Source organism: Candidatus Filomicrobium marinum, assembly GCF_000981545.1.
In the GTDB taxonomy this organism is placed as follows: Bacteria; Pseudomonadota; Alphaproteobacteria; order Rhizobiales; family Hyphomicrobiaceae; genus Filomicrobium; species Filomicrobium insigne.
The window spans coordinates 1080487-1138157 of record NZ_LN829119.1 but is presented as its reverse complement, the minus strand read 5'-3'; the positions used below and the strand labels follow the sequence as shown (position 1 = coordinate 1138157).

General features: G+C 58.4%; 51 protein-coding genes and 3 tRNA genes (2 of these 54 only partly in view). 19 read left to right on the top strand and 35 right to left on the bottom strand.

The genetic code is table 11. The annotated features are described in order from the left end of the window. Positions 1–360, bottom strand: partial view of a COG3650 family protein gene (locus YBN1229_RS05565; protein ID WP_052743727.1) — the 5' portion only. It extends 273 nt beyond the left edge of the window; the window shows 360 of its 633 coding nt (coding positions 1–360); its start codon is at positions 358–360; its stop codon lies beyond the left edge, outside the window. Between the two features lie 257 nt (positions 361–617). On the opposite strand from YBN1229_RS05565, the gene YBN1229_RS05560 reads away from it, so the two are divergent. Next, on the top strand, positions 618–1295 hold the full coding sequence (locus YBN1229_RS05560; RefSeq protein WP_076605287.1) for an SH3 domain-containing protein: 678 nt from the start codon (positions 618–620) through the stop codon (positions 1293–1295). Positions 1296–1363: 68 nt separating this feature from the next. Here the strand turns inward: YBN1229_RS05560 and YBN1229_RS05555 are convergent, their stop codons facing one another. Together YBN1229_RS05555 and YBN1229_RS05550 are read right to left on the bottom strand one after the other, a co-directional pair. Then, a complete protein-coding gene (locus YBN1229_RS05555) occupies positions 1364–1828 on the bottom strand; it encodes a nucleoside deaminase (protein WP_046477310.1) in 465 nt (154 codons plus the stop codon). Positions 1829–1877: 49 nt separating this feature from the next. Further along, positions 1878–1954 (bottom strand) — tRNA-His (locus YBN1229_RS05550). A gap of 298 nt (positions 1955–2252) precedes the next feature. Here YBN1229_RS05550 and YBN1229_RS05545 point away from each other — a divergent pair. The 4 genes from YBN1229_RS05545 to YBN1229_RS05530 all read left to right on the top strand — a co-directional run bounded on the left by YBN1229_RS05545 (position 2253) and on the right by YBN1229_RS05530 (position 8585). After that, positions 2253–3047 (top strand): sensor histidine kinase, encoded by a 795-nt coding sequence (locus tag YBN1229_RS05545; RefSeq protein WP_052743726.1) that lies wholly within the window; start codon positions 2253–2255, stop codon positions 3045–3047. 146 nt (positions 3048–3193) lie between these two features. Then, positions 3194–4921 (top strand): ABC transporter permease, encoded by a 1728-nt coding sequence (locus YBN1229_RS05540; RefSeq protein ID WP_244465017.1) that lies wholly within the window; start codon positions 3194–3196, stop codon positions 4919–4921. Between the two features lie 356 nt (positions 4922–5277). Next, positions 5278–7140: an AsmA family protein gene (locus tag YBN1229_RS05535; protein WP_082101033.1), complete on the top strand. Its 1863-nt coding sequence runs from the start codon at positions 5278–5280 to the stop codon at positions 7138–7140. Between the two features lie 122 nt (positions 7141–7262). Next, complete coding sequence (locus YBN1229_RS05530) at positions 7263–8585, top strand: extracellular solute-binding protein (RefSeq protein WP_046477308.1); 1323 nt, start codon at positions 7263–7265, stop codon at positions 8583–8585. 18 nt (positions 8586–8603) lie between these two features. On the opposite strand, the gene YBN1229_RS05525 is transcribed toward YBN1229_RS05530, so the two are convergent. The 3 genes from YBN1229_RS05525 to YBN1229_RS05515 all read right to left on the bottom strand — a co-directional run bounded on the left by YBN1229_RS05525 (position 8604) and on the right by YBN1229_RS05515 (position 12602). Next, positions 8604–10508, bottom strand: a complete 1905-nt coding sequence (locus tag YBN1229_RS05525) for a sodium/substrate symporter small subunit (RefSeq protein ID WP_046477307.1) — start codon at positions 10506–10508, stop codon at positions 8604–8606. A gap of 124 nt (positions 10509–10632) precedes the next feature. After that, complete coding sequence (locus YBN1229_RS05520; RefSeq protein WP_280136725.1) at positions 10633–11553, bottom strand: LysR family transcriptional regulator; 921 nt, start codon at positions 11551–11553, stop codon at positions 10633–10635. A 263-nt stretch (positions 11554–11816) separates the two neighbouring features. Further along, complete coding sequence (locus tag YBN1229_RS05515) at positions 11817–12602, bottom strand: HpcH/HpaI aldolase family protein (protein WP_046477305.1); 786 nt, start codon at positions 12600–12602, stop codon at positions 11817–11819. A 463-nt stretch (positions 12603–13065) separates the two neighbouring features. Between YBN1229_RS05515 and YBN1229_RS05510 the strand changes: the two genes are divergently transcribed. Next, positions 13066–14043: a shikimate kinase gene (locus tag YBN1229_RS05510; protein WP_052743725.1), complete on the top strand. Its 978-nt coding sequence runs from the start codon at positions 13066–13068 to the stop codon at positions 14041–14043. A gap of 76 nt (positions 14044–14119) precedes the next feature. On the opposite strand, the gene YBN1229_RS05505 is transcribed toward YBN1229_RS05510, so the two are convergent. Then, the gene (locus YBN1229_RS05505; RefSeq protein ID WP_139165289.1) at positions 14120–14764 is read right to left on the bottom strand and encodes a tetratricopeptide repeat protein; all 645 of its coding nucleotides are present in this window, start codon (positions 14762–14764) and stop codon (positions 14120–14122) included. Between the two features lie 216 nt (positions 14765–14980). On the opposite strand from YBN1229_RS05505, the gene coaBC reads away from it, so the two are divergent. From coaBC to cysK, 3 genes are all read left to right on the top strand, one after another. After that, a complete protein-coding gene (coaBC, locus tag YBN1229_RS05500) occupies positions 14981–16177 on the top strand; it encodes a bifunctional phosphopantothenoylcysteine decarboxylase/phosphopantothenate--cysteine ligase CoaBC (RefSeq protein WP_046480019.1) in 1197 nt (398 codons plus the stop codon). A gap of 22 nt (positions 16178–16199) precedes the next feature. Next, on the top strand, positions 16200–16823 hold the full coding sequence (gene dut, locus YBN1229_RS05495) for a dUTP diphosphatase (protein WP_046477303.1): 624 nt from the start codon (positions 16200–16202) through the stop codon (positions 16821–16823). A gap of 111 nt (positions 16824–16934) precedes the next feature. Further along, entirely contained in the window at positions 16935–17948 is a 1014-nt protein-coding gene (cysK, locus tag YBN1229_RS05490) for a cysteine synthase A (RefSeq protein ID WP_046480018.1), read from the top strand. A gap of 23 nt (positions 17949–17971) precedes the next feature. On the opposite strand, the gene pyrE is transcribed toward cysK, so the two are convergent. From pyrE to YBN1229_RS05455, 7 genes are all read right to left on the bottom strand, one after another. Continuing rightward, positions 17972–18544, bottom strand: a complete 573-nt coding sequence (gene pyrE, locus YBN1229_RS05485; protein WP_046477302.1) for an orotate phosphoribosyltransferase — start codon at positions 18542–18544, stop codon at positions 17972–17974. Between the two features lie 23 nt (positions 18545–18567). Continuing rightward, positions 18568–19491 (bottom strand): GNAT family N-acetyltransferase, encoded by a 924-nt coding sequence (locus YBN1229_RS05480; protein ID WP_046480017.1) that lies wholly within the window; start codon positions 19489–19491, stop codon positions 18568–18570. A 350-nt stretch (positions 19492–19841) separates the two neighbouring features. Continuing rightward, positions 19842–22277: a PAS domain-containing hybrid sensor histidine kinase/response regulator gene (locus YBN1229_RS05475; RefSeq protein WP_152024959.1), complete on the bottom strand. Its 2436-nt coding sequence runs from the start codon at positions 22275–22277 to the stop codon at positions 19842–19844. Positions 22278–22438: 161 nt separating this feature from the next. Beyond that, positions 22439–22669: a Trm112 family protein gene (locus tag YBN1229_RS05470; RefSeq protein WP_046477301.1), complete on the bottom strand. Its 231-nt coding sequence runs from the start codon at positions 22667–22669 to the stop codon at positions 22439–22441. A 29-nt stretch (positions 22670–22698) separates the two neighbouring features. Then, positions 22699–23379 carry an LON peptidase substrate-binding domain-containing protein gene (locus tag YBN1229_RS05465; protein ID WP_046477300.1) on the bottom strand — a complete coding sequence of 227 codons (681 nt, stop codon included), beginning with the start codon at positions 23377–23379 and terminating at the stop codon, positions 22699–22701. 51 nt (positions 23380–23430) lie between these two features. Beyond that, on the bottom strand, positions 23431–24348 hold the full coding sequence (gene trxA, locus YBN1229_RS05460) for a thioredoxin (protein ID WP_046480015.1): 918 nt from the start codon (positions 24346–24348) through the stop codon (positions 23431–23433). Between the two features lie 96 nt (positions 24349–24444). Beyond that, entirely contained in the window at positions 24445–24969 is a 525-nt protein-coding gene (locus YBN1229_RS05455; protein ID WP_046477299.1) for a prolyl-tRNA synthetase associated domain-containing protein, read from the bottom strand. Between the two features lie 169 nt (positions 24970–25138). On the opposite strand from YBN1229_RS05455, the gene YBN1229_RS05450 reads away from it, so the two are divergent. Next, positions 25139–25213 (top strand) — tRNA-Gly (locus YBN1229_RS05450). Between the two features lie 114 nt (positions 25214–25327). Beyond that, entirely contained in the window at positions 25328–25786 is a 459-nt protein-coding gene (locus YBN1229_RS05445; protein WP_052744099.1) for a methyltransferase domain-containing protein, read from the top strand. 9 nt (positions 25787–25795) lie between these two features. Here YBN1229_RS05445 and YBN1229_RS05440 read toward each other — a convergent pair whose 3' ends face one another. Beyond that, a complete protein-coding gene (locus YBN1229_RS05440) occupies positions 25796–26719 on the bottom strand; it encodes a ParA family protein (RefSeq protein WP_046477298.1) in 924 nt (307 codons plus the stop codon). A 491-nt stretch (positions 26720–27210) separates the two neighbouring features. On the opposite strand from YBN1229_RS05440, the gene pqqA reads away from it, so the two are divergent. Continuing rightward, positions 27211–27300, top strand: a complete 90-nt coding sequence (pqqA, locus tag YBN1229_RS05435; protein ID WP_046477297.1) for a pyrroloquinoline quinone precursor peptide PqqA — start codon at positions 27211–27213, stop codon at positions 27298–27300. A 75-nt stretch (positions 27301–27375) separates the two neighbouring features. On the opposite strand, the gene YBN1229_RS05430 is transcribed toward pqqA, so the two are convergent. The 5 genes from YBN1229_RS05430 to htpX all read right to left on the bottom strand — a co-directional run bounded on the left by YBN1229_RS05430 (position 27376) and on the right by htpX (position 34011). Further along, entirely contained in the window at positions 27376–27909 is a 534-nt protein-coding gene (locus YBN1229_RS05430) for a GNAT family N-acetyltransferase (protein ID WP_052743723.1), read from the bottom strand. A gap of 33 nt (positions 27910–27942) precedes the next feature. Continuing rightward, positions 27943–29535, bottom strand: a complete 1593-nt coding sequence (gene purH, locus YBN1229_RS05425; RefSeq protein WP_046477296.1) for a bifunctional phosphoribosylaminoimidazolecarboxamide formyltransferase/IMP cyclohydrolase — start codon at positions 29533–29535, stop codon at positions 27943–27945. A gap of 95 nt (positions 29536–29630) precedes the next feature. Beyond that, entirely contained in the window at positions 29631–31412 is a 1782-nt protein-coding gene (locus tag YBN1229_RS05420; protein ID WP_046477295.1) for a heparinase II/III family protein, read from the bottom strand. A gap of 164 nt (positions 31413–31576) precedes the next feature. Beyond that, positions 31577–33031 carry an RsmB/NOP family class I SAM-dependent RNA methyltransferase gene (locus YBN1229_RS05415; protein WP_244465016.1) on the bottom strand — a complete coding sequence of 485 codons (1455 nt, stop codon included), beginning with the start codon at positions 33029–33031 and terminating at the stop codon, positions 31577–31579. Positions 33032–33036: 5 nt separating this feature from the next. Beyond that, on the bottom strand, positions 33037–34011 hold the full coding sequence (gene htpX / locus YBN1229_RS05410) for a zinc metalloprotease HtpX (protein WP_046480011.1): 975 nt from the start codon (positions 34009–34011) through the stop codon (positions 33037–33039). A gap of 199 nt (positions 34012–34210) precedes the next feature. On the opposite strand from htpX, the gene YBN1229_RS05405 reads away from it, so the two are divergent. Then, positions 34211–34387, top strand: coding sequence for a DUF1674 domain-containing protein (locus tag YBN1229_RS05405; protein WP_046480010.1), 177 nt, complete (start codon positions 34211–34213; stop codon positions 34385–34387). A gap of 237 nt (positions 34388–34624) precedes the next feature. Then, positions 34625–35878 carry a pilus assembly protein TadG-related protein gene (locus tag YBN1229_RS05400; RefSeq protein ID WP_046477294.1) on the top strand — a complete coding sequence of 418 codons (1254 nt, stop codon included), beginning with the start codon at positions 34625–34627 and terminating at the stop codon, positions 35876–35878. A gap of 127 nt (positions 35879–36005) precedes the next feature. Here the strand turns inward: YBN1229_RS05400 and acs are convergent, their stop codons facing one another. From acs to tsaD, 6 genes are all read right to left on the bottom strand, one after another. Then, on the bottom strand, positions 36006–37958 hold the full coding sequence (acs, locus tag YBN1229_RS05395) for an acetate--CoA ligase (RefSeq protein ID WP_046477293.1): 1953 nt from the start codon (positions 37956–37958) through the stop codon (positions 36006–36008). Between the two features lie 117 nt (positions 37959–38075). After that, positions 38076–38495 (bottom strand): DUF1761 domain-containing protein, encoded by a 420-nt coding sequence (locus YBN1229_RS05390; RefSeq protein ID WP_046477292.1) that lies wholly within the window; start codon positions 38493–38495, stop codon positions 38076–38078. 55 nt (positions 38496–38550) lie between these two features. Then, entirely contained in the window at positions 38551–39216 is a 666-nt protein-coding gene (locus YBN1229_RS05385; RefSeq protein ID WP_046477291.1) for a class I SAM-dependent methyltransferase, read from the bottom strand. A 48-nt stretch (positions 39217–39264) separates the two neighbouring features. After that, positions 39265–39702, bottom strand: coding sequence for an EVE domain-containing protein (locus tag YBN1229_RS05380; protein ID WP_076605381.1), 438 nt, complete (start codon positions 39700–39702; stop codon positions 39265–39267). Between the two features lie 165 nt (positions 39703–39867). Then, complete coding sequence (locus tag YBN1229_RS05375) at positions 39868–40863, bottom strand: NAD(P)H-dependent glycerol-3-phosphate dehydrogenase (protein ID WP_046477290.1); 996 nt, start codon at positions 40861–40863, stop codon at positions 39868–39870. Between the two features lie 87 nt (positions 40864–40950). Further along, a complete protein-coding gene (tsaD, locus tag YBN1229_RS05370) occupies positions 40951–42012 on the bottom strand; it encodes a tRNA (adenosine(37)-N6)-threonylcarbamoyltransferase complex transferase subunit TsaD (protein ID WP_046480008.1) in 1062 nt (353 codons plus the stop codon). Positions 42013–42178: 166 nt separating this feature from the next. Between tsaD and hemC the strand changes: the two genes are divergently transcribed. The 5 genes from hemC (at position 42179) to YBN1229_RS05340 (ending at position 47800) form a co-directional block, all read left to right on the top strand. Next, positions 42179–43117 (top strand): hydroxymethylbilane synthase, encoded by a 939-nt coding sequence (gene hemC, locus YBN1229_RS05365; protein WP_046477289.1) that lies wholly within the window; start codon positions 42179–42181, stop codon positions 43115–43117. Positions 43118–43123: 6 nt separating this feature from the next. Next, complete coding sequence (locus YBN1229_RS05360) at positions 43124–43858, top strand: uroporphyrinogen-III synthase (RefSeq protein WP_046477288.1); 735 nt, start codon at positions 43124–43126, stop codon at positions 43856–43858. 112 nt (positions 43859–43970) lie between these two features. Further along, positions 43971–45752, top strand: coding sequence for a hypothetical protein (locus tag YBN1229_RS05355; RefSeq protein ID WP_046477287.1), 1782 nt, complete (start codon positions 43971–43973; stop codon positions 45750–45752). Positions 45753–45766: 14 nt separating this feature from the next. Further along, entirely contained in the window at positions 45767–47536 is a 1770-nt protein-coding gene (locus YBN1229_RS05350) for a heme biosynthesis protein HemY (protein ID WP_046477286.1), read from the top strand. A gap of 188 nt (positions 47537–47724) precedes the next feature. Next, positions 47725–47800 (top strand) — tRNA-Thr (locus tag YBN1229_RS05340). Between the two features lie 65 nt (positions 47801–47865). Here YBN1229_RS05340 and YBN1229_RS05335 read toward each other — a convergent pair. The 9 genes from YBN1229_RS05335 to YBN1229_RS05290 form a co-directional block, all read right to left on the bottom strand. Then, positions 47866–48921 (bottom strand): sensor histidine kinase, encoded by a 1056-nt coding sequence (locus YBN1229_RS05335; RefSeq protein ID WP_046477284.1) that lies wholly within the window; start codon positions 48919–48921, stop codon positions 47866–47868. A 414-nt stretch (positions 48922–49335) separates the two neighbouring features. Continuing rightward, a complete protein-coding gene (locus tag YBN1229_RS05330; RefSeq protein ID WP_046477283.1) occupies positions 49336–51219 on the bottom strand; it encodes a J domain-containing protein in 1884 nt (627 codons plus the stop codon). Between the two features lie 310 nt (positions 51220–51529). Then, complete coding sequence (gene glnT, locus YBN1229_RS05320; RefSeq protein ID WP_046480007.1) at positions 51530–52825, bottom strand: type III glutamate--ammonia ligase; 1296 nt, start codon at positions 52823–52825, stop codon at positions 51530–51532. A gap of 81 nt (positions 52826–52906) precedes the next feature. Then, positions 52907–54328 (bottom strand): FMN-binding glutamate synthase family protein, encoded by a 1422-nt coding sequence (locus tag YBN1229_RS05315; protein WP_197540884.1) that lies wholly within the window; start codon positions 54326–54328, stop codon positions 52907–52909. Continuing rightward, positions 54252–54995: a protein glxC gene (locus tag YBN1229_RS05310; RefSeq protein WP_082101028.1), complete on the bottom strand. Its 744-nt coding sequence runs from the start codon at positions 54993–54995 to the stop codon at positions 54252–54254. Before YBN1229_RS05310 ends, YBN1229_RS05315 begins: the two co-directional genes overlap by 77 nt. A gap of 36 nt (positions 54996–55031) precedes the next feature. Further along, on the bottom strand, positions 55032–55931 hold the full coding sequence (locus YBN1229_RS05305) for a class II glutamine amidotransferase (protein ID WP_046477280.1): 900 nt from the start codon (positions 55929–55931) through the stop codon (positions 55032–55034). 94 nt (positions 55932–56025) lie between these two features. Next, positions 56026–56709 (bottom strand): helix-turn-helix domain-containing protein, encoded by a 684-nt coding sequence (locus tag YBN1229_RS05300; RefSeq protein ID WP_046477279.1) that lies wholly within the window; start codon positions 56707–56709, stop codon positions 56026–56028. Between the two features lie 95 nt (positions 56710–56804). Further along, the gene (locus tag YBN1229_RS05295; protein ID WP_052743722.1) at positions 56805–57392 is read right to left on the bottom strand and encodes a sarcosine oxidase subunit gamma; all 588 of its coding nucleotides are present in this window, start codon (positions 57390–57392) and stop codon (positions 56805–56807) included. Next, on the bottom strand, positions 57385–57671 hold the final stretch of the coding sequence (locus tag YBN1229_RS05290; protein ID WP_046477278.1) for a sarcosine oxidase subunit alpha family protein. 2719 nt of this gene lie beyond the right edge of the window; the window shows 287 of its 3006 coding nt (coding positions 2720–3006); the start codon falls outside the window, past its right edge; the stop codon is at positions 57385–57387. The genes YBN1229_RS05295 and YBN1229_RS05290 overlap by 8 nt, the downstream gene beginning before the upstream one ends.

Sequence of the window (57671 nt, the reverse complement as noted above, 5' to 3'; positions counted from 1 at the left end):
CTCCGTTCCCGAACAGCGAAACGTTTCGCCCTTGAGATCGGGAAATCCATCAGCGCCTTCCAGGAACTTGGCGTTCACCCAACCACCTGTCGTTCCGAAGGACACCTCCAACCAGCGCTGGTCCTCGACGCGCTTCGAGCGGCCTGTTCCAAGCACATCAGTTGCATCAGCCGGGATACGTCCGACCTCTTTCCACTCCGACGGCTTGCCGCCATCAAAAGGCTCTTCGCGAACCGTGAGGCTGTCGCCCTTAGCGACACCAGCGACCTTGTAGCTTTCGAAAGCCCAGGCCGTGTCGCACGACCACGCGACGATGAGCGCACAAACGGTGAAAACGGAAAAGACAGGTGACTTGGCCATTTGCGTCTCTCATTGGGCTAGGTTATTCGCGGCAAATCGTGACACGCTTTGTCGCATCGGCTCAAGCGGGATAAAACGACGGAACTCCTCACGTCTTACGTTCTTATTTTGTCGCGCGGTTGTCCGCACGCAGCCGACCTCGGCTTCACGGCCAGGACACCCTCTGCGTCGTGATAGCGTCACGATTGCGTGGTTTCGTTTTTTCCCAATCTGCGGGAAAAACGGCTCGTTTCACCCGACCCATCGAGGGAATAAAAATGAGAATACTGAAGCTGATCGGCGCCGCCGCCGCTCTGATGGTGCTTGCTTCCGCCGCAGCCCAGGCGGCACCGGGCTTTTCTACGGCTAACGTGAACCTCAGGACTGGTCCTGACATCGACTTTCCCGCCATCGACGTGATCCCCGAGGGGGATGACGTTGAAATCATGGGGTGTCTGGATGATGAATCCTGGTGCGAAGTCCTCTGGGACGGCGATCGGGGGTGGGTGTTCAGCGAATATCTCGCCTTCGATGGCCCCGGTGGCTACGTGTCGCTTCTCGACGTTGGACCTGCCGCTTACCACGTCCCGTTCGTCACCTTTGCCGCGCGAAGCTACTGGGATCGCTACTATGTCGGTCGTCCCTGGTATAGCGAGCGCGCGCGCTGGTATGCCCACCATGTCCGCCCACGCCGCGACTGGCATCGGCCGCCTTCCGGCAGACGCAATGCGGGGTGGTGGCGCAAGAACTACCGCGCTCCTTCGGGGCTGCGCCCGCCACCACATCACGGCTGGAAACGCCCGTCCCGCGAGATACGCCAGGAGGCTCGACGTCATCGCCGCAATGCAAGACAAGAGTACAGACAGGATCGCCGTGACGATCGACGCGATCGGAGGGATAACAGACGGGACGATCGTCGGGATGACCGGCGCGACCACCGGCATGATCGCCACTGATTGGTGCAAGATGTGATTCGAAAGCCCCGGCGCCTGCGCCGGGGCTTTTTCGTTGGGCAGTCAGGCGATTAGATGGTTGACCGCTTCCACAGAGCATAAAGCTCTTCGCCGTCTTCGAACCGCAGGGGCAAATGGCGTGCTGAGATCGATTGCTCGGAAAGTGGCCTTGCCAACTGGTCATAAACCGCCGCCGACGAAAGCCCAAAGGGTTCACCTTCCGCGTTGGAATAGGCGTAGGTGACACTCGTGATCCCCGACATGTGTATGGCCGCCAGGCACATGGGGCAGGGCTGCCCACTGGCATAGATGGCACATCCATTCAGGCGGGGCGTCCCTAGTACGGTGCTCGCTTGCCTTATGGCGTTGAGTTCAGCGTGGCTTGTCGGATCATTCGTCTTGAGGATCTCATTGACGCCGGTCGCTATGACCTTGCCATCCTTGACGACAACCGCACCAAAGGGGCGGCCGCCCTTCACAGCGTTTTCACGCGCCAGCTCCAAGGCCTGGCGCAGCCAGACTACGGCGTCGGCCATCTCCAAGATCCCCCGGATGGTGGGCTGTTCAAGTTGTCATTCGGAAAAATGGTACCGCCTACTTGATTCGAACAAGTGACCTCTAGATCCACAATCTAGCGCTCTAACCAACTGAGCTAAGGCGGCACACGCTGTAGCGATGTCTTTCACGGCATCGCTCGCAAAAAAGAACCCCCAAAAACATCGCGGAGGGTGCTCGCGTCAAGTGAAAATAGCCGCTCTGCACAGAGAGGCCAAGGGGGGTGCGGCCAAAACAGTGGGAATTTGCCGCGAAATGCGTATCCGGGCTTCCAAGTGTGTCATACATCGGTAGGATGGGGCAGGTGTATCTCGGGGGAGGGCACCGCAGCGGTTTGATGGCACCTGACAAGGACCGTCAAGGACTTCGTGCACGCGGACTTGGGGCTAGTCAGCCAGATTGGCGATGACGAACAACGGTTACCAGTTGGAGCAGAAAGACCGGCCGGCCGACAGCCGCTGTGACGTTGTGGCGCGTGAAGAGGCGAAGTCGTTGTGCAGCTCCACCGTTCACGAACTTGCTCACGAACTGAAAACACCAATCAGCGCCATAGTTGCTGCCGCTGAGATCATGCGCGACGAGCGACTGGGGCCTTTAGCGAACGAGCGCTATCGCGGCTACGTGGGAGATATCCACGAGAACGCGGCGCAAATGCTGAAGTTGATCGACCGGCTTCTGGCGCGGCGCATTCTCGAGCAGGCAAGCGACGAATTGGAGCCCGTCGAAATCGATACGGAGGCCCTGGTTCGCGCGACCGCCTCTGCCCTGCAGCCGCTTGCTGAACAAGCCGGTCTCAAGCTTCAGGTTTCGGTAGGTCCGGGCCTGCCAACGCTCGTTGCTGATCCCACCAGCGTGCGACAGATTCTCGTCAATCTCCTGACGAACGCATTGAAGTTCACGCCGCGCGGTGGCGAAGTTTTAATTGAAGCCCACCCCGATCCCTCCGGACGTACGGTTATCGCTATCATCGACAACGGCGGTGGCATGGACGAGGACCAGTTGCTGCGCGCACTGGACGGCGTGAGGTCTCATCCGCCAACCGATGGCAGCGGCGGCTCTGGCATCGGCTTGCGTCTCGTCAAGGCCCTCAGCCAAGCAAACGGTGCGGAATTTTCGCTGGCCAGCCAGCCTGGGCAAGGTACGCGCGCGACGATCACCTTCAATCCTGCCACTCATTGGGCCGCCAGCAGAGCGCCTTAGGGCAGAACTGGCGAGAACGACCGAGATGCGCTAAGGCAGCGGGACCTTTGTTAGGAGCCTACCGTGATGCCACCCGACACAATGCCCGAAACTGTTCTCGCCACGTTCAACGGTGTTGCAGAGAACTGGGTGGGATTGCAGCAGCAATGAGTTGGCTTACACGGACGCGTCCTTCGCTGCAGGACGCGATGCGATCTCTTGCCGGACTTGGGCAACACGTTCGTCGCTGGCGCGCGCGACGGCGCGCATCCCCGCTATGGACGGCGACTGTCGCGACCATCCTCGCCATCATGCTCATGCCCATCGCGACGATCTTCGTCCTCGCGGTGTCTCCACATGAAAACATCTGGCCACACCTGGTCAGCAGCGTTCTACCCGTCTCACTGCGAGACACGATTTTATTGATGGTGGGCACTGGATTTCTGACCTTGACCGTTGGTACAGGGACGGCGTGGCTCGTCACCATGTATCGCTTTCCTGGCCGCGCGTTGCTCGACCGTCTGCTGGTCATTCCTTTGGCCGTACCGACGTACATCATCGCTTACGCTTACGTCGAACTGCTTGACTTTGCGGGACCGGTGCAAACGGCCTTTCGCACGGTGTTCGGATTTACTTCGGCGCGGGACTACTGGTTTCCCGATATCCGATCGTTGGGCGGCGCGATCTTCGTGATGTCGGCCGTTCTTTACCCCTACGTCTACCTGACCGCACGCGCGAGCTTCGTGCAGCAGTCCGTTTGCGCGTTGGAAGTGGCACGGACCTTGGGACGGTCGCCCATGGGGACATTCTGGGCCGTCGCCCTACCCTTGGCGCGCCCCGCGATCGCGGCCGGCTCGGCCCTCGTTCTTATGGAAGTGCTGAATGACATCGGAGCGGTGCAGTATCTGGGTGTTCAGACGCTGACGGCGAGCATCTATTCAACGTGGCTGCAACGCTCCAATCTCGGCGGTGCCGCGCAGCTTGCCAGCATCATGTTGCTATTCATCTTTGCGCTCTTTCTTCTCGAACGGTTCGCGCGCGGCGGCGCGCAAGTACACCACACAACCGGACGCTATCGCTCCATATCGTTCCAGGACATTGAAGGAGTCCGCGGTTATCTGGCCGCTGCGGTCTGCAGCCTTCCCTTCGTTCTTGGGTTCGCTGTGCCGTTTCTTCTGCTGGCTCGTAACGCCGTTGTCTTCCTCGGAGAAGGGCTCGCGGCCGGGTTCCTTGGCGCGACGGCCAACAGTCTTATGCTGGCGGCGCTTTCGGCTATCGTCGCTTCAGCACTCGCGCTTACCCTTGGCTATGCCCGTCGCGTCGCCAACAACAACATCGTACGGCCTGCCGTACGGGCGGCTGGACTCGGCTACGCGGTACCAGGAACTGTTCTTGCGCTAGGGTTGCTTATCCCGCTTGCGGCCTTCGATAATTGGGTTGACGCATTCATGCGCTCGAGCCTTGGGGTTTCGACGGGATTGCTGCTTTCAGGATCGATCTTCGCTTTGGTTCTTGCCTACACGATCCGGTTTCTGGCCGTCAGCCTCGGCACGATCGAGGCGGGGCTTGAACGCATATCGCCCAATCTGGATGCGGCCGCGCGCGCTCTGGGCTCAAGCCCGATGTCAGCGCTCATGCGCGTACACCTGCCGATGTTGACGCCGGCGCTCGGCACGGCAGCGCTTCTCGTCTTCGTAGATGCCATGAAGGAGTTGCCGGCGACACTCCTGCTGCGACCATTCAACTTCGACACGCTCGCGACACACGTCTATAGCTTCGCGGCACTGGAGCAATTCGAAGAAGCCTCTCTATCGGCGGTTGCAATCGTCATCGTTGGCCTGGTGCCGGTCCTTCTCCTGCACCGTGCTGTTGCCGGTGGTCGTCCCGGAACCTGAGCAATATTCTCCGGTAGGAAGGTCGGTTACCGCCTGAAGCTCATGTAAACGCGCAATAATGCATCCGTTTACGGAGGTAATTCAGCAACGCTTTACCCACAGTCGTTATCGAGTAAGCTGCGGACCACGCTCGCATTTTGCTGCGATTTCTGTAGTCTGGCTGCAACGGTTTGGCTCAGAATTTTTAGCCTGCCGCGGCCCACTGCCTTTGTCTCAGCGCTTGTGCGATACCGGTCCCTCCCTTACAAGGAGAGCCGACGTTCGTTTAGCAGCGTCGCTGCTGAAGGGTATTGGGGAGGCAGGCTCTTGCGCATGTTCGCGTGGCTCGGATTAGCATCTCCCTTGGCGGCGTCATTATGAAACGATTGATGCAAATACGGCGTCATCTCCTCGCAGTTTTCGGCGTACTCGGCTTAGCGCTGCTTGCAATGGCGATGCCGTATTTCGTCTCGCATGATCGCTCTGAAGTCGTGCTCAACACATCCACGGTCATGGCCGCGGACCAGCACCACTATAGGGTGACGGCACCCGTCGCTCTGTTTGGCGGCCCATACGTTGTCGTAGAGAGTGGAACGATCGCGCTTAGCGAACGGAGCCAAAGGGCTGCTCAGGGCGCCGGTTCAGCTGACAAAATCATTATGAGTGGCGATGCGCAGCTGACGCTCAGCGACGGACGTATCGCCGTCAATCTCGCAGGTGTTGGCCCCGAGGCAGCAGACGCCGCACCAGCTTCGCTTTTCGCACCACTTGCAGCGGCCCTAGCCAGCATGCAGTTCAGTTCGTTGGCGCTTAGCGATTGTACGATCGTTCTTCATTCTGATCGGGAAACCGTGCAAGAGCTTCGCGGCGTCGAAGCGCTGGTCAAGCTTGCCAGCAGGGACACGCTTGCTGTCACCGGTACATTCTGGCTGCGCGGCGAAAAGCTTTCCTTCAGGACCTCGCTGAATATCGGCAATCACGCTCGTCTGGAACGACGGCTACCGATACAAGCGAAGATAACCGGCGATCTCATCGATACCACATTGCGAGGCCACCTGAGCGTTGGGAACCGAGCCCGATTGATCGCTCCAAACTCAGAGCTGAAGTTCTCTGATCTCGGCAAGGCCGCTCGATGGCTTAATATCGGTTGGCCAGCCCGATCCGCAATTGAAGCATTTTCCGCAACGGGCCTGATCGATTGGTCTGCCGGCATTTTGGTTTTCCAAGACGCGGTCTTTAAGTTTGACGGAAACCGTGCAACCGGCGCGATGTCAGTCAATTACCAATCGCCGCGTCCACAAGTCGATGGCACCCTCGCGTTTGACGAACTAAATCTCACCGGTCTGCTTGTTCAAGATGATGTGCGTGACGAAAGTTTGATCGAAGCGACGATGCGCAAGTCGTCGAACTGGCTGCCAGCGCGGCTCGGGCTCAGCGGAGAAGCCATCACAATGCCGCTGCTGCGAGACGTTGATGCTGATCTGCGCTTGTCGGCTGAACGCGTTCAAATTGGCTCGCTCGTTCTCGGACGCAGCGCCACTGCAGTCTCACTACGCGATGGCAAGATGCTGGCCGACCTTGCCGAACTGGAGTTCGAGGGTGGCGGCCAAGGCACGGTACAAATCAGCCTCGATGCGACGGAGCCGGACCCCAAATTGGGGGTCCGCGGGCGCCTGGAAGGTTTTGAGGTCGGCAATCTCGCGACGGCCTTGTTTGGCGGGGCGGTCGTTACCGGGCGCGGCGATGCCATCATCAATGTCAAGGCCACAGGCGACCGGTACTCGGATATCATGAGCACGCTGTCCGGTCGGATCGAGGTTCGTGTTCTTGATGGTGCTGCACTTACGCTCGACCTCGCCAAGATGGTCGCAGAGCACAGTACCGGCGTCGCCGCTCCAGTTGGTTGGGGCACGACGACCGGCCTGACGAACTTGAGCGAGTTCGACATGCGGTTGGCGTTCACGGATGGTTTAGCCCTTGTCGAGACGTTCTCTGCAAAATCGGGATCACAACTTGTATTCGGAAGCGGCACAATAGACGTTGCAGCTCAAAACCTGGACGCCAATATTTGGATTGGCGCCGAAGCACCGACTTCCAATGATGAAACGCCCATGGGGGATCTCATCCAGTTTCGGGGAGATTGGCACGCGCCGGGAATCTCAGTGACCCGTGCGCCGAGCCGACAGGCCGGCCGACGGGATCCAGACGGACGACCTGCAGACACGCCGGGCCGGGGCTAAACTCAGACTAAAATCCCTCACTTAACGGAATTTCGAACCTGCGACGTCGACGCTCGGGATCGATTGCCGTAGAGTATTTTTGCCCGCCGATACTCATTCGTAGTCGTTGAGGAACCCCGTAAATGTTTCGATTTCGTTTTTCCATTGCCGTCGCGATGTTATTTGCCGCTGGCGTTCTGCCAACCTTTGCACAAAGCCCGTCCAGCAACGAAACAGCGCAGCAGGCTACGCCAAGCGATGGCCAGAACGCAGCGAAGACAGGGGCGCGTTCTGATGTTCAACCCGAGAATGACACAGCCGCTACACCGTCAGCGGACGTAGAGGCTCCCGCGCCCACGAAGGACGTAGGGTCGTCGACATCTTCCCAGCAAAAGGCTGATCCTGCCGTGGTGGCCGAAGCGCCAGAGAAGAGGTTCACGGTGAGCACGTGGGGCGGCGCCTATGGGCAAGCCCAGAAGAAGGCCGTTGCCGTACCCTTCGGACGTTCTCACGACGTCGCCATCGAGGTCCTGACGGATGGAGACGGCAAAGCGCTCAGAGGTGACGTTGTCGAACTCAACGCGGCAGCCCTCGATGCTGCGTGCCAATCCGGTGAACTCGCCAAAGTCGACGCCTCTTTGCTTACCCCCGCTCCGGATACAGCCGACACGGCGCAACAAGACTTTATAGCGGATGGTGTGCACGACTGTGGGCCAGCCTCAATGGTCTGGTCCGCTGTCTTCGCGGTCAATGAGAACGCTTTGAAAGCCGGTACACCGAATGTTCTGCAGGACGTGTTCGACACAACCCGTTTTCCCGGTCGGCGGGTACTTATTAAATCGCCGCGCTATCTTTTGGAAATGGCCCTTATCGCCGATGGCGTTGCGCCGGAAGTTATTTATCAGCACCTATCGACCGATGAAGGTCTAGAGCGTGCATTTGCCAAGCTCGATAGCCTTGGCAAGGATCTCGTGTGGAAGGAGACAGCGAAACAAACGGAAGAAGACCTGATGAACGGTTCGGCGGTCTTTGCGCAGACATTCAACGGGCAGGCCTTTTATGCAGCAGCCTACGGCGCGCCAATCAGAATTATTTGGGACGGTCAGGTTTACACTATGAGCTTCTGGGCCATTCCAGCCGACGGGTCTTCACAAGACATCGCGAAAGAGTTCGTTGGGTTCGCTACGGCCCCAAAGCAGTTGGCGGCTGTCGCGGAGGAGATTGCCTACGGACCAGCGCGCGTTTCAGCGACCGCACTCGTGAAGCAACATGCCAGTATTGGGCTTGATCTTACGCCTTACCTCCCGACGCGCCCTGAAAATATGGCGCGCGCAGTGCCTTTTGACGCGGCGTGGTGGGACGAGAACGGAACACAGATTGATGCGAGCTTCGCCACATGGGTAGAAGAACGAGAAGCTGCCATGCGCCCCAAGCCGATGCCAAAGCCGGTGCGGAAGCCTGAGTAAACTGAGATCTGGGAATCGTCAGACGGTTGCGCGGCGGAGAAGCTGAGTGGGCAGGGATACGAGGCAGGCGACAACAAAACCAATCGGGGCTCCGATGATGCCGACAGCGCGTGTATCGATGCCCCACCAGTTGGCCAACTCTCGTGCCATTGTTTGAGCTTCGGCGCACGCGCCTGGCACCGCGTCCCGGCAGTTTTGACGAACTTCCTCAAAGGCTTCCAAACGCCAGGGGGGCATGTTCGAGACTTCGTGCCAGAGACCAAGGAATTGGACCGGAAAATTCTGCGTGCCGACGATGTAATAAAGAGCCACGGCAAACCCGGTGAGACCACCGACCGCCAACGCAATCGAATTTGCGCGCGGCGATATAGCCGCCAGAAGTATCATTGGGAACAGACCCGATGCGGCCAGCGAAAGCGCCCATGCGATGCGCGTTATCAGGTCAGCCTGAAGCTGTCCCGCTACAACGCCGGCGATGACCGCAAGAGGTACGGTAAGAGCCGCTCTCACAAGAGCGGACTTCCGATTGGGCTGTTCTCCTCCTTCGGTCTCTGGGGCAGACAGGACAAAGCGCAAGGCGCCGGCCATCACCGCAATCATGCTGCCGGCACAGAGCAAAGCCGCAACGGCAAGCGCACCAATCAGCAGCCAGCTTAACGCCTCGGGCAGGCGGGAGATTGCCGCCACGGAAGGTAAAATCGCTTCGGGATCTATCGTGACATCCTGAACATGAAGACGCCCTCCCGGCTCTGCACACTCATGCGCGCAGAGGGGAGGAGTTGTCGAATACGCAGATTGCTCCAGCCAGTTTGGAACGGAGCTCATTGTCATGCCGCGCGCGATACTCGAGTAGATATCCAGCTTGGTGAGCGTTGCGATCGCTGGCAGCGTGATGACCAGCAGAACAACAAAGAACAGACTCCACGCGCTCGCTTGACGTGCAATCGGGTCTGGCCCGGATGAGCTTATCCGAGTCAAGAGATGGGGTGCGACGGCAGCGCCGAGCATCAAAGATATTGAAAGCGCAGCAAAGTTCTCTGCCGAAAAGCTGTTGTTTGATTTCGCGAAGGGCTGGACAACGGCGGGGTCGGATAAGCCATCGAGAATTAGACTGCGTTCCAATACTGCCAGGTCTTGCAACCCGTGTCCGTACGCCAACTGAGGTATGGCGATGTCGAACGCCACCAGGGACATCAGGGCGGCGGCTCCGCCGACGAGACAGAGGATCGCGACATAACTCACTGCCTGGAGCGAGAGCGTAACTCTCGTTTGGATAACAGCGATGATTGTTGCCATGATGACGGGTAGCACCAAAACCCAAGCTTCTCCGAGCGCGCCGCTTGCGTCCGTAAAGCGCGTGTTCGCGAAGAGCGGGGACACAAGCCGGCGTACAACCTCAAACTCCGCACTGACCAATAGAGTCAGACAAACCAGAAGCATGGCGGTGGCAGCGTAAGGCGCAGCAATGCCGCCGGTACGTTTCGCCAGAAAATCCTCTAGCGATGCAGATTGCGCGCGGGCGAACGCTGGCGCAACCACACAGCCGACGAGCACGAAGCCTCCCGTAAGGCCAAGCGCAAAAGCGAGCCCATCGTAGCCGTAGGCATAGAGCGCTCCGATGAGCGCAACCGGTGCCGCGCCCGACATCCACAACCCTGCGGTACTCATACCAACGAAGAGGGGGGCAATGTTTGCGCGTGGCGCGCCGCGCCAAGGTAGAGCTACCCAGAACCCAAGCATCGCAAAAATGATGAGGGCCCCCTGCGCTGCCAAATAATAGGCAAGAGGAAAGCCGAGGATACGCACGCCATTCAGAAGCGGGGCAGCGAAATGCAACGCGAATGCGAAAATGCTCCAGATCAAAAGTGGTACCCACAGGGTGCGCTTTGATCGTGGTGCGTTCTCGCGTGATGTCACGGCCATGTAAATGTCCCCCGACCTCGAACGGCTTGGAGCCGACGCTTGCCAAGCTAGATGAGGGACATGGCAAACAATTGTGGGCCGGTCTATGGCAAAGGCAGTTACATGTCTTCGGCTAGACTGATTGTTACAAGGCCGTGCAGATATCGTTCAGCATGTTGCGCAGCCAGCCGTGCCCCTCGTGGCTGTCAAAGCAGCGATGCCAGACCATGTAGGTCGGCAGCGGGGGAACAACTGCCGGCAGAGGGTGGATGTCGATCTCACAGAGACGAGAGAAATAGCGCGCGACCTTTTGAGTTGTCGTGGCCACGTAGTGTTGGTTCTCGACGACGAAGGGCAACGTTGCGATCGTGGGCACAGAAAACATTATGCGCCGCAAGACACCGTGCTTTTCGAGATGGAGAGACGTCGCTGCTTTCCCTTCCTCTTCAGTACGGCCAACGACTACGTGAGGCAGCGCTTTCACATCCCCAAGGTCCAATGGCTTGTTCAAAAGCGGATGATTGCGCCGTGAAATCAGAACAAGCGGATCCTCATATAATAACTCGGAATGAAAGTCCGGCGCGTTCATGGGTTCATAATCAAGCGCGAGCCATGTTTCGCCGTACCGAAGATCGCGAAGCATATCCCGGGCCCGGCCGCCAGCAATTCGAAATTCAATATTGGGACAGTCGCGCACCCTTGCCGACAATTCGGGAACAAGGATTGCGTCGATCCCGAACGGGAAATCGAGCAAAAAAGTTTGCCGGCTTGTTTTCGGATCAAACGGCACGCCTGTGTGGCGCAAAGTCGAGCGGAGCGCGTCTAGAGCTGGACGTACATTGTTTGCAATCGCGTGTGCGCGCGCTGTTGGCCTGACGCCGCGCCCTGTACGCTCGAACAGACGTTCGCCACCCGTCATTACGCGCAAACGCCGCAAGGCATGACTTACTGCAGGTTGGGTTAGCCCTAAACGCTTTCCAGCTTTAGAGAGAGATCCTTCATCCATAACTGCGTCAAAGACTATAAACAAATTTAGGTCCTGCCGGGGATCTGCTCTCTTCTTCACAGCAGTTCCCTCGAATTTTTGTAGCTGATTCCTGAAAACATCTTTTCTCGATTGCGGTTTATTCTTTGAAATTATGGGCTTTGGCTTGGCTTAATTAACAAGATACTCAGTCTCGGGATCAATTCAAATTTTTGATAAAATTGATATAGTATTAAATCCCCTATAGATGCGGATCTCTTGAGCAGACAACGACGCTTCGTAAAAAAAAACGGAGTCGGCGAGAGGCTGATCTAAGATTGTACCCTGAATTGGGCTAAGGCCCGTCACTTCGCTGGGATCTGTGCCCTTAGGGCCATGACTTGGCCTCGTGCTCCGTCAATGAGCAATCTGACGTCGTTCGGCAGGGTGCACATGCCGAAGCCATCCTCGAAACGGCATAACGCCGTCTCAACACCATCGGTGTGGCAGGCGGTAAACAGGCCGGCGGCTTTAGCTTGAGTTACAACGCGCGCCATCGCGGCGAGGACCTCGGGATCTTTCGGCGCCATGGACGGCGGCGAACCGAACGAAAGCGACAAATCGCCAGGTCCGACATAGACGCCATCGAGCCCCGGTACGCTCAATATATCGGGCAAGTTCTCAATAGCTTCCCGGGTCTCGATCTGAGCTAGCAACACGATCTCCCGATCCGCTGCGGCTGCGTAGGCAGCGCTCGCTCCCGCCTGAGCATAAAGTGTCGCTCGGTTCGGGCCATAGGAGCGCTGCCCAATAGGCGGATACCGGCACGCGGCGACAAACGCCTCAGCGTCGGCGCGCGTATTTACCAATGGGCAAATGAGCCCATAAGCGCCAGCGTCCAGGAGCTTCATCATCAGGCCGCTCTCGTGCGAGGGAACGCGTGCAAAAGGAACGGCGACGGTTGTCGAGATGGCTTGCAGCATGGCGAATGCCGCCTCAAAGCCCATTGCTCCGTGTTGCAGATCGATCGTTACGCTGTCGTAGCCTTGGTGGGCCATGATCTCCGCAGCATAGGCACACGGGAGCGAGCACCAAGCGTTAATGACCGGATCGCCGGCTTGCAGCTTGGCCCTAACATTATTCTTGCGCATAAAATCTGTGAACTCCCACGATTGAGCGAAGTGTACCGGACTCACGCAAAAAGCGGTTTAAAGGCATTAAGTATACTTTTTTAGTACTCAATATGGTGTACGGTCGGCCCGTCCCCCGCGACACAATGGTACGCCGGGGGTACCTTACAACCGATTGAATTAACGCTATATCTTTGCCGCGGCCGGTAGCCTTTACCGGCCTTCGAGGGGTTAGGATTACCTACAAGTAAGAACGCAACGCTTGACATCTCGCTGCGGCGCAGAAAAAATATTGCAGTGCAACCTGCAATGATGACGCACCGCACGCGCACGGCCGGTCGTCAGCCTTCCATCCGGCTGACACGCCAAGACCCAGCTACCAAAGGTGCGATATGCACAAGAGGGCGCTCGGACGGCGTTTCCGAAGGGCCATGTAGCCGATCGCGAATGTTCTTGCGGACATGACTTGGAAAGGTCGGAGGATATGCGCAAGCAAGAGAATAACCTGCAACCGTCCGAACCTCGGCGTGGTGACGCCCGCGAAAACGAGGCGTACCTGAGGCTTGTTGGAGAACGGGTGCGAAATTTACGTGCACAGCTCGGCATGGCCCGAAAAGCTCTTTCGCAGGCTTCCGGCGTTTCCGAACGCTATCTCGCCGAGCTTGAACGCGGCACAGGCAACGCCTCTCTGCTCGTTCTACGGAATATTGCCAGCGCGCTCGGAGCGCGGATCGAAGATCTTGCCAGCGAGCAGGATGATCAAGCCGTCGACACCAGCCTCGGCTTCGATCAGCTAGAGCAACTGAGCCCAAGCGACGCGTCACCGCAGAAGCCGGTTCGCCGTTGGAACACCAACGGCACGCCGCTCGGTCGGATCGCATTGGTCGGCCTTCGCGGAGCCGGAAAAACCACGCTCGGACACGCCCTGGCCAAGGCCATCGGCGTACCGTGCATCGCCCTTGACCGGGAAATCGAGCGCGCTAGCGGCATGGAAGTCGCCGACGTCCTTGCCGTGCACGGCGAGGCCGTCTATCGGCGCCTTGAACGCAACTGCCTTGCGACCGTGGTCGAAACGGTTCCCCGCGCCGTTATCAAAACGGGCGGTGGCATCGTGCTTGAGCCCGAGACCATGGACCTCATGTTCTCAGGCTGCTTCGTCATCTGGATCACGGCATCGTCCAACGAATTGTTTGCGCGTGCACGCGGAAGCGCAGCTCTGCCTATCAACGGTTCCGGACGCCACGCTAAGGCCGTTTTAGAGGCAGCGCTGGCCGAGCGTGAGCCTCTCTATGCCCGCGCAGATGCAGTGATTGATACGACCGGCAAGAGCGTCGACGAGGCGCTTAGCGAGCTTCTGCGGATCGTGCAGGCTGCGCAACCTCGTGAGAACGCAACTCAGGCGCGCAGCACGACGCTTGATCGCCTCAAAGAGGATCGCCGCGACATCGAGTGTGCCAGCTAAACTCTGGCAACTCCCCTGACTTGAATAACGATCATGAGCATTAAGATCAGCGTCCGGAAACGGGCGCTGATTTTGTTTAGGACGTCAGCTTCCGGCATTCTTCATCGGCAGGCAGCGGATCACAACCCGTGTTCCGGACGCAGGTCTCAAGCGCGCCACGCAGCTTGTCCGAGAAAATACCGTCCAGAAACCCGTCGTACAGACCGGCCGCTTGAAGTCCGCATTGATAGAGCCGGACGATGCGGTTGCCGCCATAACGCATAGCCTGGGTATAGTCGCGCAGTGCGCCCTCAATGTCGCCGCTGGCTTGACGAATGTGCGCGCGCGTATCAAGTGCGTGGGGACTTTGCGGCGTCAACGCCAGAGCTCGCTCAACGTCGGCTGCCCCTTCAACGGGCTTGCCGGACTTGAAATACGCCCAGGCCCGGTTGTTCAGCGCGATGGCGAAATCCGGAGAAATTTCGATCGCTGCATCGTAGTCTGGAATAGCCAGATCATAGAGCCCTTTGAGTGAGTAGGCCAAAGCGCGCATCGCCAAAGCCTGGCTGCGTTCGCCGGGCGGTAGGGGGGTCTGAAGGAGTTCGGTGCAGCCCGAGATCCTGCGTTCGTTGTCCTGCCCGAAGCAATCGACCGAATGATCTTCCGTCGATGCGAACGATACCCCGACCGTAACGGTAGCGATCACCATTGTGAGACCCAGTACTCTGAAGATGTGCCGCAAACCGACCTCCAAAGACAATTTTGGTGAAATGCGCTAGGTGGCGTTCCCGGTTCCGGTTTCCGTCGCCTGATTCCTGCCGGATTAACCGCATTATCGCAGCGCAATTGAGGCAGAGCACAGTTAACTGTGACGCTAGGGCAGCTATGCTAGGTTCGCCACCTTCGCACGGCGCAGGAGATGTGAAAACCAGTGGAAGCCAAGCGCATCGTTCTCATCATGGGTGGCGGGATCGCCGCCTACAAGTGTCTAGACCTCATTCGCCGCCTACGAGAGCGCGGCGTAGACGTTCGGGTTGTCATGACACGCGCAGCCCAACAATTCGTAACTCCTCTCAGCGTTTCCGCATTGTCGAATGATCGGGTCTTCACTGATTTATTCGATCTCGATGATGAACGTGAGATTGGCCACATCCGGCTATCCAGACTTTGCGACCTTATCGTCGTGGCGCCAGCGACGGCCGATCTGATCGCTAAAGCGGCAAACGGGCACGCCGACGATCTTGCAAGCGCTGTACTCCTTGCCAGCGACAAGCAGATTCTGATGGCTCCAGCGATGAACCCAAAGATGTGGCTCAATCCGGCGACGCAACGCAATGTTCGCCAACTTGAAGCGGACGGGATCTCATTCATCGGTCCGGCGGTGGGCGAAATGGCAGAGTCGGGAGAGGCCGGGCCAGGGCGCCTCGTCGAACCTGCCGAGTTATTGGCTGCAATCGAAGCGCGGCTCCATCCTTCGTCAAGCGGCAGCCTTGCGGGCCGGCATGTGCTCATCACGAGTGGACCGACGCACGAACCCATCGATCCAGTGCGCTACATCGCCAATCGTTCGTCGGGCAAGCAAGGGCATGCAATTGCTGCGGCTGCGATTGCAGCTGGCGCTCGTGTAACGCTCGTTTCCGGTCCTGTCACCTTGGGAGCCCCTGCTGGCGCGACGACGGTCCAGGTGCAAACGGCTGAGGAAATGCTCAATGCCGTACGTGCTGCCCTGCCGGCCGACGTCGCAATATTTTGCGCCGCTGTCGCCGACTGGCGCGCAGCGTCCCCAGCTGATGAAAAGATCAAGAAGACGGGCGATGGCGAGAAGCCGCAGCTCGAACTTGTCGAAAACCCCGATATTCTAAAAACCATTGCCCATATGAAGACCGGTCGGCCAAACCTCATTGTCGGCTTTGCTGCCGAAACGGAAAACGTCATTGCCTTCGCAACGAGGAAGCGGCGCAACAAGGGTGCGGACTGGACTGTCGCCAACGACGTTTCTACGCACACCGGCGTTATGGGTGGGGATCGCAACCGCGTACATCTCATCACCGAAACCGGTGTCGACAGCTGGCCCGAAATGTCAAAACGCGAAGTTGCCGAGACCTTGATTGCGCGCATCAGCGCCCTTTTGCATGACAAGGCCCGCAGGGTGTAGCGCGTAGAAAGCGATAAGTCGTATGACCACAAGAACCAGTCTAGGGGCCGACGGCGCAAAGGTTAGCGTCCTGCGTTTGGCGCATGGCAAGGACCTACCTTTGCCGGCCTATCAATCTGAGGCTGCAGCAGGGCTCGACCTCATCGCTGCGCTGGAGTGGGATCATCCCTTAACCCTCACCCCGGGCGCACGGGCACTCATTCCAACTGGACTCGTACTTGAGCTCCCCATCGGGTTCGAAGCCCAAGTGCGACCGCGGTCCGGGCTTGCGCTGAGGCACGGCGTTACCGTTCTCAACAGTCCCGGTACAATCGATGCGGACTATCGCGGCGAAGTCAGCGTTCTTCTGGCCAACCTCAGTGGTGTTCCCTTTGAAATCCGGCGCGGCGAACGGATCGCGCAACTGGTTATCGCGCCGGTGACGCGTGTCGAACTCGTTGAAGTCGCCGAGCTTACGGAGACGGAACGTGGAAGCGGCGGCTTCGGCTCTACTGGACGGGAAAGCGCCAGAGCAGAACCACCCAAAGCTGAGAAGCCTGCGGCACCCAAGGCCAAAAAGGCTGCTACGCGCAAATCTCCCCCTAAAGCTGCCAAAGCTTCGCGATCTAAGTCGAAAACGAAGAAGGCCACCGTCAATAAGGGCTGAATGAAATCAAAGCCCTTTAGCAATTACAATATTGTTCCGGCCGCGCGAGGCTCGCTTCTTGGATGTGGTGGCCCTATCAAAGCGCCAACGGCTGATCAGAGGACACAAACCATGACAGACTCTCCGGATACGATTGCGGCTACGGCCAGCCAGAGTTGGGGACGGGGCCGCGTCTATGGGAACATATCCGAGACGATCGGCCATACGCCTCTGGTTCGGCTTGGCAAAGTTATAGCGGCGGCGCGCTCGGTCGCCGACGTGCTCATGAAGCTGGAATTTTTCAATCCGCTGTCTTCGGTCAAGGATCGCATTGGCCTGGCGATGATCGACGCGTTGGAGGCTGACGGGCGCATCACCCCAGGGCGGAGCGTGCTCATCGAGCCGACCTCTGGCAACACGGGTATTGCGCTGGCATTCATTGCAGCCGCGCGTGGATATCGCATCATTCTGATCATGCCGGAATCGATGTCGCTGGAGCGACGCAAGATCCTTGCCCATCTCGGCGCCGAACTTGTGCTGACGCCCGCGAGCGGGGGCATGGCTGCGGCGATCGAGAAGGCCAACGAATTAGCCAGTGCCATCCCTGGCGCTGTTATTCCCGCTCAGTTCGACAATCCGGCCAACCCGGCGATCCACGCCAAAACAACGGCAGAAGAAATCTGGTCGGATACAGGTGGCAACGTCGATGCGCTGGTGATCGGAGTTGGGACCGGAGGCACTCTGACGGGCTGCGGCCGCGTCCTCAAAGCGCGCAAGCCGGACCTGAAGGTAATTGCGGTCGAGCCGTCGGCTAGCCCCATCTTGTCCAAAGGGGAAAAGGGGCCGCACAAAATTCAGGGCATTGGCGCTGGCTTTATCCCTTCTATTCTCGATCGCTCGCTGATCGATGAAGTCATTACCGTACCGGACGACATGGCCTTTGAAGCCGCCCGTATGCTTGCGCGGATCGAGGGTATTCCGGGTGGGATTTCGACGGGCGCCAATCTGGCGGCAGCACTCACCGTCGCTGGACGCTCATCCATGTCGGGAAAGACGATCGTGACCTTCGCACCTTCAAGTGCTGAGCGTTACCTGTCGAGCGATCTGTTCGCGCAAACTGCTGAAGGAGCTGCCACAAGCGGTTGAGACAGCTTCGCCGGGTCGACGACTTAAGAAGATGACGCTTCTTTCAAGAACTCGGCGGACGTGAAAAGTGATGCGAAGGGGATGGTTGCGTCGCGATAAAGCTCCGTCGCGCCTGACTGGCGATCCAGGATCGAGATCACTAAGGAAATCTCGGCTCCAACCTCGCGCAGCGCTTCGATCGCTGACATCGCAGAGCCGCCCGTTGTCGTTACGTCCTCGACCACAACGACGCGCTTACCGCTGAGGTCGCTTACGCCTTCGATGCGTTGACGCGTGCCATGTCCCTTCACAGCCTTGCGCACGAAAAACCCCGGAATAGGTCGCCCCTGAAGACCACTTACCAATGCCAAGGGGCCGATCAACGGCACTGCGCCCATTTCAAGCCCGCCGATATAGTCCACCTCAACATCTTTCAGGCGATCCAAAATTAACTCGGACAGTGCCTTCGCGCCTTCGGGATCGAGCATCGTCGGCTTCATGTTGAAGTAGTGGTCGCTTTTGGCACCCGACGCCAACGTGATCTCGCCCCGGACGAACGACTTCTTCTTGATAATTTCGAATGCGCGCGCGCGGGCGGCGGCGAGATCAGACGTCATGAACAATTACCTTGATGGCTCCCTTATGCGTCGACGGCAATGCGACTGCGGACTTCTTCCGGCGCACCGAAGTGCTCAAAATAACGCGGATCGATATTCTCGACGGGCAAGACGATAAGCACGTCAGTCGTGCCAAACTGATGGTCTATGACCGCACCGTCGCCAACGGTCGCGCCTAAGCGGAGGTAGCCCTTGATCAAAGGCGGGAGCGCCTTCAGCGCAGCTTTGGCATCGATATTCTCAATTGGGATACGGTCCATAGGCACGTGCAGATGATCGTGGGCACGACACCGCCATTCGGGCGACGCGAGAGCATGATGATGAAGGAAGCTCAGGGCCATCGCATGCGCATCCGGATCCGTACCGGCGAAGCTCGCGCAGCCAATCATTACGTCGACCTTGTGCTCGCGCACGTAGGTCCAGAGACCGTGCCAGAGCAGCTCAACTGTGCGCTTGTTGCGATAAGGCTTGAGAACGCAGGACCGACCAAGTTCCATGAACTTGTAGTTCGAACGCCGCGCCTCGACCAGTGGTGCAATGTCGTATTCGCTCTGCGTATAGAACCCTTGCGCGCGCTCCGCCTGCTCCTGTCGAAGAACGCGATATGTGCCGACGACTTCGGGACGGCGGCCTGACGTCCAACCATGCCCGCCCGCGGGTTTGGCATCGACATCCACCACAAGCAAGTGATCGCAGATGGCATCATAGTCATCCTCATCGCGACGGCGCATCTGGCTCAGCAGACTTGGGACGGCTGACATCTCTTCGTAGAACACACGATAGCGTAGGTTTTGGGCGCGGCGCAGATCCGCGCGCGATTGTGCAAGGCGCACCTCAAGAGAGCCGACGCGGCCATAAATGCGCGGAATCTGACGACGAGGCATAAGGAACGCGGCGGATCGGCCTGCGTCAAATGCCCTGCGTATCGGAGCCTTTTTCGTCTCCATCATAGAGCGACTGTCTCCCCTCACCCGGATCATCCCGGGCCGGTCGCTTAAGACGGACCGGTATCGTCATTCTCGTTCGACGGCCATCGCCCCAGGCCATCGGACCACCCTGTTCTTAATCATACGCTGGAAACGGCTAGATTCGGTAGTCTGTCGTGTCTTGCGAACACGCTACTTGTGCACCGAAAACTCTGTAGGCCTAGAGCGACTTAGCTCGCCTTACGCCGTTCATTCCATACAACGATATTCCACCCCTCTCGCCGCTTTTACGGCCAGAATGCACCGTTGTAACTAAAATTGTGGGGATGAGGTAGCGGCTGTCAACCGCCCGAAGATGTGGGGTGCTTGCCCTATTTGCCGGCGAGCCGAACCGATTCGTTCCGTCCGGCTTCATGCCAGTCGTCAAGCACACGCTGAAGCGTACCGATCAATGCATCGGGCTCAAATGGCTTGGCCAAATAGTCGTCGAAACCAGCCTCCAGACATCTCCGGCGATCTTCCGTGAAGGCGTGAGCCGTCAACGCAATTATGGGAGGGCTGCGTAAATTCGTGTTGCCCGCTGCCCCCGAAAACAGGGCGTGGATGCGGCTGGTCGCTTCATCGCCGTCCATGCCGGGCATAAAGAGATCCATCAAGATAACATCGGGGACCGCAGTATTCGCGGCCAGCGCGTCGGCGATATATTCAACTGCCTTCGCGCCATCGGATACGCTCGCAACCTCAAATCCGGCCTTCTCAAGTACGCGCGTGGCGACAAGTTGATTGATTTCGTTGTCTTCTGCGAGAAGCACAAACGGTGGGCTATCGACGGCCGCTTTCCCCTTCTCACGTTCACGGGATTGGTCCGAATTTGGATGATCGTGCGTTTGCTCGAGAACCGACAAATTCTGATCCCATCCGGCCCCCGGCGTCACAAGTTGCCGAAGGACCGCTTCCGGGCGCACAGGCCGGATCAGATACGCATCGAAACCGACGTTGCGATAGTTCGCAAAATCTGAACGGCTCATGGCATCGATAAGGACGAGCCCTTTCGCGTCGGCAGCACATTCGCGCGCTGTAGTAAGGATTTTTGCTGCATGCTCGGGTACGCGGTTCGCGTCAACGACAACGCGCGTAAATGGTGCATTCGCCGACTGGGCAGATCTGATCGCGTCGCATGCTTCGTCGAAATCGCTCTCCAAAACTGAGACACTGTAATAGCGCAGGAGATTGGCGAGCGCGCCGCGCTCCAACCTTTTATCGAAAGCGAGGAGCACTTTCCCCTCGTAACTCGTGACAGATTTAGCGGAAGCCCACGTGCGCTGCGTTTTCATCGTGGAAACCGGAAGGGACAGGTCCACGATAAAGCTCGTTCCGTAGCCCGGTGCCGTTTCCACGCGGATATCACCGCCCATCGCTCTTGCGAGGCGCTTTGAAATTGCCAATCCAAGACCTGTTCCGCCGCTTCCGCGCTGACGCGCGGCATCAGCCTGCTCGAATTCCTGGAACAAAGCCGCAAGGTCTCGCGGCGACAGGCCAATGCCGGTATCGCGAACTTCTATGCTGAAGCTAAAACTGGGCGTTGCCTCCGACGGTGGCGCGGACGGCTCAGGGCCTCGCTTCACAACCGAAATGATCACGCCGCCCGTGTCGGTGAATTTGACGGCATTCGAAATCAGATTGAGCAGAATCTGCCGAATGCGGATCTCATCGCCAATGACATCACCTGCCAGGTCCGGGTCCATGGTCCAGGCGAGTTCGATATTCTTTTCGAATGCTCGCGGCGCCATCAGCTCGACGCTGCTCTGAACGCAATCAGCAAGATTGAAGGGACTCTTGTCGATCACCAGCTTGCCGGCTTCGATCTTCGAAAAGTCGAGGATCTCATCGATCAGCGCCATAAGCGTGCGCGCAGACCGACTGATTGCGGCCGTGTAAGTGCGCTGCTCAGGTGTTTGTTCCGTGTCCGAGAGGAGGTTTGCCATGCCGAGTATACCGTTCATCGGCGTTCGGATTTCATGGCTCATGGCTGCGAGGAAGCGTGATTTTGCCCGGTTGGCAGCCTCTGCCTGGTCGCGTGCCTCGTAGAGCTCCTCGGCCGTCTTGCGCTCCTCGGTTACGTCGCGCCCCACCAACTGAACTTCGCGCACACCCGACTCGTCAGGGGGAAGTTCGTGGCGTTCCCACGCGATCCAGCGTGGGCCTTCGAGGGTTGCGAGACATTGCATCAGGTGCGGAGTGCGACCGTCAGTCGAGGTGGCGGAATCGGTTTCCAATACCGTTGGCGTAAAGACCTTACCGAATGCATCTCTGGGCTCGAGTCCGAAAAGCCGAAAGAAGGATTTGTTGGCGAAGGTCAAGCGCTCCTCGGCATCCCGACGCAGGATGATATCGTCCTGGGCATCAAGGAGATCCCGATAGCGCGCGTGATTTTCCGACAGTTCCCAGCGCAGATCGTACATGCGCTCGATGTTGTTCAGCGGATCATCCAGAGGATGTTCGGCCTGGGCGCTGCGATCCACGGCGGGTTCTGCTCGCCCACGAAGCAAAAGCATCAGAGCGATCAGGCTTGCGCCCAACATGATCAGAATTTGATAATCTGTAAAAACGGCGGGTGCGAGCACGGCGCCAGCAAGCATAAGCGCAAGGCCGAGAACATTAACATATCGGTCGTACCGGCTAAGGAATTGGACAATCTCGGTTGGCTTGCGCCTCGTCTGCCCGCCAGGTGTTTGCCTGCGCGCCAGCGGATCGAGCACATTCAGCTCAACCCAATTCCGAAGTTCCTCCAGTCCCCACCGCTTCACGACTCATGCCTTACGCAACACACACACGCTGCGGACAGACAATCATATCGTGTTCAATAAAATCTGAAGCACTATGGTTAACGGTTTAATTCCGGGCACTTTGTTCCCGCATCCCTGCGGTCAGCGGAATTCAAACCAAGAGCTTTTGGGGCCCTTGAGGGTCACTCGTCATCCAGATGACGCGCTGCTTCGAGCGTCATCAGTGGAATTCCGCTCTTAATGGGAAAAGCCAGTTTTGCGGCCTTACTCACCAGCTCGTGACGCTTCGGGTCATAAACGAGGGGCTTTTTGGTTAGCGGACACACGAGAAGCTCTAGCAGCTTCGGATCGGGGATTTCTGCCTCCGAAGCCGGTTTATCCTGCCGATTGCTCTCGCCTTTCACGTCTGTCATGGCGGGCTCAGTCCTCAAGGACACTTAACTTACTGTAGGGTACCACCGTCTGCGCCGCCAGAAGCGAGCTCCATTTCCGCTAAGGCAACCAGCACATCAGCGCGCGACTTCAAATCGGCGGCCTCAAGAAGTGCTTGCTTCTCCTCTGGGCCATAGGGGCTCATGACGGATAGAGCATTGATCAACACTTCGTTGGACGCGCGCAAGATAGCACTCCAATCAGCTTTAAGGCTGTTGGCATCCAAATAACTACGAAGAACGCGGAGAAGGTTTTCGCGATCAACCTCCTCTTCTCCAAGGCCAGCCTGGAAGTCATCAGCGTATCGGTTGTAGTTGACCTGCATGATCCGGTACGGCGTATCCGAATGCACTTCGTTTTCCACATCGAAGCGCGCCACACCGGTCAACGTGATGACGTAGCGGCCATCGTCAAGCTCTTGGTACGTGGTTATCCGGCCTACGCAGCCAACCGCACGCAGATCGCAGCTTTTGTCGGAAGGGCTCTCCTCTTCCTGCACGCCGCCATCCGGTTGAATGATCCCGATAACGCGGTTTCCACTCATGGCGGCTTCGACCATGGCGAGATAGCGCGGTTCAAAGACATTCAATGGGAGCGTTGCGCGGGGCAGCAGAATAGCTCCACGCAGCGGGAAAACCGGAATCTGCGGCGGCAGATCTGCAGGCCGTCGATACAGGTCGGTCATTGCCAAGGGCGGTATCCTTGTGATTGGCGATGCGACGCACGCTTCGCGGCAGGCCAATTATGAGAACAACAGTGAAGACAAACGACGCCGACCCGCCATTGTCGCAGGGTCTTTAGGGCCCCAAGCCTCGAAAAACTCAACGAGCTGCTTGCGGGCCGCGTCTTCGTTCCAGCCGCGGTTGCGTGCGATGATTTCAAGTAAATGATCGACTGCAGCCGTCTTGTCGCCCGAAGCGGCCAAGGCGACAGCTAGGTCGAATCGCGCCTCATGATCCGTGGGGTCGCTGGCGACGCGGGCTTCCAGCTCTGCGGGCGGGCCGGAGCTTCCCGCCTTCTTGACCAGCGCTAATGCTGCAAGAACGGATTGCACGGCAGGGTCTTCGCGTTGATCAGGCGGCACAAGTTCAATGGTCTGTTCCGCGCGGGTGCTGTCACCGCTTTTCAAATAGCATTGAGAGAGACCTGCAAGCGCGGGCGCATTATGTTGATCCGCACGAAGAATTTCAGCATAGATTCCGGCCGCCCCTTGCAGATCCCCTGCATCGAAGGCCTGCTGCGCAGCTTCCAAAACAGCGGCAACATCGTCTTCGGCTTCGTCTGTAAGCAGGCGGTCAACGAATGCGCGCACCGTGCTTTCCGGCTGCACACCCATGAAACCATCAAGGGGGCGGCCATCGCGGAATGCATAAACGGTTGGCAGGGACTGGATGCGCAGCTGTCCGGCAAGGGCCGCGTTCTCATCCGTATTGACTTTTACCAGGCGCACCTTGCCGCCGTAGCTGCGCACGACCTTTTCCAGCACCGGTGCAAGCTGCTTACAAGGTCCGCACCACGGAGCCCAGAAATCGACAATCACAGGCACGTGCTGCGAGGCTTCGATAACGTCCTTGCCGAATTGGGCGGTCGTGGTGTCCATCACGACATCGGCCGCGTTCGTAGGATCGCCTGCCGCGTCTTTGCCCGAACCGAATAGCATTGTTGTGTTCTCCTTTGGACCGATCACCCAGATCGGCCAATATTCATTCATCCCCGGAAGCGACGGGATGAACGGAAATCCCGTGTAAAATTCAGTCTACTCAACAGTAGACGTCAGATCCGTGACGCTTGGCGTATGTCCGCATGCGCGAATGAACCGCAAAAGGTCCTCTCGCGCAATGCTTGTTGTCGCTGTGTTCTCCAACGGATGACAATTGATCGTATCGAATTCCATGAGCGCCTGATCGATTACAACGCTGACGCGCCCCGTTGGATCATTAATCAAAGCAAATGCCGTAACCGAGCCCGGGGACACGCCCAGAACAGTCTTCATGAGGTCGGCCTTGCCAAAACTGAAGCGGGCCGCACCCAGACGCTTATGCAACGACTTGAGGTCAATACCAGTTTGCGCATGGGCAATTATCAAGAACAATCGTCCCTTGGCGTCTTTAAGAAACAAATTCTTAGTATGGCCACCAGCGATGTCGCGCTCCAACGCCTCACTTTCAGCAACGGTGAAGACGGCTGGGTGTTCGATCGTCTGGACGCGAATATCGAGTTCAGCCAACCGATTGAATAACTCTTGGCGGGTGGCGGGCGGGCTCGCAGCGTCAATAGTCATGGTGGGGCAGGGTTTCCGTTCCAAGCGTGTGTCTAAGGGCGTAAAAACGGGACGAAGGCCCACGTTATCCGCCTATCGATATGGACGCGCGCAGACACTATTGCAATCGTTCGGCACTTGCGTCATAAGACGGGGCTCGCACCGATCACTCGGTGCGTGGCCCAGGATTGCGGATGTAGCTCAGGGGTAGAGCATCACCTTGCCAAGGTGAGGGTCGCGCGTTCGAATCGCGTCATCCGCTCCAATTTCTCTCATTAGATTCAAATATATATATTGCCTCTATGCGGCAGTGGCTGCGCGCGACGATCGCGCCTTGCCTCTCCATGATTTATTGTGCGCATTCGGGGGCACCCCGATTATTGGGTTTCTTTGCCGGAAAGTTGGATGGCGAACGGATCTATCAGCGTGCCTTGCAGCAGTTCTGAACGCTTTGCCGCTGCGTGAGGGCCTTCGCGTGCTGGAAATCGGCTGCGGCCCCGGGGCGTTGGCCCGCGCGATTGCTATGCGTATCGGGGATGGACACGTTCTCGCTATAGACCGGTCCGCAAAGGCGATCGAGCAAGCCAAGTCGGCTTCACAAGCGGAACTCTCAAGCGGCCGCCTCACATTGCGTCAAGCCGCGATTGAAGATTTCGAATTGCACGCTCATGAGGCGCCCTACGACATAGCGGTTGCCATTCGCGTCGGAGCCTTAGATGGCCGGCATCCCGAATTGGAACGTCGTGCCTTGCGCCGCGTAGCCGACGCGCTCACGTCGCGAGGACAGCTGTATATCGATAGTGGCAATCCATTGCGGGAGGTTCGGCTTCGCGACTGAGTTACCCCATCAACCCGCGGGGTGCGCTTCAGCTTCGGACGTCGCCTCGCTACGGACGGGCTCGGGCGACGGCGGGGGTGGCGGCGGGGCTGCCAAGGGCCGGTTGGCCGCTTCGAGGCGCACTAGAACCTCCCGGGACAGCGTTTTGATTGCTTGGCCGACCTGCCCTGGATATTTGGCTCCATAGGAGCGCTGCTGCGGCTGGAAACGAGCCGCATCCTGAAGCGCGTTCACGCGCGGAATTGACGATTCGAAACAACGATTTTCCGGATTTGACCGGAGCCAGTTCACATATTCCGTGTCCACAGGCGACGCGAGATCGCGCATGTTAACGAGGACACCAAGATTTTCAGCAAATCCCATTTCCGGATTGAGCGACTTAAACCGGCGGAAAACTTCGAGACCGCACACCGACACATAATCGGCTTTCGTGGGAGAGAGGTGGAAATCAGCTTCGCGCAGCCAGCTTTCGGTCAAGACCGAGAGACCGGGCGGGCAGTCGATCAGGATAATGTCGAAAACGGGCCGGACCTTACGAAGCACATCAGCGATTGTGTTGCGCAAGCTGGCATGCAGGGACTCCTTGGAGACCTCGCGCTCAAATAGCGTGAGTTGCATGTCGCTCGGTATCAAATAGACGGATCGGGCATCGTCGACGTCAGAAACATTACGGACAACAAAGTCCGCCCATTCGATTTGATTTTCGCGCAGGACCGTCGCGACCAGATAATCGACAATTGTAAGTCCATCACGCTGCAAGCCGAACAGATCGGTCACCGTCATCAGCATGCTGGAGACAGACGCTTGAGCATCACTGTCGATTACGAGAACATTCTTGCCGTGCTCTGACGATAGCGTTTCGGCTAGTGCGGCAACGATCGTTGATTTACCGACCCCACCCTTGGTGTTCATCACCGCAATCGTATTACGCATTACCCAGATCGCCCCTTTGCGTATTTCCGTACCCGGCCGCTTGCCCGGCAATTTTCGAAAATGAACTCACGCCCCGCATATGATCTACAGGCCGCCCGGCGCGAAGGCCAGACGCAGCGCCAAATTCGCAAATCGCTCCCTCTTTGGGTTTGCTTGGGGAATATGGCGGTCTCGGGGAGATAAGCCTTCGAAAGCCCAACAATTGGCCAATTTTGTCGGTTCGCGGCCGCTATCGTTACCGGGACATGCTGACATACGGTTAACCGCCCTCACGCGGTTTTAAGGCCGGCAATCCGAGACACGAGAAAGGCTGCAAAAAAAGCCAACTAAACCGAACGAAATAACATAACATATCTTATGGAATAACGTTACGCCGATTAGCCTGCCTTATAATACGCGAGCTAAAATACGATTGGTTGCGGCGGATGTGTTGAACTATATGTCTGTTCGGGATTTGCTACGGCACTCCCGAAACATTGGAGGAATTTATAATGAAGATCTGGAACAAGCCGCAGGTTCGCGAGCAGGAAGTTGGTCTTGAAGTCACCAGCTATCTGCCGGCTGAAATCGACGTTATCTAAGGTTTTCAGTTTATCCCATCCTGATGGTTGGGATGAAGACATTGCGGCGACCGCAAGAGCGGTCGCCGTTTTGTTTTAGTGGGCCGACGTTCGTTGCGGCCGGTGGCGAACCATCAACCAGGACGCCCCAAAGATCGGATCATTCCAGACCTGCACCCAGGCAAAGCCAGCGCTTTCATAAGCGCGGACCGCATGTTCATTTCGCACAGAGACAAACACACACAGCGCGACCGACAGCGTCGTCGAGAAAACTTCATCGGCGAGCAGGTCGAGCGCAGTGCCACCTATGCCGCGCCCTCGATGTTCGGGTGCCGCCACGAACACTTCCACATCCCAAGCGCCGGGTGGCAGCCCGTCCGGAAGCGTCTCCCCCCAAAACGTCGCGTCAATGGCGTGCGTATAGCCGATGGGCTGGCCGTCGATTTCGATGATACGTGCAAGTGCTGACGGTGTTTCAAACACGAGGCGGATTTCAGCCTGAGCCGCGGACTGGCTCCCCCACCACTCCGCGACTTGAGGCATCTTGAGCCACGACTGGATCAACGGCCAATCAGCCTGCGTGGCGGGACGCAGGCGAACGGTTGGGCCTTCTTGTTCGCGCCTCGACATCTGTTCAACATGCGCCGATCGCGCCTTGGTAAGCTAGTGGCGGAAGTGCCGGATCCCCGTAAATACCATTGCCAGATTACGCGCGTCAGCGGCTGCGATCACTTCCTCATCCCGCATCGATCCGCCGGGTTGGATAACGGCGGTCGCCCCAGCATCTGCGGCGGCAATCAAGCCGTCCGCGAAGGGGAAAAATGCATCGGAGGCAACGACCGAACCGCGTGTCAGAGGCTCTGCGATTTCAGCGGTTTTAGCGGCTTCACCAGCCTTCCAAGCCGCAATACGCGTCGAATCCACGCGGCTCATCTGGCCGGCACCGATGCCGACGGTTGCGCCCTGACGGGCGTAAACGATGGCATTTGATTTGACGTGCTTCGCCACTTTGAATGCAAAGCGCATGTCGGCGAACTCAGCTTCGGTGGGCTGACGTTTCGTCACCACCTTGAGGTCGAAATCCTCCACGACGGCGTCGTCCCGCGATTGCACGAGCAATCCGCCGGCCAGCGACCGGACCAGCAAGCCCGGGGCACGCGGATCAGGAAGCATATTGGTTGTGAGAAGACGCAGGTTCTTCTTGGCCGCAAAAATTTCACGGGCAGCGTCGCTGGCTCCGGGGGCAATAACGACTTCCGTAAAGATCTGCGTCATGGCTTCGGCCGCTTCGGCATCAATCTCGCGATTCAAAGCAATGATGCCGCCAAACGCACTGACCGGATCGCAACGCAATGCCTTCTCATAGGCGTCCTTCAACGTCGCGCCGGTGGCAACGCCGCAAGGGTTGGCGTGCTTTATGATCGCCACGGCAGCCGTTTTCGACGGGTCGAATTCCGCGACCAACTCGAAGGCTGCGTCTGTGTCGTTGAGATTGTTATAGGACAGTTCCTTGCCCTGATGCTGATGCGCCGTCGCGACGCCGGCGCGCGAAGGGGCCATGTGATAAAAGGCTGCGGTCTGGTGTGGGTTCTCGCCATAGCGCAGCGGCTGAGCCAGGCGGCCGCCGAAACTGCGCCAGGTCGGAACATCCTCCTTAACCACCTCAGCAAACCACCGGCTTATCGCGGCATCGTAGGCTGCGGTGCGGGCATAAGCCTTCGCGGCAAGCCTCCGGCGCAGCTCAATAGTCGTGCCACTCGCGTTGGCGCGCATCTCTGCGAGCACACGTTCATAATCATCAGGATCGACGACCACGGCGACGCCATCGAAATTCTTAGCTGCGGCGCGGATCATTGCCGGCCCGCCAATATCGATATTCTCTATGGACGTATCGAAATCCGCTCCAGAAGCGATGGTTGCCTCGAACGGGTAGAGGGACACCACGAGGAGATCGATGGGCTCGATCCCATGCTGCTTGGCTGAGTTTTGATGTTCAGCGCTGTCCCTTATGGCCAACAGGCCGCCATGCACAGCGGGATGCAGGGTCTTGACCCGACCATCCATCATTTCGGGAAACCCGGTCAGCTCGGCGACATCGCGAACCGGCAATCCAGCGGCGGCCAGCGCCGCGGCTGTGCCACCCGTCGAAACGATCTCGACGCCCGCGGCCGCAAGCGCTTCCGCAAACGGCACAAGCCCGCTCTTATCGGAAACCGAAATGAGAGCGCGCGTAATCCGCCGGATGCTGTCGGTCATTATCTGCCTCTTGTTTTTGATCTTCGTGGCCGGGGCCGACGCAATGCGGGCCCGTTTGGCTCACGCCGTTAGCACGATACCGGCCGGAAGCGAAATCAGCGTTTCGACTCACTCTCATTGCTTGTCGTGACAGCCGGGAGCGGTGGCGGGCTCTGCGGTGCATTGACCTTGTCGTCCGCTACGAGTTGCCATTCGACTTCGCTGCCCCCGTTCGTTGACCCACGAACGACGATCTGCAGGGAGCTTGTCGGGCCGGCCGAATCCGCAAAGTGCACGCTTTCTTCGACGCTGACATCTCCACCATACGCCGAGAAGCGCCAGATCGATCGGTCTGGCAATTCAATCGCGACCGTTCCCGTCTTGTTGGCCGACTGGGCTACGACGATTTCCGGGTGCAGGTGGAAATGGATTGAGAAGGGTATATCGCGATTGAGCCGCACGACTTTTTTCGGCCCCGATATACGGTCAATGCCGCTCAGGCAGCGGCCATCGGCCGAAAGCGTTAGTTGGCGATGATGAATGAGGCCAAAACGACGGACATACCCATCATGGCTGGCGGAAATGCTGGCATCAAGGCCTGTCGCATCGCTTAGCGAATGTGTGACGTTGTCGGGATAGCGGATCGGTGGCGCACCCGCCAATTCTTCCAAGAACGGATGGCGCACCATCTTCGATGAAGATTTCTCGCCGAGACATAGCGTGTTGTGACTGACCGTGGCACGGGCACGATGCAGCCATTCTCCGTCCGCGGAGCCTGGTGCACCGCCGTTGGCCAGAACCATCTGGCGGCCCACGCTCAATTCGAAAGACAGGCTCCCTGCGTGTGCTATTCCCGCATATTCGAGCGGCGGTGGACCGCCGACGTCCGCGACGAGGATCGCGGCTTCTCGCGATATTCGCGCGTACCTCGATGGTCCCGCGCTCATAGTCTGAGCTTGGCCGCCCAGATCATCATAAGCGAGAACTGTTGCGAGGTGGGCCGGGGCTGGAACACTCACACCATTGAAGCGCGCCAAACAACCATCCCCCATGCGCATGTACCGAAGCATCGTGAGCATTCGGTGGATGGCGCTCGTCACCTCGGCTGGCGGTTTGCGGCCCCGCGCGACGAAGCACTGACTGAGCGGCAACAGATCGAGCATCAAATCAATAAGCAGGGCCGGATTACGGCTGACGTGGCCACCGTCTTCCAAGATCTGACGTGAAAGCTCCCCAGCGAGTTTGGCTTCCGCATCACGCAGTTGGCGTTCGTGTCCTGCTATCGACAGGTCAGCCAAGACAATGGCGATCAACGTCAGCAATCTCGGCGAACCTACTGGCGCCATGCGCCATGTCGCAGAGAGACGGACTAATTGATAACCGAGGCTCTCGGCCACAATATCGAAGGTTTTTGGGTCAGCGTCTTCCAGCAAGAGGCTGGCATGCGTAATCCAGGAAATCATACGGCGCGCGATGACTGCCGGCTCCCAAGCCACTCCGGATGAATGATGATGGCGCGTCGCCCAATCGACGGCGAGTTTACGCGCGACATCCCGTGCTTCCGGCTCCTCGGCGGCATCGAGATGGCGTAGCCAGCCGAAACCATGCAGTTCCCTATTCCATGCGAGATTCTGCGCTTTCAGGTCGAACGGCGAGCGGCCATCGAGTGTTGCCAAAGACCCCGCTAGGCCGAACTGGCCAACCTGAATTTCATGAAAAAAGCTCGGATCGGCGGTATGGAGATCCTGCGGAACAATGAGCAACTGATCCGCGACGTTGGAGCCATAACGCCAGCGCAGAGCGGGAGAATAGAGGGCGCGCGCCAGCATACGGCGCCGGGCACGTCCCGCTGCCAGCTTAGACACGCGATATTGCTCGGACAGGCTTAATCGCGCCATGTCGTTCCCCGAAACTCCCACGCTCCAGATTGGCATGAATGCAAATCTGGCTCCCGCTACATTATATCAGATCGCAGCACTTCCATGGCGGGCGCTACGATGTGCACAAATGGATGTGCGGTTTTTGCCCGCAGCCCTAAAGCCACTTCCGCTGAAGTTTTCCGTCAGAGCCGACGCAAGCGGGCCGCAAAGAAGCCATCCATGCCCTTTGGAACGGAGACGCCGTCTCCTTCTGCAACGATCGTTGGCGTGAAGGACGGAAGCGTTCGTAGATACCCTTCAGGAGTGATCCAGCTTGCTTCGATCCCAGCCAGTCCGGGTTCAATCGGCATTACCTCAAATTCCGGGTGGGATGCGAGAAAAGCAGACATCTGCTGTTCGCCCTCTTCGGGCTCGAGCGAGCACGTGCAATAGACAAGGCAGCCTCCAGGCCGAACGAGGTTCACGGCATTTTCCAGCAAGCTTGCCTGAATTGTCGCGAGACGTGCGACATCGGATTCCCGTTTCAAATGAATGATGTCGGGATGGCGGCGAATTGTGCCGGTTGCCGTACAGGGTGCATCGAGCAAAACGGCGTCGAACTGACGTGCGGGGTTCCACGTCGCGATATCTGCCTCAACGAGTTCTGCGGAGAGCCCGAGCCGGTCCAGGTTTGCTGCGAGGCGTTGGAGCCGATCGGCCGAAATCTCAACGGCGGTGACGCGGGCCCCTGTGGCAGCGAGCAGCGCCGTCTTACCGCCGGGCGCCGCACAGAGATCGGCAACTTCGGCGGCAGGTCCGACGGTCAAGCTTGCTAAACGAGCCGGTAACGCAGCCGCAGCATCCTGTACCCACCAGTCACCCGAAGCAAAGCCTTCCAAATCTTCAATGCGTCCGCCAGGAACAAGGCGCACCGTGTCTGTGGCCAACGCTGCACCGTTTAGCCGCTCCGCCCACTGCGGTGGAGCGGACTTCACGCTTAGATCGAGCGCAGCCTCCTGTAAGGAGGCTTCTGCGATGTCTTGGGCCGTCGCTTCACCGTAGTTTTTGACCCATCGGAGCCACATCCAACCTGGAAGGGTCTCACGTATGGTCTCACGATCAGAAGAGACGGATACACCGTCGCGAACCAACCCTCTCAGCACCGCGTTCACGAGCTTGTCCAGGTGGCTGCCCGCGCGCGCGTAGCGCGTCTGATCAACCGCAAGACTGATAACCGCGTGTGGTGGGATCGCCAGCCGGCATAACTGCGCAGCAGCCGTCAAAAGTATCGCTCCAATCCGGGCGTATCGCGCCGATAACGGCTTGTCCAAACGGCTATCAAGCCTTGCTTGCAAGGGACGCGCATAGCGTAGCGTCGTCGCCGCGATCTGCCGTGCTAAGCCGCGATCGCGCGCTTCCAGATCTGCGTAACGCGGTGCGGCAAAGGCCGCGGTCAGAGCCTCGTCAAAAGCGCGGTTCTGAGTGAGGACGGCGACGACCAGATCGACAGCCAACTCTCTTGCTACAAGGCCGGGAGGTGTATTCTTCCCGGTGGATTTTGGCACGCCTATCCGCTGATCCGCTTTTGCGACGGGGCCCGACGTCGCCGGCCGCCGCTTACCGCGCCGGGGATTTGCTTTCGATTGCTTTTGGTTCACCCGGTTCAGCCCCAAGGTCCGCGGCCGCCATCGGTGTCGCGCGCAGTGCGTGACCATGGCCCTCCCGGCTGTCGCGCCGGTTCTTCCGTATAGGCGGGGGCCGAAGACGACTGCGTGATGTTCATCTCGCGTGCCAAGGCTTCAAGCGCGGCGATGCGATTGCCAGTCGCTGGATGGGTGGAGAACCAATTGTCGACGCCACGACCGTTGAGCGGGTTGATGATGAACATATGCGCGGTCGCTGGAGCATGTTCGGCCTCTTCGTTGACCGTACCACGTGCATAGCGCTCGATCTTACCCAGCGCGGACGCCAACCACAGAGGATTGCCACAGATCATGGCGCCCATCCGGTCGGCTTGATACTCGCGTGAACGGCTGATCGCCATTTGAACAAGCATCGCTGCAAAGGGCGCCAAAAGTGCCGCACCGAGCACGCCGATCCAACCGAGTGGGCTGGATCTGTTTTCATCGCTGCCACCGCCGAACATGGCGCTAAACTGAAGGTACTGAGCCAGCATGGAGATGGCGCCGCCGATGGTGGCGGCAATCGTCATGGTCAACGTATCTCGGTTTTTGATGTGCGCGAGTTCGTGTGCAATGACGCCCGCCAGCTCTTCACGTGAACTGATATCGAGCAGCCCGGTAGAAGCAGCGACCGCTGAGTGATGCGGATCGCGCCCCGTGGCAAACGCGTTGGGCTGCGGAGACGGAAGAATATAGACTTTCGGCATGGGCAAATCGGCATTAGCCGCCAAACCTTGCACCAAGCGGTAGTATTCCGGAGCATTGGCCTCGGAGACCTCCTGAGCCTGATACATCCGAAGCACCATTTTGTCGGAGTTCCAGAAACTGAATCCGTTCATGACCAGGGCCACAATAAACGCGATGACCATGCCGGTGCTGCCTCCGATCAGGTAGCCCATCATGACGAATATTGCAGTCAGGAACGCCAGAAGCATGGCTGTCTTGACGTAGTTCATCGGCATTCAGATCACTCCACAACGGTCAATAGCGCCGGTCGTATATTACGCTACCGGCATAGATGCTGGGCTCTATATGGGTTAGTCTTTCGACCTCGACTAGCCTGAATGGCAAACGATAAGGAGAAAATCCGTGAACGATGGATCTGACCGGGCAGGATTAGATGAAAGTCCGGCTCGTACAGATGAAAATGCTGCGCTGGAGAAACGAGACCTCTCCCCCGCTGCCCAGCGGGCTTTGCGCGAAGCAGAAGAACGGAGGCGCGCAGCGGAAGCCGAGGCTAAACCGGGTGCGCGTGAGTTGGGCGGCCGCGATGGGCCAGACCCCGTTCGCTATGGAGATTGGGAAAAGGGCGGGATCATTTCCGACTTTTAGCCGTCCTTAACACTGGCCGAAATCCTCTATCGTAACGAACGATAACTCATCTGATTTCTATAATTTTTACCATTCGGCGAGGTGAAATTTTCCGACTTGCCGCTGGGCTGTCCCTCCTTAACGTGATCTACACCGAATATTGTTACGCGTGGGGGGAGTCTGGACCGGCTTTGGGGCGTCAGCAGCGTCCCCTGCATATCCCGGATCAGAGTTTGCGTGCCGTCCAGGGAGAAATGCATGCTCGGTCGTTCCCGTTTCCCCAGAGCTTTCCTAACCGACCAGAACGGCGGCGTCGCTGTCTTGTTCGGTCTGCTGCTATTGGGTGTTCTGTTTTCTGTCGGGATGGCCGTCGACTATGGGCGTGTCGTGCATACCAAAACCCGGCTGGCGCAAGCCGTAGATGCTGCCGCCCTTGCCGCAGGCCGTGCGTTGCTTGACGGCCGCTTGTCGGATACCGATGTCCAAGAGATTGCGGAGCGCTATTTCGATACGAACCTAGGCGAGGGTTCGGGCTTCGGAACGGTAGGGCGTCCCTTCGTTCGGATTGTCCGCGCAACTGGCGAAGTGCACGTAACGGCCGACGCGAACGTTCCTATGACGCTCACCAAAATTGCCGGCTTTACCAACGTGACTGTGCCCGCAACGGCTTCCAGCCGTTTCGATGATCGCGACATCGAACTGTCGATGGCGCTCGACCTCACCGGCTCGATGGGCGGCTCCAAGATCCGCGCGCTGAAGTCGGCGACGAACGCCCTAATTGACATTATGCTTCCCGACGTCGGAAGCGAGACCTCCGACAACAAGATACGCGTGGCGCTTGCTCCTTACTCATCAGGTGTTGATGCCGGTGACTATGCAAAAGCGGTAACGGGACAGAAGAAGCAAACTTGTACCTTCGAGCGTGAGGGCTCGAATCCAAGAGGTGATCAGTCTCCAGGTCCCAACAATTATCTCAAGGTCAAAGGTGACACGGGCATCGTTAGAAACCCAACATGCCCGGATGGCGAGGTCATCGCGCTTACCAGTGACAAGGCCGCCCTGAAGCGTGAAGTTGCTCGTTATAACACTGGGGGATCTACTGCCGGACACCTCGGTGCCATGTGGGGGTATTTCTTACTCTCACCGAACTGGGGCAGCGTATTCGGGGGCGATAGCGTACCCGTTGCCTATGGCGATCGCAAAACCGTCAAGGCGATGGTCCTCATGACTGATGGTCTATTCAATACGATCGGCGGCAGGAACTACGGCGACTATTCGCCTGAAGCAAGAGAGAGCGCCGCATGGACGGTTGAAACCTGTGGCAAGATGCGCTCTGACTCGATCCTGGTTTACACGGTTGCTTTTCAAGTCAGTTCAAACAGCACCAAGCAGATGCTGCTCGATTGTGCGGGCAGTCCCGACCGGTATTTCGATGCTTCAGACGATGAGGCGTTACGCACCGCGTTCACGCGCATTGCGACACAGTTGAACAATCTACGTCTGACGAACTGATTTCGCCGATCCTCGCGGGCAGTCTGGCACCTAGTCGCCGGAAGCTAACGTGAGGCCGAAGAGACGAGTCCGGCTCCCGGGGCAAGCCCCGGGAGTTTGATCCATACATCGGTCAACGATGGATCGTTTAGCCCGTCACCTTACGATTCTGGCGGTTGCCAATAAGGTCCTCAACGACCAGCGGATCAGCCAAGGTCGACGTGTCTCCCAGATTGGAGAAATCATCCTCGGCAATCTTCCGCAGGATGCGACGCATGATCTTGCCGGAACGCGTCTTCGGCAAACCGCCGGAGAATTGAATGAGGTCCGGAGAAGCAATGGGACCGATCTCGGCCCGAACGTGCTTGACCAGTTCCGCTTTCAGCTCATCGGTGACTGCTTCGCCGGCATTCAGCGTGACATAGCAATAGATGCCTTGCCCCTTGATCGCGTGCGGATAGCCGACAACGGCTGCTTCCGACACCTTCGGATGCGCGACCAGAGCGCTTTCCACTTCGGCCGTTCCCATGCGGTGACCGGATACGTTCAACACGTCATCGACGCGTCCCGTGATCCACCAATAGCCGTCTTCGTCGCGACGTGCGCCATCGCCCGTGAAGTAGTTCCCCTTGTACGTGGAGAAATAGGTCTGAACGAAGCGATCATGATCGCGGAACACGGTGCGCATCTGGCCGGGCCAGCTATCCTTGATGATCAGATTGCCGTTGACCGCGCCTTCGAGTTCATTGCCGTGTTCATCGACGAGCGCCGGCTGGACACCGAAAAACGGAAGCGTTGCTGAGCCAGGCTTCAAGGCCATGGCACCCGGTAGCGGCGAAATGAGGATGCCACCCGTTTCCGTCTGCCACCACGTATCTACGATCGGGCAACGGCTGTTGCCGACAACGCGATAATACCAGATCCAGGCTTCCGGGTTGATGGGCTCTCCCACGGAACCGAGCAGCCTCAGCGAAGAGCGATCGGTACGATTGACGAAATCATCGCCTGCTCCCATCAGAGCGCGGATGGCGGTCGGCGCAGTGTAGAAGATATTGACCTGCCACTTATCGACGACGTGCCAGAAGCGAGACGCTGTCGGATAGTTCGGCACGCCCTCGAACATCAAGGTCGTCGCGCCGTTGGAAAGCGGTCCATAGATGATGTAGCTGTGGCCGGTGACCCAGCCGACATCTGCCGTACACCAGTAGATATCGCCGTCGTGATAATCGAAGATGTATTGATGGGTCAGTCCTGCAAACAGCAGATAGCCGCCGGAGGTGTGCACGACACCCTTGGGCTGACCGGTGGAGCCTGACGTGTAGAGAATGAACAGCGGATCTTCCGCATTCATTTCTTCAATCGGGCAGTCAGCGGAAACCTTCACCAGCTCTTCGTGCAGCCAGAGATCGCGTCCCGGCACCATATCGACGGCACCACCTGTGCGGCGAACGACGAGGACCTTCATGTCGCTCAGGTTTCCGGCGGTAATTGCATCGTCTGTGTTCTTCTTCAGAGGGATGGTGCGACCGCCGCGGACACCTTCATCCGACGTAATAACAAACTTCGAATCCGCATCGGCGATCCGGTTCATCAAGCTATCGGGCGAAAAGCCGCCGAACACTACGGAGTGGATCGCACCAATGCGCGCGCACGCCAGCATGGCGTAGGCCGCTTCGGGGATCATCGGCAGATAGATGGTGACCCGGTCACCTTTCTTGACGCCGTTGGCTTTGAGGACGTTGGCGAATTTGCAGACGCGCTCATGCAGCTGGCGGTAGGTGATCTGCTCGTCTTCGGTTGGATCATCGCCTTCCCAGATGATGGCGTTCTGATCCGCGCGTGTCGGCAAGTGCCGATCTACGCAATTGTAGCAGACGTTGAGACTGCCATCCTCATACCAGCGGATGCGTACGTCGTGGGGATCGTAAGACGTATTCTTCACCTTGGTATAAGGCTTGATCCAGTCCAGACGCTGACCCATTTCGCCCCAGAATCCATTGGGATCATCAATGGAACGCTTGTACATTTCCTTGTATTTCGCTTCGTCGAGCCATGCTCGCGCAGCCCATTCTGGGGATACGGGGTACACGTTTTCAGACATCGAAGTTCCTCCCGGTATCGAATTTTGTTGGCCTGCATTATGTGCCGCAGGTCGTACGGCCACAAGCCTCACCGTTGGTCTTAGAAAGGCACGTCCTTAACGGATCGGCTGGATCGTTCAGACGCCCATCCAGCCGATGATAAGGCCCTGGATCAATAAAACACCGAGCCAATGACCCGCATTGATCAGTGTCAGTGACGGCTTCGCGCGTTCAAATGCGTTGTTCGTCAGTGTCGTGGTCAGAATGAAGCCTGCCCAGACGAAGGCTCCGGATATGGCGCCATTTCTGGGTGTGACCTGACCTGGGCCAAGATGACCAATCGTGCCGGCAAGTACAAACGCCATGACCAGCAAACAAAAGAATGAAACTATGAAAGGAACGATCTTTTGACTTCCGCTCGCAGCCAGTTGTTCCTTTGTTTTACCTAGTGCAGAGAGCCAAGCTTTGCCGAATGCTCCGTACCAAATAGCTCCGAACAGAAAGCCGAAAACCGCGGCGACAACGATCGCCATGTAGTTCATGCCTGCGAATGCCATTCTCAGCCTTACCTTTGATGCGTACACGCGTGAATATTAGAAAATATGCCCGTCGTTAGCCTGGCTTGTAGCGCCAGATGGCGGTTCGCTTGATCTCTGCGTCTTCCAGCTGGCGGGTGACGGGGACTGTATATTCGGTCAGCTTCTCGAACCGGTCCAAAGGAAAATAGCTACGGCGTGGATCTCCAACGAGTACAATGACGCCTGCCGAAACGTTGGCCTCAATAAATGTCAGAACCTTTTTCGCGAGCTGGGCCTCGTAGAACAGATCTCCCACCAGAACCACGTCGAATTTCCCAGCCCCTGTTACGAGCATATCGTTTGCCGTCGTCGTCAGCGTGACGCTGTTCAGCGCGGCGTTGACCTCGGCAGCTACCGAGGCAAGCTGATCGACATCAGCAGCCAGTGCGGAGGCCGCTCCGGCGCGGCACGCTGCAATCGCCACAAGCCCGGAGCCTGATCCTAAATCCAGAACCCGCTTTCCGCGGACAAGCGTAGGGTTATCCAACACGTAGCGCGCGAGTGCCTGTCCCCCCGCCCAAGCGAATGCCCAGTAGGGCGGATCAATATTATGTTGCTGCAGTTCCTCTTCGGTCTTTAGCCAAATGGGGAGGGATTCTTCTGCCAGATGCAGTCTAATTTCCGGAACCAGCGGAGGGCTCAGTGGTACTGTATTTTTCCGGATGAAGGCAGCAGAGCGTGATGATTCGGCCGCAGCCATTTGGGTCTCATGTGCCGGAGGAAAAGCGCTCGTCGGCAAAAAATGGTTTCATTTCTTGCTGAGCGCTTTTGGGTCCAAGCCGCCCATACGTAAGACCTCGTTCCATTCCGCGGTGGTGACAGGTTGCACTGACAGTCGCATTGAAGTGACGAGGCTCATTTTGGACAGCTTATCGTTCGCTTTCGCGTCTGCAAGCGTTACAGGTTTGGGCAGGTCGGCGACAGCCGCCACCGTCACGCACTGCCATTTGCCGGTATCGTCTTTGGGGTCAGGATGCGCTTCCTTGATGACCTCCACGATGCCGACGATCTCTTTGCCTTCATTTGAGTGATAGAAGAAGCCGAGATCGCCTTTCTTCATTGCCCGCATGTTGTTGCGCGCAAGAAAGTTACGGACCCCATCCCAAGGTTCGCCTTTGCGACCGCACTTTTTGAGCATTTCCCAGGAGAAGACGTCCGGTTCCGATTTAAACAGCCAACGGTCGATACCCTCTGTGCTCGTTTTCCCCGCGGCCGGCTTCGCTGGAGCTTTTTTCTTAGGGGCAGGTTTAGCGGCTGCCTTGGAGGTCGTCGACTTGCTGCCCGCCGCTTTCTTCATGTGCTCGTGCTCCTCAAATTCTTGCAGCCTCCCGCCGGAACTACCCCTTCGGTCCTAAATCTCTGATTTCATCGGGCGGGTCAGCAATGATTCGATTGCAGCATCGATTGTTATCTCGCCCGATACAATATCGAGTACGGCTTGGCAGATCGGCATTTGCACATCGAATTTGCTTGCCAACCGACCGACGGCCTCGGCGGTGTAGATGCCTTCGGTGACGGCGCGACGTTGACCGAGGATGGCCTCAAGATTTTGGCCTTCGCCCAGCGCCCGTCCCAAGGACATGTTGCGTGACTTTGGACTTCCGCAGGTGAGGATCAGGTCGCCAAGCCCCGACAAGCCCATGAGTGTTTCGGACCGAGCACTCATCGCTTCGCCCAGGCGGCGCAACTCAGCGAAACCACGCGCGATCAGCGCGGCATGCGCGCTGGCGCCAAGCTGTTTGCCATCGACGATGCCGGCTGCAATGGCCAGAACATTTTTGATGGCCCCGCCGAGCTGCACACCAATGACATCGGACGACCAATAGATGCGCAGGTTGCGATAGCCCAAGCCTTCGGCGAGGGAGCGGCCGATCTCCTCGTCCGCACAGGCCAGGGTCACCGCCGCGGGCAGTCCCCGCGCGACATCTGCGGCGAAGCTTGGACCGGAAAGGATTGCAGGCAACGCACCGGGCAGAGCTTCGGCCAAAACGTCGCCCATCAACTTGCCACTGCTGCGCTCAATACCCTTGGCACAGATCACAGCCGGGCGGCCTGCAGAAAAATGCGGGCTGAGTTCGCTCGCAACGGCACGGAGATTTTGTGCGGGCGGTACGAGCAGCACGACGTCCTGGGCGGCGATATCGGCCATCTTGCCCGTCGCGCGGATCCCGGGCTCCAAACTTACGCCGGGAAGATAGTTCCGATTCAGATGGTGCTCGTTGATCTCGCGAATGGTGTCGGGTTCATAGGCCCATAGGACGACGTTGCGTCCTGCTAAAGCCAGGGTTTGCGCCAGCGCCGTTCCCCAGGCGCCGCCTCCGACGATGCCCACGCTCGAGACTTGCATAAGCTCTCCTTAAAAGTACGGCGTGATCGCATTCGGATCTCCACCAAAACTGTGACCGAGCAGGTCTATCATGCCGCGGCACGGCAATCACGCCTTGACGCCGGCCCCAATCGCACGCGGTGCCGTCGCATCCAGCGGCCAGCGCGGATGTACCTTGGCATCTAGCGGAGAGGCTAGTCCGCGGGCCAAACGCTCCGCGCCTGCCCATGCGATCATCGCGGCATTGTCGCCGCAAAGTTCTACGGGAGGAACATGAAAACGGCTGCCGCGACTTTCGGCCAGATCCCGGAGTGTCTGACGCAAGGCCTGGTTTGCAGCCACGCCCCCGGCCACGACAAAGTCCGCGACCGGTTCGCCTAGCATCTCAGCCGCCAGATCGAAGGCGCGACCGCAACGGTCCGCGACGCTTGCCAATACCGCTGCTTCAAATCCGGCGCAAAGGTCGTTGACGTCGTTGTCGCTCAATGGAGCATGTTGAAGTGCGCGCTGGCGCACCGCTGTTTTGAGGCCCGCGAAGGAAAAATGCGCTTCCTCGCGCCCGAGCATAGGGCGCGGCATGACGAAACGTGATGCGTCTCCTTGCTTCGCCGCCTTTTCCACGGAGGGGCCGCCCGGCTGAGGTAGGCCCAAGAGTTTCGCCGTCTTGTCGAACGCCTCACCCAGCGCGTCGTCGATGGTTGTGCCGAGACGCGTGTAGTGGTCGACACCATGAACCAGCAGCAACTGCGTATGCCCACCAGAGACGAGCAAGAGAAGATAGGGCGGGTCCAATCCATCCGTCAGACCGACAGTGAGCGCATGGGCTTCGAGGTGATTGACAGTAACGAGCGGGATGCCTCGAACCAAAGCAATCGTTTTTGCCGTGACGACACCGACTATGAGGCCCCCGATAAGCCCTGGGCCCGCAGCAGCGGACACGGCATCGATGCGCTCAAAGCCGATACCTGCTTCCGCCATAGCATCGCGGATCAACTCATCCAAACATTCCGCATGGGCCCGCGCCGCGATTTCTGGAACCACGCCCCCGAACGGGCGATGACTATCCCACTGCGAACGGACAATGCTCGATAAGATGCGACCGCGACCCGCGGAATCGCGCGCAACGACAGCCGCCGCTGTCTCATCACAGCTCGTTTCGATCCCGAGTATTATTGTCTCATGTGCCATCTCACTGGGCGACATGCGTTTTTTTCCTGACTAATTCATGCATTATCGAGGCTTGGCCCATGCACATATTTGCGTTGGCGTGCTTAGCGCGCCAATACTGTCGCGCCATTTCGTCTTCCACCTCCGCCTATCACTGGGGAGCGCGCACTTGCAACAAAAGACAATCAAAATCGGGACCCGCGGGTCGCCGCTTGCTTTGGCGCAAGCGCATGAGGTACGGGCTCGCTTGATGGCCGCTCATGGTCTGGCGGAAGACCAATTCGCAATCGTCGTCATTAAAACTTCGGGCGATCAGGTCGTCGGCTCACTGGCTGATGTCGGCGGCAAGGGGTTGTTTACCAAGGAGATCGAAGAAGCTCTTCTCGGTGAGGAGATCGATCTTGCCGTGCACTCCATGAAGGACATGGCCACCACTCTCCCAGCCGGCTTGACGATTTCGGCCATGCTTCCGCGCGAGGATGTTCGCGACGCATTTATCAGTTTGGCCTACCCGTCTCTGGACGCCGTGCCCGCCGGCGGGCGTATCGGAACCTCGTCGTTACGGCGACAAGCTCAGGTCAAGCTTCGGCGGCCGGATCTTGAGGTCATCGGCTTTCGTGGCAACGTGCAAACACGCCTGAAGAAGCTCGCCGATGGTGTCGCCGACGCGACGTTTCTTGCCTGCGCCGGTTTAAGGCGGTTGGGCCTGACAGATCAGATCACGGCATCGATTGAGACGGACGTTATGCTCCCTGCCGTGGCGCAGGCTGCCATCGGCATCGAAATCCGGGCTGGCGACGAAGACAACAATGCGCTTACGGGCGTTCTCAATGATGAGCGGACGGCTCTTTGTGTGACCGCCGAACGCGCGTTTCTAAGGATCCTGGACGGATCGTGCCGCACACCTATCGCGGGTCTCGCTGAATTCGACGGGGATGTTTTGCGCTTACGCGGACAAATCCTGTCGCCGGATGGGGCTCGGGAGTTCTCGACGGTCAAATCCGGGTCGCCCGCAAGCGCTATTCGGCTCGGCGAGGACGCGGCGCGGGAACTGCTTGATCGCGCGGGGCCTGGATTTCTCAGTTCGTCCCCAGCATCGGCGACGTGACACGCAATGCGTATTCTCGTGACGCGGCCTGAGGCAGATTGTGAAGACATGCGGCGGGCTCTGACGGCGGCAGGGCACTCTGTCGTCATTTCACCTCTTGTCACTATCCTATCCGAGCCAATTCCAGATATTCGCGCCGATGACATCGCGGCGCTCGTCATCACGAGCCAAAACGCACTAAGAGCGCTTGCCGGCAATCCTCAGCTGGAGCACCTCACCAGTGTGAAGACGTTCGTCGTCGGACCGCGGACGTTCGCGATGGCCCGTGAACTGGGATTTCGGCATATTATCGAGGGTCCCGGAACAGGCGCCGAACTGGCCGAACTTCTCAAGGATCACGGTCTTCCAGCGGACGGACGGATCGTGCATTTGGCCGGCAATAAACTCGCGTTTAATTTTGCTCAGGCTTTTTCCGAACTCGGTTACCGGGCGGAAACCATACGATGTTACCGGTCTGAGCCCGCTACAGGGTTCACAGCCGAAGCCGAAGAGGCAATTCGGCAAGGACAAGTCGATCTCGTCACATTGTTGTCGCCGCAAACGGCGAACACTTTCGTGAGATTGATCAAATCGACCGGGTTGGAGGTGGAAGCACGCTCGCTGTCTTATGCCTGTATTTCGGAGGCGACCTGCAAGTTCCTGGTGGATGAAGGTTGGTCATGCACGCACGTCGCGGCAAAGCCGAATAACCAAGAAGTGCTTGCACTCGTTAACCGGATAGCGGCACAATTCCAGCAGTAACAAGCAAAGCCCCTTAAACTCGCGGACGAAGAAAATATGCGGTTGTCGGCGGGGAGCGTCCCGGGCCGGCATTCGACGCGGGCGGTCGATGCGTTGGAGGTTCGTTCGTTCCATGACTACGAAGAAAGATGAACCAGGCAAGGATCCCATCCGGCCTGGTGAAACGGCTGGCGGTAAGAAGCCTGTCGCGACTATTGATCTGAAGGCGACTGAGGTCGGCGGCAGCAAGAGCCAAACATCGGCCGAAGGTGCGAAGCCTGCGGACGCCAAGGCCTCTTCGGAGAAGCCATCGCCAGACAAGACAACTGCCAGTGCGACGGCGTCTTCAAGCGCAGGCGCATCGTCCGGCGGCGCGAAGCCCACTGAGACCGCCAGCAGCGGCAAGAGCGTACCGCCTTCCGACGCAAAGAAGCCGGACGCTAAAGAGAGCAAGCCGAACGAGACGCGCACAGAACGGCCCCGGTCTGGCGGCGGATTTCTTTCGCATCTGACAGCCGGTATCGTCGGCGGCTTTTTGGCTCTTCTTGGTGCTGACATGCTCGGGCCGCAGATTCCGCCAATCGCGGATAAGCTCGGGCTGCCGAGCGCGGCGCACAAAACGTCCGAGACAACTGCCGAAATTGAGCGTCGCTTGGCCGCTCTTGAGAAGGCAACGAAGAGCGAAGACGTTACGTCACGCCTCGCCGCGACGGACAGCCGGATCGATGCTCTGGAAGATTTGAAGAAGTCCGTCAGTGCTCTGCAGGAAACGCAGAGTGGATTGGCGCAGAAGGCCGAAGCGCTCGATGCGAAACTGCAGGCTGCTCCGGAAGGCACCGTTCCAGAAGCGCGGCTCACAAAACTTGAGCAGCAGCTTGATACGCTCGTGTCGTCGGCAGGAGACGGCAACACCAATGGGCTGCCACAGCTCGCTGCACTCTCGGGCCGCCTTTCAGATCTCGAGACGAGCCTCGGCAATCAGATCGCGGCTCTCCGGGAAAGCGTAGGCCAGGACGTCGACAAACGTGTCGCGGGCATTGCTGAAGTCAGCGAGTCGGCCCGGTCTGGAACGCAACGACTGGATAGGCAGGTCGCAACGGTTACCACCGAAGCCGCACGACTGGGCCAGCGTCTTGAAGCGTTGAAAGCCGATAACACCCGTATCACCGATACGCTGCGGGTTGTCCAGGAAGAGACGGGCGCTATCCGCAGTCAGCTCGATGCATTTACCGGCGACGTCAATCAGAAGCTTTCCAAGCTGACGACGGCCGAGGACGTTTCCTCGGCAATCAAACCTGTTGAAGCTCAGATCTCAAACCTTTCCGACAAAGTCTCCGGTGTGGTTTCAGCTGAGAAGGATCGCCAGGCGAATGCGCAGCGGATTGTACTATCGCTCGAGCTTGCCAACCTGAAACGGGCCGTTGACCGTGGTGAAGGTTATGCTGGCGAGCTGGCGGAAGTCCGCAAGGCTTCGACAGGGGTTCTCGACCTGAAAGCCCTTGAACCCTACGAGACGGCTGGTGTTCCGACGCTCAAAGAACTCGAGGATACGTTCCGGCCGGTCGCAAACGATATCATCGACGCCGCCGCCGTTCCCGAAGACGGTTCGGTCCTTGATCAGCTCATTGCCGGGGCCCGCTCCGTCGTGCGCGTCCGTAAGGTCAATCATGACCCCAGCGATCAAAGCGTCGAAGCGATTGTGGGCCGCATCAGCACGGCGCTCTCGGCCGGTCGGCTTGGGGAAGTGTTGAAGGAAGCTGCCAAGTTGCCCTATCCCGCGCATGACCGCGCCGCTGAATGGATCAAGACCGTCGAGGCCCGACACGCCGTCGATCAGGCGCTCGGCGTCATTGAAGGCCAGCTCAAGGCTTCGATCAGTGGGGCTTCCGCGCCCTCTGACGCTAACGCCAACTAGAGGTCGTTTCGCTCATGGTGCGTTTGTTTTTGTTTCTGGGCGTTGTGGTGGTCATTGCGACAGGTCTTGCCTGGCTCGCTGACCGGCCAGGCAATCTCGTCATCAACTGGCAAGGCTACTTGATCGAGACGAGCGTGTTTCGCGCCGTAGTGCTGCTTGCACTCCTCATCGGCCTCGTGTTGTTCGCTTGGTCATTGCTCCGCAATCTCTGGGGAAGCCCGGCAGCGCTGGGCAGTTTCCTCAATCGCCGGCGTCAAAAGCGCGGGCTTGATGCGCTGTCGAGCGGCATGATCGCTATCGGTGCGGGCGACCGTGCCATGGCCACGCGCTATGCGATCCAGGCGCGCAAGTCGCTTCCGAGCGAACCGCTCACGCATCTCCTGCGGGCGCAGGCGGCGCAGCTTTCCGGCGACCGCGCCACAGCGCGCCGCATCTACGAAGCGATGCTCGGTTCGCCAGACACCGAGCAGCTCGGACTTCGTGGTCTCTTTTTGGAGGCCGAACGGGAAGGCGAGACGGAAGCCGCCAAGCAGTTCGCGGAACGCGCCGTGCATCTCAACGCCGCGCTGAGCTGGCCGGTCGATGCTCTCTTCGATCTGCAGTGCAAGGATGCGGACTGGGCGGGCGCGCTTGAAACGCTGGCGATTGCGCGCAAAAACGGACAAATCGAGAAGGCCAGCGCCAACCGACGCCGTGCCGTTCTGCTCACAGCGCAGGCGCAGAAGGCCGAAGACGGCGATCCAGAACGCGCTTTGGCGTGGGCGTTGGAAGCGCATAGCCTAGCCCCCAATCTTGTGCCCGCCGCGGCTATCGCGGGTCGGCTCCTAGCATCACGCGGCAACACACCCCGTGCCACCAAGGTTATCCAAACGACCTGGCAGAAAGCGCCCCATCCTGATCTCGCGACCGCCTACGCCTACGCGCGGCTCGGCGACAGTCCGCGCGACCGGCTTGACCGTGTGAAGAAGCTGGCCGCGCTCAATCCTTATTCTCTGGAAAGTCCGATTGCCGTCGCGGTCGCTGCGATCGAGGCCAAAGATTACGACTCGGCCCGTCAGGCCCTCGAGCCGCTGCTTGAGAACCGGCTGACGCAACGCGTCTGCACTCTCATGGCGAAGATCGAAGGCGAGCAGCACGGCGATAAGGGCCGCGTACGCGAATGGCTGGCCCGGGCGGTGAACGCGCAACGTGATCCGGCCTGGACGGCCGACGGCGTTGTGTCCGACAACTGGGCGCCCGTGTCGCCGGTGACCGGCGCGCTTGACGCCTTCCAGTGGCGGGTGCCCGTCGAGACGGTCGACAAAGCGAGCGAAGAACTTCTTGCGCAAAAGCTCGAAGAGCTGGTCGCGCTGGGGGCTACCCCCGTTCAGCCAGCTGCCGCTGTACCGGTGCCAACCACACCTGCGCCAGTTGCTCCCGCTAAGACGAGCCCGGTCGCGGATGCTGACGTGATCGAAGATGACGGCGACGCGCGCACCGGCAAGACTGCTGTCGCGCCCGCTGGCTCTCAGAGCTCCTCCGGAGCCGCCAGTACGTCGTCGTCCGCCACTCCGCCCGCGACCGATCCCTCCAAGACAGCTGACGTCAAGCCGCGCGACGCAAAGATGTCAGCGGCGGTCCACAGCGAAGAAGCCTCGGTGAAAGTGACAACGGCTCGGCAACCGACGGCTGGCAATTCGGCGTCGGGGGCCCAGGCGGAGCCCAACATCTTCGTTTCGCCGCGTGCGCCGGACGATCCCGGTCCGCCTCCAGAGAAGGAGGCCACGGCGCGCCGTCTCAATTGAGCGGCGCGTCTTGGTCGCCGTCAGGCGCGGCAAAGCAACGCTTTCAGCCGCGTCTGTCACTTTGGCCACGGGCTATGCGCTTGATGGACAAGGCCGATCGTTCTCAGATGCCGGTACAAAAGGTCGTTTCGGAACTTGCAAACCGGACGCAATGGCGCTATGTCGAGCGCCACGCTGATACATGGTAAGCCGCTTTAGCTCAGCTGGTAGAGCACATCATTCGTAATGATGGGGTCGGGTGTTCAAGTCACCCAAGCGGCACCATTTAATTTCCAAAAATCGATGACTTGGAGAGCCGTCGCAAGCTTTAAAGCTGCTGCGCGCTGGGGCTACGGTCTGGCAGAGATCACATCGTCAAAGCGATCCAAGTTTGAGATCAGAGTATACTGGAAGCACTCAGCCCCATAGTCGAGGCGCGCTTGGCCCTGAAAGTCCGCTGGCACGACAGTTTCCAGAAGGACCGTGCCGAAACTCTTGCGGGAAGGTGCACGACAAGGAGGTCCGTCGGCTTCCGCCCAGTGGAAATGAAACATCCGTCCTTCGGCCACATCTTGCTCTAGGGCCCAAGAAATCAGAACCCTGCCGCTGTCTGTCGATAGCGCCCCATGCTTTACGGCATTCGTCGCGAGCTCATTTACAGCGAGGGCCATCGAAAGTGCCTGCCGTTCGGGAAGTTTGACGAGAGGGCCAGATACTTCGAAGCGCTCTCGATCTGGAACGTGGGGTTCCAGCGCGGTCCAGATGATGTCACTGACGGTCGCAGATGGGTTCGTTGTTGACGTTAAAAGACTATGCGTCTTGGCCAGCGCCTGCAGCCGGTTAGAGAGTGATCGTGCCGCAGTTTCGAGCGAGTCGCTGTTGCGAAGAGTTTGCCCGGCAATCGCAGAGACCATCGCGAGCGAATTTCGGATACGGTGCGCCAGCTCAGAATTGCGAACATCGGCAAGTCGCTCTGCTTCAACCTTGCCTGTCGTCTCGATGACAGTGTCAAGCATGCCGACGACTTGGCCGGCCTCATCCAGGATCGGGCTATAACAAAACGTAAAGTAACACTGCTCGGGATAACCAAAACGATCGATTACGAGTGGAAAATCCTCGATAAACGTCGACTCGCCCTGAAAGGCTTTATCGCAAATCGGTTGGATATTTTCCCAGACCTCGGCCCAAACTTCGCGAAAAGATCTCCCGAGAGCTTCCGGCTTGTCGCCAAGGATGGGCTTGAAGGCGTCGTTATAAATTGTCGTGAGCTGAGATCCCCAAGCGATGCATTTGGGAAAGTCCGAATGAATCATCATTCCGACGGCAATTTTTAGTGCCGTCGGCCAGGATTCCATCGGCCCAAGTTCGGTTCTACTCCAATCAAACGATTGTATGAGAGACGCCATTGGGCTGTTCGGCCTTGAAAACGCGCAACGTCTCTCCTGAACCACTGGTTCCTCACACATCACCTCGGACATCGTAGCTAAGCCGGGGTCTCACTCTCATTGAGACCGACAAATGGCGGATAGAGGTTGCTTCAGCTAGCGAACATGAGCGTCATTTGCCATAGGCACACCCGAGTACAAGCATTTTTATCTGCCTTTGGTTCCCAGGGTCTTTCCGCGGTCGTAGGCGGCATCTGCTAAGTTTCCAACTTAGGATTTGAGCTGAGGATCTTTCATTCCGATCACGATTTGTATATGCTCTTCTCTCGCGCCTCCGAGGGAGGTCGCGCCCGCCACCCTTGGGAAGCGCGGCTTAAGAGGAAGTTCGCGGGCCCGCGGTTTTGGCCATCTGATCGCGACCAACACGCCGCGATCTCAAAGCTGCAGCGTCTCGGGACGGCGCAGGTCCTGGGTATCGGGGGCGGCAGGGCGGCGGCCAGAGATGATCTCCCAGGCGGCATTGATCTGCTTGAGGCGCAGTTCGCGCTCCTTGCGATCTGCCTCATTCTCGGCATGGTCAGGGTGCCAGCTCATACGCAGACCATCGACGATTTTCTTGATCGAGGCCGGGCTCGAGTCGCCTCGTACCCCCATGCCTAAGACACGAAGCGCGTCGGCGTGCGACTGCGGGATCGCGTTCCCCCAGGCCGGAGCTGCGGCCTGTGTCGCGCGGCGCGGTGCCGAAGCGGGACGGCGTGCTGATCGCTGTTCGGGGATCGGAGCGGTCAACGCTGACGGCTCAGCCAACGTCGGCTCACTTCGCGCTGGCGCGCTCACGCCCGGCATTCCAGGCGCTGGCGGGACCGGAGGTTGCCGCGGAGGGGCACTCAACGTCGGTTCCGGTGTTCCCAAGCCCGGTTCGGGCGCTACGCCCTTTTCCAACGACACCGAAGATAAATCGTGGGACATTTCCTCCGGCCTAGTACTACCGCTCCGGCGAGACATCGTGAGTCCAACCATAAGGATTGCCAGTAGCCCTACCGAGATAACAACAACAGCCAACGCGCCAGGCTCACCCTGAAAGACGCGGGCGAGCAGTCCAGCGGGTGCGGCTTCCGGCGTTGTCTCTACAGGATCCAGAGGCGCGCGCGTAGAGGTTTGAGGTGTCGCGGTGGTGGTCGTTTCCGGCAGAACGGGTTCTGGCTTCGAGGCGGTCGCGGTTGGACTTTCGGATTTCGCAGTCGCGTTGCCATCGGTCGATTGTCCAGTTGCCGGAGCCGCGGGTTGCATACCCGGGGCCTGCGTCTCAGTAGCCGCTGATTTCGTCGCCTTCAGTGCGGAGGGTTCGGAACTCGATGCCGGCCGGTTTATGATGGTCGGCGCGTTCGCCGTCCCGGCGGGCTTGGCTGGTGAAGGAGGGGCGACCAGCACCGGCGGGGCCTCAGCCAGATCAATTCGCTCCGGCTCTTGGCCGTTTGTATTTTGCGCTCTCGCGCGCCGTTCGGAGGCGTCAAGACGTGGCGGCAGGGGCGGCGGTTCGGCCCACGTGATCTGAGGTTCGCTCTGCGTTGTGGTGCGTGCGCTATCCGAAGGCTCAGACGGCTCCAGGCTCAAACCTTCCGCTGGCGGTGCGACCTTGAAAGGAATGTCGTCCGGCCTTGACCTTGTGGGACGCGCAGCACTGCGCGGGCCTTCGGCAAGAACCGGTGGCAGGTCTCTTTCAGCGCGACGAGCCTCGTAGCCGCCCACCTGCGGTTCCCGTCCCGCCATGGCGGGACCGCGATCATCGGCGACAAAGATGGCATCGAGCCCGAACTTCGGCGCGAAACCATAGGGCATGCTCACGATGGCTGGCGGCAACTGAGCGCGTTTGCGAGCGCAGAACGGACCACGACCACCAAACGGGCGGCCATCTTCGGGGCGCCACGCGCATGGGTCGTCCGGCGACATACTCCACCAACTCGGCATGCGGATCTTCAGTGTGCCGTTTTCCACCCACGCGTTTCTTTCGCGATCGGCTGCTGCGACGACCTCGGTCCACGGTACGCGGTCACCGCCACAATCGACGTCAAAACGATGGATCTGCCATCTGCGGCATTGCGAGGAGTCAGCCGGGGAGCAGGCGGTGAAGTTGCGTTGCTCACGACGAGAGAGAATACGATGGCCCTCGTCTGCGGAGGGTCTGAGAACCACCTCGCCGCCGATCACTGAACACCGATAGGGCATCACCAACAGCTCGCTGGCGCGCGCGGCTGTCGCAGCGACGGCAAGCGCAGCGGTGACGAGCAGACAAAGACCGCCTGTTTTCAGAGCCCGCATTATTTCAGATCCCGATCGAATATGACTTTCCAGCCGATCGCCACAATGGTGCGTAGTTCGACTCAATTCGACCCTGACGTTGGCAGCTTTGTGACCGTGCGGGAGAAGATGCGCGCTAAACTTTTGGCACTTTCAGAAAAAGCCCCGAACCTCAGGGCTTTGCGCCTCATTAAACTCATGAGTAACAATATGTTACTCGGAGTCTGCAGACTGAATTTGCGGCTAAAAGGTTACGTCTAACGATTTCGTCAGGACGAGTTTAATGCCTTGGAATAGTCAAATTAATTTTGCGAAACGGCGATTTGTGCCCTCAACAATCCAGCGTGTTCCGACGCTCCCAGTCGGTTAATTGGCTGGTGTATGCGTTCCACTCGGCGGCGCGCAATTTTGTATAAGCGGTCACAAATTCCGGGCCGAGGGTGTTTGCGACGAGTTCTGAGGACTCCAACGCACGCAGGGCATCAAGCAGATTGAGCGGCAGCCGCTTAACATCCCCCACGAGATGACCATCCGTATACATATTGAAATCACAACGCGTGCCGGGGTCGCGCTCGTGCTTGATGCCATCCAGTCCGGCGGCCAGCACGGCAGCCTGCAACAGGTAAGGATTGGCAGCTCCATCGGCGAGACGCAGCTCAAACCGTCCGGGCTCCGGAATGCGGATCATGTGCGTGCGGTTGTTGCCGGTATAGGTGACCGAATTGGGCGCCCAAGTTGCGCCGGATGTCGTGCGCGGCGCATTGATCCGCTTATATGAGTTCACCGTGGGATTGGTGATCGCACAGATCGCGTCGGCATGATGGATCACACCGCCGATGAAATGATAGCCGAGGCGCGACAGGCCGAGCTCATCTGACGAGTCAGAAAAGAGATTTTTGCCGTCTCGCCACAGCGAGACGTGTGTGTGGCAGCCGCTGCCCGTCAAATTCGCAAAGGGCTTGGGCATGAACGTCGCGCGTAGCCCGTACTTTTCAGCGATCGATTTGACCATGTACTTGAAGAACACATGACGGTCTGCAGTCTTGAGCGCGTCATCGAACTGCCAGTTCATTTCAAACTGGCCATTGGCATCTTCATGATCGTTCTGATACGGCTGCCAGCCAAGGGACAACATCGCATTGCAGATTTCCGTCACGACCTCGTAGCGACGCATGAGCGCCATTTGATCGTAACAAGGTTTGTCCTGAATATCGCCGCCGTCTGCGATCGTGTCGCCGTCTGGATTGACGACAAAGAACTCGCATTCAACGCCCGTCTTTATCCGGTAGCCTGCGTCTTGAGCTTCTTTAAGCAGCCTGCAGAGGATGTTGCGTGGAGCCTGTTCGACGGACTTTTCGTTCATCTTGAGGTTGGCGGCTAACCAGCCAACCTGTGGTTTCCAGGGCAGCTGTACGAGCGTCGATGGATCTGGCACCGCGAACAAGTCAGCATCAGCAGGGCTCATATCAAGCCATGTAGCGAAACCTGCAAAGCCCGCACCGTTTTTTGCCATTTCATCGATGGCAGCAGCAGGGACGAGCTTCGCGCGTTGCGCTCCAAAAAGATCAGTGAAAGAAACTAGAAAATACTCGATGCCCAGCATCTCGGCTTTTTTAGAAAGAGCCATCGCGTCGGACGCAGGCGGCGATTTACCCGTCAATGAATGCAGCATCTAACTCTCCTCCGAGCTAAATTCACGTCGACATCTTCACCGCCCCTCGACGCCGGGAATCCAGTCCGTGCCCGCAAGGGGTACGCCAGCCATTGCGGCCGATTCCACAGTAAGAGCAACAAGGTCCTCAGGTTCAAGATTATGGATGTGACTCTTGCCACACGCGCGGGCAATGATCTGCGTTTCCATCGTCAGGACGGAAAGGTAGTTCGCGAGCTGTTGTCCAGCCCTAACCGGATCGAGACGCTGCATCAGCTCGGGCTCTTGGGTTGTAATCCCTGCGGGATCGCGTCCCTCATGCCAATCGTCGTAAGCACCGGCAGTTGTCCCTAGCTTTTGGTATTCGGCCTCAAGCGCTGGATCGTTATCGCCGATGGCGATGAGCGCTGCCGTTCCGATCGCGACGGCATCGGCACCGAGTGCGAGCGCTTTCGCAACGTCCGCACCGGATCTGATGCCACCTGATACGATCAACTGCACCTTGCGATGCTGCCCGAGTTCCTGGAGTGCGCGCACGGATTGACGGATAGCGGCCAGGGTAGGGATTCCAACGTGTTCGATAAAAACTTCCTGCGTCGCTGCAGTGCCTCCCTGCATGCCATCGACAACAACGACATCGGCTCCAGACTTTACAGCCAGCGCGGTGTCATAATACGGTCGTGAGGCGCCGACCTTTACGTAGATTGGTTTCTGCCAATCCGTGATCTCACGCAATTCTTCGATCTTGATCTCAAGATCATCTGGACCTGTCCAATCCGGATGACGGCAAGCTGAGCGCTGATCAATTCCTTCGGGGAGTGTCCGCATCTGCGCTACGCGCGGCGATATCTTCTGTCCCAAGAGCATACCACCGCCGCCGGGCTTCGCGCCTTGGCCAATCACGACTTCTATAGCGTCGGCTTTACGTAAGTCGTCCGGATTCATGCCGTAGCGAGACGGCAAATATTGATAGACGAGTATGTCGGAGTGACCGCGCTCTTCGGGGGTCATGCCGCCGTCGCCCGTGGTCGTAGATGTGCCGACCGCAGAGGCGCCGCGTCCCAGCGCCTCTTTCGCCGGCCCAGATAAAGAGCCGAAGCTCATGCCGGCGATCGTGACGGGAATCTTGAGTTCGATAGGCTTCTTTGCAAAGCGGGTTCCGAGCACAACCTCGGTCCCACACTTCTCACGATAGCCTTCCAATGGATATCGACTGATGGACGCGCCGAGAAAGAGCAGATCATCAAAATTCGGGACCCTGCGTTTCGCGCCAGCACCGCGAATATCGTAGATGCCGGTGGCCGCCGCTCTGCGAATTTCAGCGATAGAAGCGTCGTCGAACGTCGCCGACTTTCGCGGAACCGTGCGTGGGATCCTGAAATGTTCGTTCACGACCCGGCCCTCAATAACTGGAAATATTGTCGATATGGAAATGATAGAGTTGGCGCGCCGATCCGTATCGCCGGAACGATGAGACATCCACTTCCCCGGCGATCCCAGCGCTTTCGAGCTCTTTGAACAACTGCGCCTTGTGCTCGTCGCGCATTTCTTTCTCGATGCAATCGGCGCCGAGGCTCGCAACACTGCCGCGCACATACAAACGCGCTTCGTAGATGGAGTCCCCCAACGCTTCGCCGGCATCGCCAAGCACCGTCAACGTTCCGGCCTGTGCCATGAAAGCCGACATGTGCCCAACAGAACCCTTAACGAGGATATTGACGCCTTTCATTGAAATTCCGCATCGCGCCGATGCGTTGCCGTCAATAATGAGGTTTCCACCTATGCCGGTGGCTCCGGCGGACTGGCTCACGTCACCACGGACATGAACACGGCCAGAGACGATATTTTCGGCGACGCCGACACCCGCATTGCCTTCCACTGTTACGTCAGCGCGCTTGTTCATCCCCGCGCAATAGTAGCCGACGTGGCCGTTTATCGTGACGGAGATCGGTAGATCGAGGCCGACAGCTATGGCATGGCGCCCGCGCGGATTCTCAACTCTCCAGAACTTCTCATTGGTATCCTCGTTTAGAGAATGCAGCTTCTGATTCAGCTCTCTTACGGTTGATGTTCTCAGATCGAAAACACGCTCGCTGTCCAAGGTCGATTCCGCTCGGTTGGGCGCAACGGCCAGTGATGATTGCATAACAGGCTTCTCCGTCTGGCGGTTGCGTCGCCTTGCCTAGTTCCCTCTTTGCCAGAAATAGGCGTGCGCGGGCTTAGGTTCCCAGACGTGGGCCTTCTCGATATCGGGCAAATCAACGAGCACCCGGTATTCCGAACCGAACGCGACGTAATCGTCAGTCTCCGCCATGACGGCGGGCTTGCAAGCGATAGGATCACGCAGAACACCAAAGCCGCTCTCGGTGCCGACGACAAAGGTGTAGAACCCATCCAGGTCGCCGAGGCCGGCCTCGAGAGCCTGTCCCAATGTGTCACCTTCGCTGAGGCGGTTTGAAATGTAAGCCGCGGCGACTTCGGTATCATTTTGCGTCGCGAACGAAATACCTTTGAGGCCCAATTGTCTTCGTAGTCCGCAATGGTTGGACAACGAACCGTTATGGACGAGGCATTGATCGACGCCTGTCGTGAAGGGATGTGCTCCTGCGGTCGTCACTGCACTTTCGGTTGCCATGCGCGTATGGCCAATGCCATGCGTTCCTTTCATTTCCTTAAGCGAAAAACGCCGTGCGACGTCCGCCGGCAATCCGACTTCTTTGTAAATCTCCATGCGATGCCCTGTACCGACGACCTTTACTTCAGGCGCTACACGCGCGAGCACCTCCACCACTTTGCTTTGCTCGTTTTTGGAAACCGTCAGGACTGCATGGGTATCACGGGGGATCATTTCGCGGACTTCTAGCCCCTCGTCCTTCAAGGAGGGCGCGATAGCTATGAAATCTGTTCCGACGGGCGCGCGGAGTGTCAGCTTGATAGCGTGCGCCTGCGGCGAACCGTAGACAGCGAACCCCGCAGAATCCGGTCCACGATCCGTCATTGTCTCAAGCATATTGGCGAGTAGCGCGCCGAACTCAGGCTCTAGCCTTGGTGCCTTCAGAAAGAGACCAACAATTCCACACATGCGCGTACCTTTGAAATTATGCGCATACACAGTATATGGGATTGCACTTACAGTCAATCCCTGAGAACTTTTTGTTCTTTAGGGGAAACATCCATCAGCGTCGACTGTAGATGATGATGGATAGATAGGTGATGTCTGGAGCCAGCAAATCTTGCGGACCATGGAGGGCACCAGAGTCAAACAAGATGGAATCGCCGGGTTTCAGGTGATAGGTGCGATCCGCGTGTGCGTAGATCACTTCACCAGTCAACATGTAGATGAATTCCACGCCTTCATGCTCAAACCCCGTATAGGGTTCGGCGCCCGCGCTAAGCCGTATAAAGTAGGGCTCTACGACCGTGTCGCCCGCTGGGGATCTGCCGAGAAGTTCGTAGTGATGGCCGATCTTTGTGCCTCGACGCTGAATCGCGACGCCTTTGCCTGCCTGGACAAATGAGCACTCGCGCTGTTCGTCGTGCGAGGAAAATAATGACGACAACGGCATGTTCAGGGCGTTTGCAATCGACTGCAGCGAGGAAAGGGACGGCGAAATCTGGCCATTCTCGATCTTCGAGAGCATCCCTGTTGAGATGCCGGCAGCGCTCGAAAGTTCGGCAACCGTCAAGTCAGAGATTTTGCGATTTCGGCGTACCTGGCTCCCGATCGACTTTTCGAGGGTCCGCACAGATTGCGTCGGCGCGCCTGACGCCGTTTTAAGGCCATCGACCTCGAGCGGCGTGTTCGTCGCACTCTCAAGTGTCGTGTCGTCTGTTTTTACCGTTCCCTTTACTTTCGCCATTAAATCCAGCCCGATGGAGAACAATTCCAGTACGTCTGGTTAGGGCAACGCTCAGTATTTCGCAAGACTTACCGCAGCTTTGCGGTTTTTTGAGCCTACAATAAACTATCACTATTTTGATACTCAGCGCTTGCACGCTCCATCCAGCGCCACAGGCTATCTGCATAGGTGCGGGGGACCGCCAGTTCAAAGGTCGGCTTCTCATCCGTTTGCCAAATGTGCATACCGACATGTGAAATCGCCGTCGCGGCGGCGTCACCAGTCGTAAACACGCGCGGATGCAGATCGATAGAGACACCCTTGGCCAGAAGGTCGCGTGCGCGACGTCCAGACACCGCAACTATAGCGCGAGCATCGCTGTGGTCGACGACGGCAGCATAGCCACCAAAGTCGGCCCGCATGATTTGTTCCAGATCAGGAACAGCCGCGACGTCGGACATCAACAACCATTGGTGCCGACCGGCCCACACGACAGCTAAGCCATCTTTTTCGACGCGAGCCGGCTTCATCGGCAGATCCAGGCCGTAGACCGCGCGAAACGCCAAAACGAGCGATTCCGTTTCTCTTTCCCGAGCCGTTATCCCAACGATCTGCACGTTCTCACGCGCGACGATCCTAACCTGATCCGCACGCTCGATAGACGGCGCGGGGAACGCGGGCAAAGTTATCAATTGATCAACCACGCAGCTTCTCTCCACTGGGATCGAAAAACTCCGGGGAGACGACCTTGGCCAGGATGTCACGCCCACGCACGGGATCACAAACGCCGACAATCTCTCCCACTCGTTCAGGGCCCCTCTTCAACAGGCCGAGTGCGATTGTGTGCCCCAGTATGGGGGAAAACGCGGCTGAGGTGACGTGGCCTTCATCGTTTGCAGCCGTTCGGTGCGCCTTCTGCGGCAGAAGATGTGCACCAGCAGAAATTTTGTGTTTGGGATTGATGGGGCGCAACCCGACAAGCC

Coding starts and splice junctions, on each gene's coding strand:
- pyrE (WP_046477302.1), bottom strand. CDS start 18,544: ATGACGTCTGATCTCGCCGCCGCCCGCGCGCGCGCATTCGAAATTATC.
- YBN1229_RS05480 (WP_046480017.1), bottom strand. CDS start 19,491: ATGGAGACGAAAAAGGCTCCGATACGCAGGGCATTTGACGCAGGCCGA.
- YBN1229_RS05355 (WP_046477287.1), top strand. CDS start 43,971: ATGACTACGAAGAAAGATGAACCAGGCAAGGATCCCATCCGGCCTGGT.
- YBN1229_RS05390 (WP_046477292.1), bottom strand. CDS start 38,495: ATGGCATTCGCAGGCATGAACTACATGGCGATCGTTGTCGCCGCGGTT.
- purH (WP_046477296.1), bottom strand. CDS start 29,535: ATGACCGACAGCATCCGGCGGATTACGCGCGCTCTCATTTCGGTTTCC.
- YBN1229_RS05455 (WP_046477299.1), bottom strand. CDS start 24,969: ATGACTATTGACGCTGCGAGCCCGCCCGCCACCCGCCAAGAGTTATTC.
- YBN1229_RS05420 (WP_046477295.1), bottom strand. CDS start 31,412: ATGGCGCGATTAAGCCTGTCCGAGCAATATCGCGTGTCTAAGCTGGCA.
- acs (WP_046477293.1), bottom strand. CDS start 37,958: ATGTCTGAAAACGTGTACCCCGTATCCCCAGAATGGGCTGCGCGAGCA.
- YBN1229_RS05385 (WP_046477291.1), bottom strand. CDS start 39,216: ATGGCTGCGGCCGAATCATCACGCTCTGCTGCCTTCATCCGGAAAAAT.
- trxA (WP_046480015.1), bottom strand. CDS start 24,348: ATGCTATTCGGTTCGGGCAAAGACGCGGCAGGCGATCCTACGAACGCG.
- YBN1229_RS05315 (WP_197540884.1), bottom strand. CDS start 54,328: ATGTCTCATCGTTCCGGCGATACGGATCGGCGCGCCAACTCTATCATT.
- YBN1229_RS05305 (WP_046477280.1), bottom strand. CDS start 55,931: ATGTGTGGAATTGTTGGTCTCTTTCTGAAGGCACCAAGGCTAGAGCCT.
- dut (WP_046477303.1), top strand. CDS start 16,200: ATGACCACAAGAACCAGTCTAGGGGCCGACGGCGCAAAGGTTAGCGTC.
- YBN1229_RS05515 (WP_046477305.1), bottom strand. CDS start 12,602: ATGCGCAAGAATAATGTTAGGGCCAAGCTGCAAGCCGGCGATCCGGTC.
- cysK (WP_046480018.1), top strand. CDS start 16,935: ATGACAGACTCTCCGGATACGATTGCGGCTACGGCCAGCCAGAGTTGG.
- YBN1229_RS05555 (WP_046477310.1), bottom strand. CDS start 1,828: ATGGCCGACGCCGTAGTCTGGCTGCGCCAGGCCTTGGAGCTGGCGCGT.
- YBN1229_RS05510 (WP_052743725.1), top strand. CDS start 13,066: ATGCGCAAGCAAGAGAATAACCTGCAACCGTCCGAACCTCGGCGTGGT.
- YBN1229_RS05300 (WP_046477279.1), bottom strand. CDS start 56,709: ATGGCGAAAGTAAAGGGAACGGTAAAAACAGACGACACGACACTTGAG.
- YBN1229_RS05560 (WP_076605287.1), top strand. CDS start 618: ATGAGAATACTGAAGCTGATCGGCGCCGCCGCCGCTCTGATGGTGCTT.
- YBN1229_RS05360 (WP_046477288.1), top strand. CDS start 43,124: ATGCGTATTCTCGTGACGCGGCCTGAGGCAGATTGTGAAGACATGCGG.
- YBN1229_RS05535 (WP_082101033.1), top strand. CDS start 5,278: ATGAAACGATTGATGCAAATACGGCGTCATCTCCTCGCAGTTTTCGGC.
- YBN1229_RS05545 (WP_052743726.1), top strand. CDS start 2,253: ATGACGAACAACGGTTACCAGTTGGAGCAGAAAGACCGGCCGGCCGAC.
- YBN1229_RS05470 (WP_046477301.1), bottom strand. CDS start 22,669: ATGACAGACGTGAAAGGCGAGAGCAATCGGCAGGATAAACCGGCTTCG.
- YBN1229_RS05335 (WP_046477284.1), bottom strand. CDS start 48,921: ATGGCGTCTCTCATACAATCGTTTGATTGGAGTAGAACCGAACTTGGG.
- pqqA (WP_046477297.1), top strand. CDS start 27,211: ATGAAGATCTGGAACAAGCCGCAGGTTCGCGAGCAGGAAGTTGGTCTT.
- YBN1229_RS05330 (WP_046477283.1), bottom strand. CDS start 51,219: ATGCGGGCTCTGAAAACAGGCGGTCTTTGTCTGCTCGTCACCGCTGCG.
- YBN1229_RS05540 (WP_244465017.1), top strand. CDS start 3,194: ATGAGTTGGCTTACACGGACGCGTCCTTCGCTGCAGGACGCGATGCGA.
- YBN1229_RS05530 (WP_046477308.1), top strand. CDS start 7,263: ATGTTTCGATTTCGTTTTTCCATTGCCGTCGCGATGTTATTTGCCGCT.
- glnT (WP_046480007.1), bottom strand. CDS start 52,825: ATGGCTCTTTCTAAAAAAGCCGAGATGCTGGGCATCGAGTATTTTCTA.
- YBN1229_RS05430 (WP_052743723.1), bottom strand. CDS start 27,909: ATGTCGAGGCGCGAACAAGAAGGCCCAACCGTTCGCCTGCGTCCCGCC.
- YBN1229_RS05310 (WP_082101028.1), bottom strand. CDS start 54,995: ATGCAATCATCACTGGCCGTTGCGCCCAACCGAGCGGAATCGACCTTG.
- YBN1229_RS05440 (WP_046477298.1), bottom strand. CDS start 26,719: ATGCGTAATACGATTGCGGTGATGAACACCAAGGGTGGGGTCGGTAAA.
- YBN1229_RS05375 (WP_046477290.1), bottom strand. CDS start 40,863: ATGCAAGTCTCGAGCGTGGGCATCGTCGGAGGCGGCGCCTGGGGAACG.
- YBN1229_RS05350 (WP_046477286.1), top strand. CDS start 45,767: ATGGTGCGTTTGTTTTTGTTTCTGGGCGTTGTGGTGGTCATTGCGACA.
- YBN1229_RS05525 (WP_046477307.1), bottom strand. CDS start 10,508: ATGGCCGTGACATCACGCGAGAACGCACCACGATCAAAGCGCACCCTG.
- YBN1229_RS05400 (WP_046477294.1), top strand. CDS start 34,625: ATGCTCGGTCGTTCCCGTTTCCCCAGAGCTTTCCTAACCGACCAGAAC.
- htpX (WP_046480011.1), bottom strand. CDS start 34,011: ATGAACTACGTCAAGACAGCCATGCTTCTGGCGTTCCTGACTGCAATA.
- coaBC (WP_046480019.1), top strand. CDS start 14,981: ATGGGTGGCGGGATCGCCGCCTACAAGTGTCTAGACCTCATTCGCCGC.